Annotated in this window: 51 protein-coding genes and 1 tRNA gene (1 of these 52 cut by a window edge); 21 read left to right on the top strand and 31 right to left on the bottom strand. The window is 68.2% G+C overall.

Annotated features, from left to right (window positions below):
• Positions 1-453: the 5' end (the start) of an oxygen-independent coproporphyrinogen III oxidase gene (hemN, locus tag AC07OD_RS01845; protein WP_218294149.1), read on the bottom strand. Its footprint begins 930 nt before the window's first position; only the first 453 of its 1,383 coding nucleotides appear in the window; its start codon is at positions 451-453; its stop codon lies beyond the left edge, outside the window.
• Positions 454-639: 186 nt separating this feature from the next.
• Here hemN and fnr point away from each other — a divergent pair, with 186 nt between their 5' ends.
• Complete coding sequence (gene fnr, locus AC07OD_RS01840) at positions 640-1,362, top strand: fumarate/nitrate reduction transcriptional regulator Fnr (RefSeq protein WP_218294148.1); 723 nt, start codon at positions 640-642, stop codon at positions 1,360-1,362.
• Between the two features lie 65 nt (positions 1,363-1,427).
• Here fnr and AC07OD_RS01835 read toward each other — a convergent pair whose 3' ends face one another.
• The 9 genes from AC07OD_RS01835 to AC07OD_RS01795 form a co-directional block, all read right to left on the bottom strand.
• Complete coding sequence (locus tag AC07OD_RS01835) at positions 1,428-1,721, bottom strand: hypothetical protein (protein WP_218294147.1); 294 nt, start codon at positions 1,719-1,721, stop codon at positions 1,428-1,430.
• 51 nt (positions 1,722-1,772) lie between these two features.
• A complete protein-coding gene (locus tag AC07OD_RS01830) occupies positions 1,773-2,054 on the bottom strand; it encodes a FixH family protein (protein ID WP_369642187.1) in 282 nt (93 codons plus the stop codon).
• A 72-nt stretch (positions 2,055-2,126) separates the two neighbouring features.
• Positions 2,127-3,572, bottom strand: coding sequence for a cytochrome c oxidase accessory protein CcoG (gene ccoG / locus AC07OD_RS01825; RefSeq protein WP_494594803.1), 1,446 nt, complete (start codon positions 3,570-3,572; stop codon positions 2,127-2,129).
• Positions 3,573-3,660: 88 nt separating this feature from the next.
• A complete protein-coding gene (gene ccoP / locus AC07OD_RS01820; RefSeq protein WP_218294144.1) occupies positions 3,661-4,581 on the bottom strand; it encodes a cytochrome-c oxidase, cbb3-type subunit III in 921 nt (306 codons plus the stop codon).
• 24 nt (positions 4,582-4,605) lie between these two features.
• Complete coding sequence (locus AC07OD_RS01815) at positions 4,606-4,743, bottom strand: cbb3-type cytochrome oxidase subunit 3 (protein ID WP_010460656.1); 138 nt, start codon at positions 4,741-4,743, stop codon at positions 4,606-4,608.
• A gap of 12 nt (positions 4,744-4,755) precedes the next feature.
• Positions 4,756-5,388, bottom strand: a complete 633-nt coding sequence (gene ccoO, locus AC07OD_RS01810) for a cytochrome-c oxidase, cbb3-type subunit II (protein ID WP_218340799.1) — start codon at positions 5,386-5,388, stop codon at positions 4,756-4,758.
• Between the two features lie 17 nt (positions 5,389-5,405).
• On the bottom strand, positions 5,406-6,845 hold the full coding sequence (ccoN, locus tag AC07OD_RS01805) for a cytochrome-c oxidase, cbb3-type subunit I (RefSeq protein ID WP_218294142.1): 1,440 nt from the start codon (positions 6,843-6,845) through the stop codon (positions 5,406-5,408).
• Positions 6,846-6,909: 64 nt separating this feature from the next.
• Positions 6,910-7,047: a cbb3-type cytochrome oxidase assembly protein CcoS gene (gene ccoS, locus AC07OD_RS01800; protein ID WP_056169616.1), complete on the bottom strand. Its 138-nt coding sequence runs from the start codon at positions 7,045-7,047 to the stop codon at positions 6,910-6,912.
• Positions 7,047-9,491, bottom strand: a complete 2,445-nt coding sequence (locus AC07OD_RS01795) for a heavy metal translocating P-type ATPase (protein WP_494595124.1) — start codon at positions 9,489-9,491, stop codon at positions 7,047-7,049. The genes ccoS and AC07OD_RS01795 overlap by 1 nt, the downstream gene beginning before the upstream one ends.
• A 107-nt stretch (positions 9,492-9,598) precedes the next feature.
• On the opposite strand from AC07OD_RS01795, the gene AC07OD_RS01790 reads away from it, so the two are divergent.
• Together AC07OD_RS01790 and AC07OD_RS01785 are read left to right on the top strand one after the other, a co-directional pair.
• On the top strand, positions 9,599-10,042 hold the full coding sequence (locus tag AC07OD_RS01790) for a universal stress protein (protein WP_218294141.1): 444 nt from the start codon (positions 9,599-9,601) through the stop codon (positions 10,040-10,042).
• 170 nt (positions 10,043-10,212) lie between these two features.
• Positions 10,213-10,845 (top strand): TetR/AcrR family transcriptional regulator, encoded by a 633-nt coding sequence (locus tag AC07OD_RS01785; RefSeq protein ID WP_492806317.1) that lies wholly within the window; start codon positions 10,213-10,215, stop codon positions 10,843-10,845.
• Positions 10,846-10,900: 55 nt separating this feature from the next.
• On the opposite strand, the gene AC07OD_RS01780 is transcribed toward AC07OD_RS01785, so the two are convergent.
• The 6 genes from AC07OD_RS01780 to lgt form a co-directional block, all read right to left on the bottom strand.
• A complete protein-coding gene (locus tag AC07OD_RS01780; protein WP_494594799.1) occupies positions 10,901-12,475 on the bottom strand; it encodes a malonate--CoA ligase in 1,575 nt (524 codons plus the stop codon).
• A gap of 62 nt (positions 12,476-12,537) precedes the next feature.
• Positions 12,538-13,341 carry an enoyl-CoA hydratase/isomerase family protein gene (locus AC07OD_RS01775; RefSeq protein ID WP_494594797.1) on the bottom strand — a complete coding sequence of 268 codons (804 nt, stop codon included), beginning with the start codon at positions 13,339-13,341 and terminating at the stop codon, positions 12,538-12,540.
• Positions 13,342-13,481: 140 nt separating this feature from the next.
• Positions 13,482-14,495, bottom strand: coding sequence for a Bug family tripartite tricarboxylate transporter substrate binding protein (locus tag AC07OD_RS01770; protein ID WP_218294137.1), 1,014 nt, complete (start codon positions 14,493-14,495; stop codon positions 13,482-13,484).
• 209 nt (positions 14,496-14,704) lie between these two features.
• Entirely contained in the window at positions 14,705-16,204 is a 1,500-nt protein-coding gene (locus AC07OD_RS01765) for a malonyl-CoA decarboxylase (protein WP_494595123.1), read from the bottom strand.
• Entirely contained in the window at positions 16,204-16,872 is a 669-nt protein-coding gene (locus AC07OD_RS01760) for a GntR family transcriptional regulator (protein WP_218294136.1), read from the bottom strand. Before AC07OD_RS01760 ends, AC07OD_RS01765 begins: the two co-directional genes overlap by 1 nt.
• Before the next feature lie 578 nt (positions 16,873-17,450).
• Positions 17,451-18,278 carry a prolipoprotein diacylglyceryl transferase gene (lgt, locus tag AC07OD_RS01755; RefSeq protein WP_218294135.1) on the bottom strand — a complete coding sequence of 276 codons (828 nt, stop codon included), beginning with the start codon at positions 18,276-18,278 and terminating at the stop codon, positions 17,451-17,453.
• A 212-nt stretch (positions 18,279-18,490) separates the two neighbouring features.
• Between lgt and bfr the strand changes: the two genes are divergently transcribed.
• Positions 18,491-18,961, top strand: a complete 471-nt coding sequence (gene bfr, locus AC07OD_RS01750) for a bacterioferritin (RefSeq protein WP_218294134.1) — start codon at positions 18,491-18,493, stop codon at positions 18,959-18,961.
• A gap of 87 nt (positions 18,962-19,048) precedes the next feature.
• Here the strand turns inward: bfr and AC07OD_RS01745 are convergent, their stop codons facing one another.
• Entirely contained in the window at positions 19,049-19,972 is a 924-nt protein-coding gene (locus AC07OD_RS01745) for a LysR family transcriptional regulator (RefSeq protein ID WP_494594796.1), read from the bottom strand.
• 111 nt (positions 19,973-20,083) lie between these two features.
• On the opposite strand from AC07OD_RS01745, the gene AC07OD_RS01740 reads away from it, so the two are divergent.
• From AC07OD_RS01740 to AC07OD_RS01730, 3 genes are all read left to right on the top strand, one after another.
• The gene (locus AC07OD_RS01740) at positions 20,084-21,382 is read left to right on the top strand and encodes an SGNH/GDSL hydrolase family protein (RefSeq protein ID WP_494594794.1); all 1,299 of its coding nucleotides are present in this window, start codon (positions 20,084-20,086) and stop codon (positions 21,380-21,382) included.
• A 145-nt stretch (positions 21,383-21,527) separates the two neighbouring features.
• Positions 21,528-22,541, top strand: coding sequence for a GlxA family transcriptional regulator (locus tag AC07OD_RS01735; protein ID WP_218294131.1), 1,014 nt, complete (start codon positions 21,528-21,530; stop codon positions 22,539-22,541).
• 65 nt (positions 22,542-22,606) lie between these two features.
• Entirely contained in the window at positions 22,607-23,782 is a 1,176-nt protein-coding gene (locus tag AC07OD_RS01730) for an MFS transporter (RefSeq protein WP_494594792.1), read from the top strand.
• Between the two features lies 1 nt (position 23,783).
• Here AC07OD_RS01730 and AC07OD_RS01725 read toward each other — a convergent pair whose 3' ends face one another.
• Complete coding sequence (locus tag AC07OD_RS01725; RefSeq protein ID WP_494594790.1) at positions 23,784-24,749, bottom strand: LysR family transcriptional regulator; 966 nt, start codon at positions 24,747-24,749, stop codon at positions 23,784-23,786.
• 162 nt (positions 24,750-24,911) lie between these two features.
• On the opposite strand from AC07OD_RS01725, the gene ilvD reads away from it, so the two are divergent.
• Positions 24,912-26,618, top strand: a complete 1,707-nt coding sequence (ilvD, locus tag AC07OD_RS01720) for a dihydroxy-acid dehydratase (protein WP_218294128.1) — start codon at positions 24,912-24,914, stop codon at positions 26,616-26,618.
• A gap of 212 nt (positions 26,619-26,830) precedes the next feature.
• On the opposite strand, the gene AC07OD_RS01715 is transcribed toward ilvD, so the two are convergent.
• From AC07OD_RS01715 to AC07OD_RS01695, 5 genes are all read right to left on the bottom strand, one after another.
• On the bottom strand, positions 26,831-28,030 hold the full coding sequence (locus AC07OD_RS01715) for a hypothetical protein (protein WP_494594788.1): 1,200 nt from the start codon (positions 28,028-28,030) through the stop codon (positions 26,831-26,833).
• Positions 28,027-28,815 carry an ABC transporter ATP-binding protein gene (locus AC07OD_RS01710; protein ID WP_218294126.1) on the bottom strand — a complete coding sequence of 263 codons (789 nt, stop codon included), beginning with the start codon at positions 28,813-28,815 and terminating at the stop codon, positions 28,027-28,029. The genes AC07OD_RS01715 and AC07OD_RS01710 overlap by 4 nt, the downstream gene beginning before the upstream one ends.
• Positions 28,815-29,645: an ABC transporter permease gene (locus AC07OD_RS01705; protein ID WP_218294125.1), complete on the bottom strand. Its 831-nt coding sequence runs from the start codon at positions 29,643-29,645 to the stop codon at positions 28,815-28,817. The genes AC07OD_RS01710 and AC07OD_RS01705 overlap by 1 nt, the downstream gene beginning before the upstream one ends.
• Positions 29,646-29,657: 12 nt before the next feature.
• On the bottom strand, positions 29,658-30,779 hold the full coding sequence (locus AC07OD_RS01700) for a glycosyltransferase family 4 protein (RefSeq protein ID WP_494594785.1): 1,122 nt from the start codon (positions 30,777-30,779) through the stop codon (positions 29,658-29,660).
• Positions 30,780-30,970: 191 nt separating this feature from the next.
• Complete coding sequence (locus tag AC07OD_RS01695; RefSeq protein ID WP_218294123.1) at positions 30,971-31,213, bottom strand: TIGR04438 family Trp-rich protein; 243 nt, start codon at positions 31,211-31,213, stop codon at positions 30,971-30,973.
• Between the two features lie 106 nt (positions 31,214-31,319).
• Between AC07OD_RS01695 and AC07OD_RS01690 the strand changes: the two genes are divergently transcribed.
• Positions 31,320-31,625: a c-type cytochrome gene (locus tag AC07OD_RS01690; protein WP_218294122.1), complete on the top strand. Its 306-nt coding sequence runs from the start codon at positions 31,320-31,322 to the stop codon at positions 31,623-31,625.
• Positions 31,626-31,752: 127 nt separating this feature from the next.
• Here the strand turns inward: AC07OD_RS01690 and AC07OD_RS01685 are convergent, their stop codons facing one another.
• Positions 31,753-32,238: a LapA family protein gene (locus tag AC07OD_RS01685; RefSeq protein ID WP_218294121.1), complete on the bottom strand. Its 486-nt coding sequence runs from the start codon at positions 32,236-32,238 to the stop codon at positions 31,753-31,755.
• A gap of 404 nt (positions 32,239-32,642) precedes the next feature.
• Positions 32,643-34,637 carry an acetate--CoA ligase gene (gene acs / locus AC07OD_RS01680; RefSeq protein WP_218294120.1) on the bottom strand — a complete coding sequence of 665 codons (1,995 nt, stop codon included), beginning with the start codon at positions 34,635-34,637 and terminating at the stop codon, positions 32,643-32,645.
• Between the two features lie 187 nt (positions 34,638-34,824).
• On the opposite strand from acs, the gene AC07OD_RS01675 reads away from it, so the two are divergent.
• The 8 genes from AC07OD_RS01675 to AC07OD_RS01640 all read left to right on the top strand — a co-directional run bounded on the left by AC07OD_RS01675 (position 34,825) and on the right by AC07OD_RS01640 (position 42,809).
• The gene (locus AC07OD_RS01675; protein ID WP_255591377.1) at positions 34,825-35,433 is read left to right on the top strand and encodes a TIGR00645 family protein; all 609 of its coding nucleotides are present in this window, start codon (positions 34,825-34,827) and stop codon (positions 35,431-35,433) included.
• 61 nt (positions 35,434-35,494) lie between these two features.
• Positions 35,495-36,589, top strand: a complete 1,095-nt coding sequence (locus AC07OD_RS01670) for an RDD family protein (RefSeq protein WP_218294119.1) — start codon at positions 35,495-35,497, stop codon at positions 36,587-36,589.
• A gap of 196 nt (positions 36,590-36,785) precedes the next feature.
• Complete coding sequence (locus AC07OD_RS01665; RefSeq protein ID WP_218294118.1) at positions 36,786-37,652, top strand: dioxygenase family protein; 867 nt, start codon at positions 36,786-36,788, stop codon at positions 37,650-37,652.
• A 237-nt stretch (positions 37,653-37,889) separates the two neighbouring features.
• The gene (locus AC07OD_RS01660; RefSeq protein WP_255594561.1) at positions 37,890-38,192 is read left to right on the top strand and encodes a hypothetical protein; all 303 of its coding nucleotides are present in this window, start codon (positions 37,890-37,892) and stop codon (positions 38,190-38,192) included.
• A 20-nt stretch (positions 38,193-38,212) separates the two neighbouring features.
• A complete protein-coding gene (locus AC07OD_RS01655; RefSeq protein ID WP_494594780.1) occupies positions 38,213-39,808 on the top strand; it encodes an ATP-binding protein in 1,596 nt (531 codons plus the stop codon).
• Positions 39,805-40,497: a response regulator gene (locus AC07OD_RS01650; protein WP_492806292.1), complete on the top strand. Its 693-nt coding sequence runs from the start codon at positions 39,805-39,807 to the stop codon at positions 40,495-40,497. Before AC07OD_RS01655 ends, AC07OD_RS01650 begins: the two co-directional genes overlap by 4 nt.
• 214 nt (positions 40,498-40,711) lie before the next feature.
• Positions 40,712-41,941: a DNA topoisomerase IB gene (locus AC07OD_RS01645; protein WP_494594778.1), complete on the top strand. Its 1,230-nt coding sequence runs from the start codon at positions 40,712-40,714 to the stop codon at positions 41,939-41,941.
• An 82-nt stretch (positions 41,942-42,023) separates the two neighbouring features.
• A complete protein-coding gene (locus AC07OD_RS01640) occupies positions 42,024-42,809 on the top strand; it encodes a Crp/Fnr family transcriptional regulator (protein WP_492806288.1) in 786 nt (261 codons plus the stop codon).
• A 30-nt stretch (positions 42,810-42,839) separates the two neighbouring features.
• Here AC07OD_RS01640 and AC07OD_RS01635 read toward each other — a convergent pair whose 3' ends face one another.
• The 3 genes from AC07OD_RS01635 to fumC form a co-directional block, all read right to left on the bottom strand.
• Positions 42,840-45,275, bottom strand: coding sequence for a TonB-dependent siderophore receptor (locus tag AC07OD_RS01635; protein WP_494594775.1), 2,436 nt, complete (start codon positions 45,273-45,275; stop codon positions 42,840-42,842).
• A gap of 191 nt (positions 45,276-45,466) precedes the next feature.
• Positions 45,467-46,822: a sigma-70 family RNA polymerase sigma factor gene (locus AC07OD_RS01630; RefSeq protein WP_494594773.1), complete on the bottom strand. Its 1,356-nt coding sequence runs from the start codon at positions 46,820-46,822 to the stop codon at positions 45,467-45,469.
• A gap of 25 nt (positions 46,823-46,847) precedes the next feature.
• Complete coding sequence (gene fumC / locus AC07OD_RS01625) at positions 46,848-48,233, bottom strand: class II fumarate hydratase (protein ID WP_218340782.1); 1,386 nt, start codon at positions 48,231-48,233, stop codon at positions 46,848-46,850.
• A gap of 449 nt (positions 48,234-48,682) precedes the next feature.
• Between fumC and AC07OD_RS01620 the strand changes: the two genes are divergently transcribed.
• The 4 genes from AC07OD_RS01620 to AC07OD_RS01605 all read left to right on the top strand — a co-directional run bounded on the left by AC07OD_RS01620 (position 48,683) and on the right by AC07OD_RS01605 (position 54,379).
• On the top strand, positions 48,683-50,845 hold the full coding sequence (locus tag AC07OD_RS01620; RefSeq protein ID WP_494594771.1) for a putative bifunctional diguanylate cyclase/phosphodiesterase: 2,163 nt from the start codon (positions 48,683-48,685) through the stop codon (positions 50,843-50,845).
• A gap of 195 nt (positions 50,846-51,040) precedes the next feature.
• Positions 51,041-51,478, top strand: a complete 438-nt coding sequence (locus tag AC07OD_RS01615) for a hypothetical protein (RefSeq protein WP_492254980.1) — start codon at positions 51,041-51,043, stop codon at positions 51,476-51,478.
• A 244-nt stretch (positions 51,479-51,722) separates the two neighbouring features.
• Complete coding sequence (locus AC07OD_RS01610; protein ID WP_218340781.1) at positions 51,723-53,291, top strand: fumarate hydratase; 1,569 nt, start codon at positions 51,723-51,725, stop codon at positions 53,289-53,291.
• Between the two features lie 146 nt (positions 53,292-53,437).
• Positions 53,438-54,379, top strand: coding sequence for a glutamate racemase (locus AC07OD_RS01605; protein WP_494594769.1), 942 nt, complete (start codon positions 53,438-53,440; stop codon positions 54,377-54,379).
• A 50-nt stretch (positions 54,380-54,429) separates the two neighbouring features.
• On the opposite strand, the gene AC07OD_RS01600 is transcribed toward AC07OD_RS01605, so the two are convergent.
• The 3 genes from AC07OD_RS01600 to AC07OD_RS01590 form a co-directional block, all read right to left on the bottom strand.
• On the bottom strand, positions 54,430-54,954 hold the full coding sequence (locus AC07OD_RS01600; protein WP_218294107.1) for a M48 metallopeptidase family protein: 525 nt from the start codon (positions 54,952-54,954) through the stop codon (positions 54,430-54,432).
• Positions 54,955-55,085: 131 nt separating this feature from the next.
• Positions 55,086-55,718 carry a DUF6806 family protein gene (locus AC07OD_RS01595; protein WP_218340779.1) on the bottom strand — a complete coding sequence of 211 codons (633 nt, stop codon included), beginning with the start codon at positions 55,716-55,718 and terminating at the stop codon, positions 55,086-55,088.
• Between the two features lie 13 nt (positions 55,719-55,731).
• Positions 55,732-55,824: transfer RNA gene (locus AC07OD_RS01590), tRNA-Leu, on the bottom strand.
• Between the last annotated feature and the right edge of the window lie 159 nt (positions 55,825-55,983).

The following is a 55,983-nucleotide window of genomic DNA, read 5'->3' as shown; positions in this document are numbered from 1 at the left end:
GGGGTCCACCTCGATAGAGTACTCCCCGCCCGGCGCCAGGGTGAAGCTGCGCTGGAGCATCGCCATGAGTTCCCGCAAGCCATCGTCCGACAGGAAGGTGGGGGTGCCGCCGCCCAGGTGCAGCTGGCTCACCACCTGGCCCGTGCCGCAGTGCGCCGTGTGCAGGTCGATCTCGCGGCTGAGATAGCGCAGATAGACTTCAGCCCGGTCGTGGTGCTTGGTGATGATCTTGTTGCAGGCGCAGTAGTAGCACAGCGACTCGCAAAAGGGGATGTGCACATACAGGGACAAGGGCAGCGCCTTGGTCAGGGTGCCCATGCGGCGCTGCTCGAGGGCGAGGGCGTAGTCCTCCTGGCCGAAGGCTTCCACAAACCGGTCGGCCGTCGGATAGGAGGTATAGCGGGGGCCTGGTACGTCAAAACGGCGCAGCAGGTCAGGCGAAACAGCGGTCATGGGGCGAATCCTTGCGTACACCTTGACTGTGCCGTAAGCTGCCCCCCATGTCCTTGACATGAATCAAGTGATGGAGTGGCCGGAACAGCGACAATTTGATGCATGTCAGTCGCCTGCCCGCCCTCCAAGAGACTCCCTCTTCGGCCATCGGGCGGTATGCTCGAAACCTAACTCCGCCCTGTGCCTATGAACCCGCTCACCATCAAAGTCGCCTGTTCCAATTGCAACCTGCGCGAGCTGTGCATGCCGGTGGGCCTGAGCGAAGAGCAACTGCACCGCATCGACGAGGTCGTTGCAGTTCGCCGCAAGGTGAAGCGCGGCGGCACGCTGTTTCGCAATGGTGAGTCGTTCACCTCGCTTTATGCCATCCGCACCGGCTTTTTCAAGACCTGCGTGGCCACCGAGGACGGACGCGACCAGGTCACGGGGTTCCAGATGGCGGGCGAGATCATCGGCCTGGACGGCATCGTGAATGACCACCACACCTGCGATGCGGTGGCCCTGGAAGACGCCGAGGTCTGCGTCATGCCGTTTGACCGCATCGAGGAACTGTCCCGCGAGGTCACCGCGCTGCAGCACCACGTGCACAAGATCATGAGCCGCGAGATCGTGCGCGAACACGGCGTGATGCTGCTGCTGGGCAGCATGCGTGCCGAGGAGCGCCTGGCAGCGTTCCTGCTCAATCTGGTGCAGCGCCTGCACGCCCGCGGATTCTCGCAGTCCGAGCTGGTGCTGCGCATGACGCGCGAGGAGATCGGCAGCTACCTGGGCCTCAAGCTCGAGACCGTGAGCCGCACCTTCTCCAAGTTTGTGGAAGAAGGCATTGTCGAAGTCAAGCAGCGCCATGTCCGCATCCTCGAGACCGACGCGCTCAAGCGCATCGTGAACAACCAGTCCGCCTGCCACTGAGCAAGGCGAGCCAGGTCCGCTCGTCCCGGCAACGCCTTGCCACCGGAGCTCGGCCGGTGCGCTGTTCAAGGGCAGGATGATGTCTTTCGGCAATCATCAGGGCGCTCGCCTTCGGGCACGGGGCAGCGGTTGAGTTCAAAGGGCGACATTGCCAGCAGCGTGGTCAACGCGCTGGAGGCCATGGTGATGGCCCAGAACGCAAAGAACGCGAGCGTGTAGACGCCCTGGCGCGACAGGGCCAGCGGCTGCCCGAACCAATGCAGGTCCTGCGGGTCCACCATCGCAAAAACCAGCATCTCCATCGCGCCCGCCATCAGAAAGGCGGGCCATGCAATCCACATCAGGCGTTGCGTCCACATCGGGGTTGTCTCCTGGTAAGGCCGCGCAGACCCGCTGCTCGGCCAGGGGTTTCAGCGTGGCTGGTCCTGAACCGGCGTTGCCGCGTGGTTGCGGCCCTTCATGGCCGGGGCCAGGCTCTTCTCCGGAGCCTCCAGCGTCTTGTTGATTTCGATGCCCTGGCGGTAGTAGTCCTCGGCAATCACGGGGTCTGGCCGCGAAATCGCCAGCCACAGCGTGACAAAGCCCGCCACGATGACGATGGCAGGGCCGGCGATGATCAGCCAGACGTGGCCGAATTTCCACCAGGGCGCAGCGGTGGCGGGGGCGGAGCCGATGGCTGGATTGGATGGCATGGGTGCTTGCTCCTCAAAAATCTTCTCGGTCATACAACGTCCCCGGGGCCGTGCACCGGGGTGCACGTCGCCTCATCGGGGCACCAGGAATACGGACTTCTCGGTCACATGGGCCGCAGCGCCCACCGCCTGCACATCGAACTGCACGGCATGGGAGCCCGGGGGCGCGGAGCCATACGGTATCTGCAGGCGCACGGCCACCCACCGGGACTCCGCGGGGCCAATGTCCACCTCGGCTTCAGAGGCCACCTCCAGCCCGTCCAGGCCGCGGGCGCCGATGCGGTAGCGCTGGGGGCCTTCGGTGGCGTTCATGATCTGCAGGCGGTAGATATTCTCCAGCTTGCCGCCCGCCACGATGCGCGACAGGGCCGCGCGGTCGCGCACCACATCCACCTTGAGCGGCGTGCGGGTGACCAGGCTGGCCATCATGCCCACGCACAGTGCCACCAGCACGGCGGTGTAGATCAGCACGCGAGGCCGCAGGACGCGCCGCAGGATCTGCGACTGGCTCCAGCGCTGTGCCACGCCGTTCTGCGTGGAAAAGCGGATCAGCCCCCGGGGGTAGTGCATCTTGTCCATCACCGTGTTGCACGCATCCACGCACAGTCCGCAGCCAATGCACTCGTACTGCAGGCCCTTGCGGATATCGATGCCCACGGGACACACCTGCACGCACAGGGTGCAGTCAATGCAGTCGCCCAGGCCCTTGGCCTTGTGGTCGATCGTCTTGTTGCGCGGGCCGCGCGGCTCGCCGCGTTCCACGTCATAGCTCACGATCAGGGTGTCCCGGTCGAACATCGCGCTCTGAAAGCGCGCGTAGGGGCACATGTACTTGCACACCTGCTCGCGCATGTAGCCCGCATTGCCATACGTGGCAAAGCCGTAGAACAGCACCCAGAATATCTGCCAGTTGCCCTGCAGCGCCAGCAGTTCCGCGCCGAGCTCGCGGATGGGAACGAAATAGCCCACGAACGTGAACCCCGTCCACAGCGCCACGATGATCCATACCACCTGTTTGAGAAACTTCTTGCGGATCTTCTCGAAGGTCCAGGGCCCGTTGTCCAGCCGCAGCCGGGCACTGCGATCGCCTTCGATCTTGTGCTCGATCCACATGAACATTTCGGTGTAGACCGTCTGGGGACAGGCGAAACCGCACCACAGCCGCCCCGCCACGGCCGTGAACAGGAAAAGCGACAGCGCCGAAATGATGAGCAGGCCCGTGAGATAGATGAAGTCCTGCGGATAGAGCACCAGCCCGAAAATATAGAACCGCCGTGCCCCCAGGTCGAACAGCACCATCTGGCGCTGCCCCCACTCGAACCAGGGAAGGCCGTAAAAGACCAGTTGCGTGAGAAACACCATGCCCCAGCGCCAGCGTGCGAACAGGCCACTGATGGAGCGCGGGTAAATCTTCTTCTGCGCTTCGTACAAGGAGACGATCTCGCCCTCGGACGAGGCATCGGATGCAACCGGTGCAATCGGAATGACCTTGCGGGCTGGCCCGCTGGGTGGCTTCATGGTGGTGTCGACCTATTGGCTTGGTGTGTCTTCAGCAATGGGGCAAAAAACCGGGGGCAGCGCCAGGGGGCGCACCACCCGGCCCGGATCAGCGCACCGCGGCAGCCTGCTTGCCGTTGGACAGGCCCCATACGTACGCAGACAGCACGCCGATCTGCGCTTCCGTCAACTTGTCGGCCTGGGCCGGCATCTGGTTGACCTTGCCGTTGTTGACCATGGCGGTAATGGCCGCCTCGCCCCAGCCATGCAGCCAGACGTCGTCGGTCAGATTGGGGGCACCCAGCGCCTGGTTGCCCTTGCCGTCCATGCCATGGCAGGCCGCGCATGCCGTGAACTTGGACTTGCCCAGCGAAGCACGCAGCGAATCGTGCGGGCTGCCCGACAGGCTCAGCACATAGTGCGACAGGTTGCGCACGTCTTCGGGCGTGCCCACTGCGGCCGCCATGGGAGGCATGTTGCCCACACGGCCCTTCTCGATCGTTTCACGGATCTTCTCGGGCGCCCCGCCATGGAGCCAGTCACCGTCCGCCAGATTGGGGAAACCCTTGCTGCCGCGCGCGTCGGAACCATGGCACTGAGCGCAGTTGTTCATGAACAGGCGCTCGCCAATGGCCTGGGCCTGCGGGTCCCTGGCCACGTCTTCCGGCTTCATCGAGGCGAAACGGGCATACAGCGGCTCCAGTTCAGCCTTGGCCTTGGCCATCTCGGCTTCGTATTCGCCCTTCTGCGTCCAGTTCAGCTTGCCGGTGAAGCTGCCAAGGCCTGGGTAGGCGGCCAGGTAGCCGAAGCCGAAGACGATGGTGATGACGAACAGCCAGACCCACCAGCGCGGCAGGGGGTTGTTCATCTCGACCAGGTCCTCGTCCCAGACGTGGCCCGTGGTGTTGTCGGCCGTGGCCATCACCTTCTTGCGGCCTGCCATCCAAAGCAGGATGCCGCAGGCGATGATGCCGACCAGGGTCAGCGTGGTCACAAAGACCGACCAGAAATTGCTGGTGAAGTCACTCATGGGGTGTTCTCGTTCTGGTGGGGGTCAATCTTGTTCAAAGGGCAGCCGAGCGGCCTCGTCAAACCGGGCCTTGTTGCGGCCCCGGTAGGCCCAGACCCAGATGCCGACGAAGCAGGCCATCGAGGCCAGCGTGGCGACGATGCGCATGGTGGTGATGTCCATTGCGAACCTCCTTTACTTGAGCGCACGGCCCATGACTTGCAGGTAGGCGACCAGCGCCTCCATCTCGGTCTTGCCCTTGACGTCGGCCGCGGATGCCGCGATCTGCTCGTCCGTGTAGGGCACGCCGACGGTGCGCAGCGCCTTCATGCGCGGCGCAACGCTCGCGGGGTCCACCGCGCTCTTTTCCAGCCAGGGATAGGCGGGCATGTTCGACTCGGGCACCACGTCGCGCGGGTTGTTCAGGTGGATGCGGTGCCACTCATCGCTGTACTTGCCGCCCACGCGGTGCAGGTCGGGTCCGGTGCGCTTGCTGCCCCACTGGAAGGGATGGTCGTACACGAACTCGCCCGCCACCGAGTAGTGGCCGTAGCGCAGCGTCTCGGCGCGGAAGGGGCGGATCATCTGCGAATGGCAGTTGTAGCAGCCCTCGCGGATATAGATGTCGCGGCCCACCAGTTGCATGGCGTTGTAGGGCTCCACACCCTTGACCGCCTCGGTCGTGGATTTCTGGAAGAACAGTGGCACGATCTCCACCAGGCCGCCAATGGCGATCACGAGCAGGATCAGCACGATCATCAGGAAGTTGTTGGTCTCGACTTTCTCGTGGGAGAAGCCGGTCGAAGAAGATGGATTGTTGTTGGACATGGGTTATCTCCTTCGGCTCAGGCGTGCGCCGCATTCACGGCGGGAATGGCAACCTTGACCGAACGGCCCGAGATCGCTGTCACCCACACGTTCCAGGCCATGACCACCATGCCCCCCAGATACAGCAGGCCGCCAGCCACACGGATCACATAGAAGGGGTACGTGGCCTTCACGCTCTCGACGAAGGTGTAGGTGAGCGTGCCATCGGGATTGATGGCGCGCCACATCAGGCCCTGCATCACGCCAGCGATCCACATGGCGGCGATGTACAGGACGATGCCGATGGTGGCCATCCAGAAGTGCAGCTCGATCGCCTTGATGGAGTGCATCTTCTCGCGGCCGAACAGGCGGGGAACCAGGTAGTACAGCGACCCCATCGAGATCAGGCCCACCCAGCCCAGGGCGCCGGAGTGCACGTGGCCCACGGTCCAGTCGGTGTAGTGGCTCAGGGCATTGACGGTCTTGATGGACATCATCGGGCCCTCGAACGTGGACATGCCGTAGAACGACAGCGACACGATCAGGAAACGCAGGATCGGGTCGTCGCGCAGCTTGTGCCAGGCGCCGGACAGCGTCATCACGCCGTTGATCATCCCGCCCCAGCTGGGGGCCAGCAGGATCAGCGAGAACACCATGCCCACCGATTGCGTCCAGTCGGGCAGCGCGGTGTAGTGCAGGTGGTGGGGACCGGCCCACATGTAGGTGAAGATCAGCGCCCAGAAGTGGACGATGGACAGGCGGTAGCTGTACACCGGACGGCCTGCCTGCTTGGGGATGAAGTAGTACATCATCCCGAGGAAGCCCGCCGTGAGGAAGAAGCCCACGGCATTGTGGCCATACCACCACTGCACCATCGCATCCTGGACGCCCGCATAGGCCGAGTAGCTCTTCATGAAGCCGGCGGGAATCGCTGCGCTGTTGACCACATGCAGCAATGCCACGGCCAGGATGAACGCACCGAAGAACCAGTTGGCCACATAGATGTGCTTGACCTTGCGCACACCGATGGTGCCGAAGAACACGATGGCGTAGGACACCCAGACCAGCGTGATCAGGATGTCGATGGGCCATTCAAGCTCGGCGTACTCCTTGCCGGAGGTGTAGCCCAGCGGCAGGCTGATGGCGGCGGCCACGATGACCAGCTGCCAGCCCCAGAACGTGAACGCCGCCAGCGGCCCGGCGAACAACCGGACCTGGCTGGTGCGCTGCACCACGTAGTAGCTTGTGGCGAACAGCGCGCAGCCGCCAAACGCAAAAATCACCGCGTTGGTGTGCAGGGGGCGCAAGCGCCCGTAGCTGAGCCAGGGTATGCCAAAGTTGAGTTCAGGCCAGGCCAGCTGGGCGGCGATGATGACGCCCACCAGCATGCCAACCACCCCCCATACCACGGCCATGATAGAAAACTGCCGCACCACCGTGTCGTTGTAGTGCGCAGCATTTGTTTTTGGAGAATCCATCGGGCACCTCTTTGTATTGCAGTAAGAGTTTGTTGCAGCCAGCTTTTCAGGGCATTGACACAAGTCAATCGTCTCGGAGAATCCGTTCACCTTCTTGCTCGACGCTCTCGAACTGGCCGTGATGGACCGCCCACCACAGTCCTGCAAGAACCATCAAGACCAGCACCACGGACAGCGGAATCAGCAGGTACAGAATGTCCATCAGGCGGCCTTCAGCGTTGTCTTGGTGATTTCAATGGCCGGAGCACCCTCTGGCGGCAGCGGCGCCGCGCCCGAGGAAGACAACGGCGGAAGATCTCGTGCAAGGCGCGCGGCATTGAGGACCACCAGCAGCGAACTCAGCGCCATTCCCAGCCCGGCGAGCCAGGCGGGCATGAAACCCGCCACGGCCAATGGAACACACAGGGCGTTGTAGCCCGCGGCCCACCACAGGTTCTGGCGCACCACATGCAGGGTGCGCCGCGCCAGCAGCACCGTTTGCGGCACCAGCGCCAGGCTGTCGCCCAGCACGACAAAATCGGCCTGCGCCTGCGCCAGCGGCACGGCGCGGCCAAACGCGAAGGACACATGGGCACCTGCCAGCACCGGGCCATCGTTCATGCCATCGCCCACCATGGCCACGTGGTGGCCGCCGGCCTGCAGCGCCTGCAATGCGGCCAGCTTGCCCTGGGGCGTGCACTCCCCCGCCGCCTGCGCTATGCCCGCCTGCGCAGCCACGCGCCGCACCGACACGGCCCGGTCACCGGACAGCAACTGCACCGCCAGGCCGGCATCCGCCAACGTCGTCACCACGGCCGGGGCCTCGGCGCGCAGAGCCTCCACCAGGTCGAAGCGCGCCAGTTCCAGCACCCGCCCGTCGGGGCGCTGTTCCGACAGCACCACCTGCAGTGCGGCGCCGTCCTGCGGCGCCACGCCCGCATGGCGGGCGGAGCCCAGCCGGAACGTGCGGGCAGGCTCCGCGCCCAGGCCATCCCGCGCCACGGCCACCAGGCCGAGCCCGGCTTCCTCCTGCAGGCCGCTCACGATCCAGCGCCCGTCGTCCTGCGCGCCAGCGGCGGCCACCACGGCGCGCGATGCGGGATGCATCGATTGGCGCGCCAAGGCGGACGCCAGCGCCAGCGCGCCCCGTGCCGCCCATCCTTCGGTGGTATGCACGGCTTGCAATGCCATGCCGTCCCGCGTGAGCGTGCCGGTCTTGTCAAACACCACGGTATCCACGCGGGCCAAGGCCTCCAGGCCCTGCAGGTTGCGCACCAGCACGCCATGGCGCGCCAGCGTGCCCGCCGCCGTGAGCATGGCGACCGGTGTGGCCAGGGACAGCGCGCAGGGACAGGTGACGATGAGGACCGCCACCGCCACCATCAGCGCATGGCCAGGATCGGAGGGCCACCAATACGCGGCCGCCAGGGCCGCGGCCGCGAGCACCGCCACCAGGAACGGCCGCGCGATGCGGTCGGCCAGTTGTGCCAGCCGGGGTTTCTGCAGCGACGCGCTTTCCATTAAGGCCACGATCTGCGCGAAGCGCGTCTGCCCGCCCGTGCCCTCCACCTGCACCTCCACCGGCGCCTGCAGGTTGTAGCTGCCGGCCGTGACCACGCTGCCCACGGGCCGCGTCACCGGGGTGGACTCTCCCGTCAGAAGGGATTCGTCGGCCTGGGTGCTGCCCCGGGTGATGCGCCCATCGGCCGGAAAGGCCTCCCCCGGCAGCACGCGGATCGTGTCCCCCACGGCCAGGCGGCGTGTGGCCACGCGCACGAAACTGCCATCCGCCGAGCGCCGCTCCACGCTGTCGGGCAGGCGGTTCATCACGGCTTCCAGCGCGCCGGCAGTGCGGTCGCGCAGGCGCAGCTCGAGCCAGCGCCCCGTGAGCAGGAAAAAGACGAACATGGTCAGCGAGTCGTAGTACACCTCTTTCCCGAAGATGCCCGTGGGGTCGAAGGTCCCGGCCGTGCTCACCGCGAAAGTGATGGCCATGCCCAGCGCCACGGGCAGGTCCATGCTCACGCGGCGCAACCGGATATCGCGCAGCGCGCTGGAGAAGAAGGGTCCGCACGCAAAGACCACCATCGGCAAGGTAATGACCCAGGAAGCCCAGCGCAGCAGCTGCTCCATCTCCTGCGTGAGGTCGCCCGGCTGTGCCACATAGGCCGGCCACGCGTACATCATGACCTGCATCATGCAAAAACCCGCCACCAGCCAGCGCCACAGCGCGCGGCGGCTCTCGCGCAGGCGCTGCTCGCGTGCAAAGGCGTCCATGGCGGGCATGGCGCGGTAGCCGGCCTTGTGCACTGCTTGCATCCACTGCGAGGGGCGCACCTGCGCCGGGTGCCAGACCACGCGCGCGCGCCGCGTGGCGGCGCTCACATCGGCCTGCTGCACGCCCGGCACGGCGCGCAGCGCGTCTTCGATGGTGAGCGCGCAGGCCGCGCAGTGCATGCCCTCCAGCACCACCTGGGATTCCCAGGCGCACGCGGCAAGGTCCGCGGGAGCACCACCCGCCTGAGCACACGGGCGGCCGAATGCCGACCATTCCTGCGGGTCGTCCAGCAGCACGGCCTGCGGAGCGGGCGCGGCCGCCGGCCACGCGTCCGTCCCGGCATCTGTCTGATGCACCGGGGATGAGGCCGGCGCACCGGGTCCAAACATTGACATGGTTCAAGCCTATCGTGAGGGCCCGGCAGGTACATTGACCTGGATCAAGCCCCGGAACATGATTGATCCTAAGCTTGTTCCATCACTTTGAGGAGCCCTTTATGTACAAACGCATCCTGATTGCCACGGACGGTTCGGCCCTGTCGGACAAAGCGGTGGAGCACGGCCTGTCCCTTGCAGCCCTGTCGGGCGCCACGGTGGTGGCCCTCAAGGTCGTGCCACGCTATCCCCGCAGCTACTTTGAAGGCGGCATGCCGGTCGACATGAGCGACGTCAAGCGCATCGAGAAACAGTGGGGCGACGCCGCGCAGGCCATGGTCGATGGCGTCAAGACCGAAGGCATCGCCCAGGGCGTTGCCGTGAAGGCCGTCATCGCCAAATCCGATCTCGTCGCGGAAGCGGTGATCTCCGCCGCCAAGAAACACAAGTGCGACCTGATCGTCATGGCATCGCACGGCCGCAAGGGGCTCAAGCGCCTGCTGCTGGGCAGCGAAACCCAGCATGTGCTCACGCACTCGCACATCCCCGTGCTGGTGCTGCGCTGAGCACAGGGCAGAGGCCCCGCCGCGCGGGCCTTGCCCAACGGCAGGGTCGGACCCACGGCCGTGGCCCTGGCCGCCCCCGCGGAGCGGGCTGAAGGCACGCGGCGCATGCAGGCCTGCCGGCAACATACAGGTCTGTATCACATCTCCGCGCGATGTGGGAAAATCTGCGCATGAGACCACCTGGAACCCGTGACGGCACCCCGTCCTCGCGAGCTGCCTCCTCCGCCACGCCCGCGGCCATGCCGCCCGGCGATGTGCAGCAACGCATCCTCGACACCGCTTCCCAGCTTTTCTACAACGAGGGCGTTCGCGCGGTGGGCATCGACCTGATCATCGAGCGCGCGAAGATCGCCAAGACCAGCCTCTACCGCTACTACCGCACCAAGGATGACCTGATCGCGGCCTTCCTGGAGCGCGAAGACCGCGAGTTCTGGCAGCAATGGGACGACGTTGTCTCAACGCACGGCCCCGATCCCGCGGCGGAGCTCGACGCCCTGCTCCAGTGGGTGGGCGAGCGGGTGGCCCGCCCGGGCTACCGGGGATGCCCCCAGCTGAACGTGGCCGCGGAATTCGCGGACCCCGCGCACCCTGCCCGCGCCATCTCGGCCCGCCACAGGCTGGAGCAGCGCAAGCGGCTTTCGGCGCTGTGCCGGCGGCTCGGTGTGAAAAAGCCGGACGTGACCGCCGCCCAGCTCTCGCTGCTCGTGGATGGCGCGTTCAGCAGCGGCGCGCTGCTGCTGGGCGACAGCGCGGCCAAGGCCCTGCGGGCGGCCGGACGCGCCCTGGTCGGCGGCGGGCACTGACTGCGGCGGGCAGGTGCCAGCAGGCCGCGCCTGCGGCAGCCGCCAGCCCACGGGGTCAGGAAAACAGTGCCTTGTGCTGCTCGCGCAGAAGGTTCTTCTGCACCTTGCCCATGGTGTTGCGCGGCAACTCGTCGGCCACGAAGCAGCGCTTGGGGATCTTGAAGTTGGCCAGCTGTGACTTGAGCCGCGCCACGATGGCCTCGCCGTCGAGCTTCACGCCCGGCTTGGCGATGACCACGGCCACGCCCACTTCGCCGAAATCCGGGTGGGGCACGCCGACCAGGGCGCTTTCGGCCACGCCGGGCATGTCGTTGATGTAGCCCTCGATCTCGGCGGGGTAAACGTTGTAGCCGCCGCTGATGATCAGGTCCTTGCTGCGGCCCACGATGCTCACGTAGCCGCGCTCGTCCACCTTGCCCACGTCGCCAGTCTTGAACCAGCCGTCAGGCGTGAACTCCTCGGCCGTCTTCTCGGGCATGCGCCAGTAGCCCTTGAACACGTTGGGGCCTTGCACCTGGATGTTGCCGATCTCGCCCACGGGCAGCGGCTTGTTGGCATCGTCCACCACACGCAGGCCCACGTCGGGGAGCGGGAAGCCCACGGTGGCGCCGCGCCGCTCGGTCTGGCCGGCATGGCGCGCATCGGCCGCGTAGGGGTTGGAGGTGAGCATGATGGTCTCGCTCATGCCGTAGCGCTCCAGGATGGTGTGGCCGGTGCGCTGCTGCCATTCGTTGAAGGTCTCGATGAGCAGCGGCGCCGAGCCCGCGACGAACAGGCGCATGTTCTTCGCCGCCTCCTTGGTGAGGCCGGCCTCGCCCAGCAGGCGCACGTAGAGCGTGGGCACGCCCATGAAGACGGTGGCGCGCGGCATGGCGGCGAGCACGGCCTTGGGGTCGAATTTGCTGAACCAGATCATCTTGCTGCCATTGATCAGCGCGCCGTGGATGGCCACGAACAGGCCGTGCACGTGGAAGATGGGCAGGGCGTGGATCAGCACGTCGCCACGGCCATCAGGCCCTCCGGTAGCCGTCCAGCCCCAGTACTCCTTGAGCACCTGCGCGTTCGACAGCAGGTTGCCGTGCGTGAGCATGGCGCCCTTGCTGCGGCCCGTGGTGCCGCTGGTGTACAGGATGGCGGCCAGGTCATCGGCCGCGCGCTGCACGGGCGTGTGGCTGTCGCCATGGTGCGCCGCGCGCTCCAGCAGGCTGCCGGTGCGGTCGTCGCCCAGGGTAAAGACGTGCTGCGTGCCCAGCGTGAAGGCGATCTTCGACACCCAGCCGAAGTTGCCCGGGCTGCACACCACCACCGCAGGCTCGGCGTTGCCGATGAAGTACTCGATCTCGGCGCTCTGGTAGGCCGTGTTGAGCGGCAGGAACACGTAGCCCGCGCGCAAGGTGGCGAGGTACAGCAGCATGGCTTCGACCGACTTTTCCACCTGCACGGCCACGCGGCTGCCCTCGGGCAGCTTGAGCGAGGCCAGCAGGTTGGCGATGCGCGCGCTGGCATGGTCCAGGTCGGCCCAGCTGTAGTGCAGCGGGGTGCCGTCGGGCGCCGTGGTTTCCACGGCGGTGCTGCCCAGGTCGGAGGGAAAGGCTGCGCGCAGGGCGCTGAAGAGGTTGTGTTGGCTCATGGCAGTTGGGCGGGGTTGCAAATGGTCAGATCCACAAGAGGAATGGAAATGGGCAAGGCCCATCAAAACAGGGGGGCGCGTTTTTCAAGGAACGCAGTGATGCCTTCGCGGTGCTCGGCGTTGTCCGCGTACGCATAGGGGTCAGGCGCATCGTTTGCTATATCTTTAATAGCTGATTGCGCATTTACAGCAGGCGCCACAGGCACTTTCAATGCCCGAAATGTCTGTTTGTTCATGCGGGCGGCCTGGGGTGCCAGCGCGGCAATGCGCTGCGCGCTGCCCACCGCCTCGGTGGCCGTCCTGTCATCGGCCACCACGCGGCTCAGGAAACCGCGCGCCAGCATGTCGGCGGCGCTGAAGGTGGCGGCTTCCAGCAGCATCTGCCGGGCCGTCACATCGCCCACGGCGCCGGCCACCAGCTGCGCCTCGCGGGGGGCCATGGGGAAGCCGAGCTTGGCGATGGGGGCGCCAAAGCGGGCCGTGCCGCCCGCGATGCGGATGTCGCAGCAGCTGGCGATCTCCACCCCGGCACCCATGCAGGCCCCGCTGATCTGGGCCACGATGGGGACGTCGCACAGGAGCATGGCGCTCAGCCCGCCCCAGACGTCGTTCTCATGGAAATCGCGCAAGGCCGCGGTGTCGAAGCGAAAGCCCGGGTACTCCGAAATGTCGCCCCCCGCGCAGAACGCATCGCCCTCGCCGGCGATGAGCACGCAGCGCACATCGCTGCGCCGCTGGATGTCTTGAAACACCTCGCGCAGTTGCCGCCACATGCCCCGCGACATCGCGTTCAGCCGCCCGGCATGGCGCAAGGTGACATGCACCACGCCACGCTCACCGGCATCCATCAACACTTCACCTGACATATTCGTTGCCCATCACGTTTGCAAAGTCCACGCCCCACAACAACTGGCGCAACGCCATCGCCAGTGCCACCGTGGAACTGGCTCTGCCAGGCCACGGGTGGCGTCCCCCTCAGGGGGATGGCGCGAAGCGCCTCAGGGGGTCAATCAAGTTTCGCGCCAGAAGCCTTCACCACCGCCGCCCAGCGCTTGACCTCGCTGCTGACCATGCCGGCGAACTGCTGCTGCGTGAGGCCGCCGTATTCGGCGCCATTGCTGGCCCAGATGGTCTTGAGCTCGTCGGCCGCACCGAGCTTGCGGATCTCCTCGACGATGCGCGCCTGGACATCGGCCGGCGTTCCCTTGGGCGCCCACAGGCCATACCAGGTGGTCACGGTGTAGTCGGGCAGGCCCACTTCGGAAGCGCAGGGCACGTCCGGGAAGGCCGCGTTGCGCTTGGAGCCGGACACCATCAGCGCCTTGATGCGCCCCGCCTTGATATGCGCGGCCGACGAACCCAGGCCATCGAACATCATGTCCACCTGCCCGCCGATCAGGTCCTGCAGCGCAGGGCCCGCGCCACGGTAGGGGATGTGCGTGATGAAGGTGTTGGTCTGCTGCTTGAACAGCTCGCCCGCCAGATGGTGCGATGTGCCCGCGCCCGCCGAGCCGTAGTTGAGCTTGGCGGGGTTGCGCTTGACATGGTCCATGAACTGCTGGAAGTTGCCCACCGGCACGTTCTTCGGGTTGACCACCACCACCTGCGGCACGTTGGCCAGCAGGTACAGCGGAATGAAATCCTTCTCGATGTCGTAGTCGAGCTTGGGGTACATCGACGGGGCGATGGCGTGGTGCACCGCGCCCATGAACAGCGTGTACCCGTCGGGCGCGGCCTTGGCGGCAAAACTGGCCCCCACGGTGCCCCCCGCCCCGCCCCGGTTGTCGATCACCAGCGTCTTGCCGGTGGCGCGGGAAAACTGCGCGGCCAGCGGCCGCGCGAACGCATCGGTGCCGCCTCCGGCCGGAAAGGGGACGACCAGGTTCACGGGCTTGGAGGGCCAGGCGGAGGCCTGCGCCCAGCTGCCGCCGCTGCCCAGGCCCAGGCCCGCTGCCGCCGCTGCGGCCAGCAGGCTGCGGCGCTGCACCGCTCGGTCGTCGATTCGCATGTTGTCTGTCATTTCCTTGTCTCCTGTCGTCGTTGTAAAAATGGAAACCGGTCCGTGGCGTGCGATCGGCCATCGGCCACCGGTTGCTGCCTGCACTTCTACCAGAAAGACGCCGCGCCCCGGGCGCCACGCCTGCCAGGCGGGCAGGTCAGCCGCCTTTCGGCCCCCGGCCCACCGGCCCAGGGCCAAAACAGTGCCGCCCGCCGCGCGGGCGGCACGGATCAATCACCACGGCACAGGCTGTCGATGTCCCCCGACACCGGCACCTTGCCCTGCGCAAGCAGGCTGCGGTGCTTGTCGATGCGCTTGAGGTCATACAGATAGTTCACCATCAGCCCGTACGACTGCTTGAGCCCCTTGCCGGAAGGATCGCCCGCCCAGTTCAGCCGTTCAACCCGCGCGCCGTTGCCCAGGTGAAAGCGTGCCACCGGGTCGACCGGCTTGCCTTCGTGCAGTTCGCGCCCCAGGTAGCGGGCGGCGCATTCCAGCAGCATCTGGCGCACGGGCGATTTGGCGTCAAGCTCCAGGGCCTTGTCGATGGCGGCCAGCAGGTGCGTGGGCTGCGGGGGCTCGAAGCCCACCGCGCGGCCCAGCTCGGCGCGGCGCTTGTCATCCAGGCGCTCGAGCATTGCGCCCGCGTGCTTGCCCAGCCACGAGCGGAAGCCCGGAATGGGCGACAGCGTGGCAAAGGTGCGCAGCCGCGGGAACTCCGCGGTGAGCGTCTCCACCACGTGCTTGATGAGCGAATCGCCAAAGCTCACGCCGCGCAGGCCCGTCTGTGTGTTGCTGATCGAATAGAAGATCGCCGTGGTGGCCCGGGAGATGTCCACCGGCGCGGCCGCCTCGTCCAGCAAGGGCGTGATGCTGGCAGAAATCTTGTCCACCAGCGCCACCTCCACGAAGATCAGCGGCTCGTTGGGCAGGCGCGGGTGAAAGAAGCCGTAGCAGCGCCGGTCGCTGTCGAGCCGGTTCTTGAGGTCCGCCCAGCTGCGGATGTCATGCACGGCCTCGTACTTGATGAGCTTTTCGATCAGCGAGGCCGGCGAATCCCACGACAGGCGGCGCAGCTCCAGGAAAGCCACGTCGAACCAGGTGGAGAACAGGTGTTCCAGCTCCGCATCCAGCGCCAGCAGGCGCTTGTCGGCCTTGAGCAGCGGCAGCAGCTCGGCCCGCATGTCCACCAGGAAGCGCATGCCCTCGGGAAACACGGAAAAGCGCTGCAGCAGCCGGGTGCGCGGCGACACCAGCGCGCGGCGCAGGCTGATCTCGGCCTGCCCCTCTTCGGCCGTGCCCGCCGCGGCCTCGTAGCGCTGGCGGGCCGACTTGAAGCGCGTGGCGTCGGGCGCGAACTGCTCGCACATCAGGAGCCACATGTCGCGCCGCTCCTCGGGCTCGGCCCTGGCATACCACTCGGCCACCGCGTGGGCGCGGCGCCCGCCCTCGAGCTCACTCACCTGCGGGGCCACCACCTCCTGCAGGTCCGCCAGCAGGCGGCGCAGCGCGCGCGGCGACAGCGCCTCCTGCCCGCGGCGCAGCGTCGCCTGCAGACGTTCGTGCGTGGAGCGCGGCACGGCCACCTTGGCCACCACATCCGTCACCGACTTGTCGATGGCGGCCCTCGCGGGCTTCTCGCCGGACTTGTCGGCCGCCTTGTCCGTGGCAGGCGCGGCGGTGCGCAGGCGGGACACGCTGCGGGCGATCCATTCGGGGGTACTGTTCATCATGGTGTCAGCCTCGATTGCTGGTTGCGGGCAACGTCGCGCAGCGCATCGCGCTGGCGCAACAGGTGGGTGCGCATGGCCTCCTCGGCAGCGTCGCAGTCGCGCGCCTTGAGCGCGGCGAACACGGCCAGGTGCTCGGCCAGGCTTTGCTGCAGGCGGCCCGGCGCATGCAGCGTCTGCAGCCGCGCCAGCCGCAGGATCTTGCGCAGGTCGCCGATCACCTGCGCCAGCCAGCGGTTGTCCGCCAGCGTGATGAAGGCCTCATGGATCGCGTAGTTGGCTTCGTAGTAATCGGTAAGGAGTCCGTCCGAGGCGCATTGCTGCAGGCGCTCGTGCAGCACCTCCAGCGCCGCGACGTCGGCGGCGCCCGCCTTGCGGGTGGCCTCGTGCGCGGCCCGCCCCTCCAGCAAGGCGATCACCGGGAACAGGTCGTCCAGGTCGCGTTCGGAGATCTCTGCCACGAAGCACCCCCGGCGCGGCTCGTGGCGCAGCAGTCCCTCGGCCACCAGCACCTTGAGCGCCTCGCGCAGCGGCGTGCGCGAAATGGCCAGCCGCTCGCACAGCGCCGCCTCGTCCAGAAAACTCCCCGGCGGCAAGGCCCCGGCGAAGATCTGCTCGCGCAACCGCGAGGCGGCTTCGTCGTGCAATGAGTTGGGAATCGGGCGCATGGTGCGGGTGAACTCCAGTGGCAGAGGCTGCACAGTCAGATTCTCTGACGCCTTTGGCCGCCAACACGCCGCCAAAAGCTCACAAATACCTGGCTTTCTCTGATTTCTACGTAATTTCTCATAATTATGAAAAATTACAAGACCTGAAACGTCCAATTCGTTGAATTTCGCAAAAAAATGCGGGCCGGTGGCTCCCACACCACATCCGCGCGCACTCAGCGGGCCATCGGGACACGCTGGAAGAGGTCACGGAGAAGCCAGGCGCTTCGCGCACATCGGGATGACGTTGGCGGGGCTGCCCGCCCCCAGTGGCAAGGCCTGCACGGCCGCCGGACTCACCGGAAAACCGGTGCCCCAGGCCCTGCAGGACGCGCCGCGCGCATGGCACGGGTTCGGGTTCGGCGCCAGCCAGGGCCCCGCCGGGAAGGAGCGCCCTGAGGAAGGCTGCGGAAGAAGCCGCGTGCGCAAGCCCGCCACCCCGCGATACAGGCTGCGGGATGTGCAGCCGGCCACAGCCCGCTGTTTGCTATATTTTCAATAGCTGCCAGCGCTTGATCATCAAGCGTCAGAAGTATTTTTTACTTGAAACCGGGCACGGGGGCCGGCTGCCGCTGCGCCCACAGCCACAGCGCGACGCCGGCGACGATCATGGGCACGCAGAGCCATTGGCCCATGCTCATGCCCAGCGACAGGACGCCCAGGAAGGCGTCGGGCTCCCGGAAATACTCGGCGATGAAGCGGAACGCGCCGTAGCCCACAAGGAACGCCGCCGCCACCTGGCCCTGGCGGCGCTCCTTGCGCGCATAGAGCCACAGCAGGATGAACAGCAGCAGCCCTTCCAACAGGAACTGATAGATCTGCGACGGGTGGCGTGGCTGCATGGAGCCGCTGTGCGCGAAGACCATGCCCCACGGCAGGTCGGGGCTGGAAAAGCGGCCCCACAGCTCGCCGTTGATGAAGTTGCCGACCCGCCCCGCCGCCAGCCCCGTGGGCACGCAGGGCGCCACGAAGTCGGCCACCTGCAGCCACGGACGCTTGCGCGAATGGGCAAACCACAGCATCGCCGCGATCACGCCCAGCAGCCCGCCGTGAAAGGCCATGCCCCCCTGCCACACCGCGAAGATCTCCAGCGGATGGCTCAGGTAGTAGCCGGGCTTGTAGAACAGGCAGTAGCCCAGGCGCCCACCGACCACCACGCCTGCCACGCCGAGGAACAGGATGTCCTCCACATCCTTGCGCGTCCACGCGCCGGGCCCCGTGATGGACGCGAATGGCGGGTGCCGCAGCCGGGCGATGCCCAGCAGCATGAACAGCCCGAAGGCCGCCAGGTAGGTCAGGCCATACCAGTGGATGGCCAGCGGGCCCACTTGCAGGGCGACGGGATCGATGTGGGGGTAGATCAGCATTTGGGCGGTATTGTGCCCGCGCGCCGTGGCGGAGGGCAGCCGGCAGCCCCGCGGGGCGTGGGGGCAGCCGCGGCGCGGGCCGCGCGCCCCATTTGCGCCCCAATGAGAACGCTTCTGATCCCGGTACGCATGCAGAGCGGCAAGCCGGGGGCATTGCCCACAAAGGCCACGGTCCGCGCGATACTCCCCACCAGAAATTCAAGGATAAGAACATGCAGGGAAACCCACAAGTCGTCGAGTATTTCAAGGATCTGCTGCGCGGCGAGCTGGCCGCGCGCGACCAGTATTTCGCGCACTCGCGGATCTACGAGGACCAGGGCTTCGTCAAGCTCTATACCCGTCTCGACCACGAGATGCAGGAAGAAACCCAGCATGCCGACGCGCTGCTGCGCCGCATCCTCTTCCTGGGCGGCCGCCCCGACATGCGCCCCAAGGAATTCACCCCCGGCGAGACCGTGCCCGAGATGCTGCGCAAGGACTTGGCCACCGAGTACGAAGTGCGCGCCGCCCTGCAAAACGGCATGGCCCTGTGCGAAAGCGTGGGCGACTACGTGAGCCGCGACCTGCTGCTGGCCCAGTTGCGCGACACCGAGGAAGACCACGCCTACTGGCTCGAAAAGCAGATCGGCCTGATCGACAGGATCGGCCTGCAGAACTACCTGCAGTCACAGGCATCGGCGTAGGAACCTGTTCAAGGCCTTTTCGGCCTAGAACAACTCAAAGGATTGCCATCCCGGCAGGCCGTGCCCGGCCGCAGCATGCGGCGCGCCTCATGAACGAACTGACTGCGCGCCGATGTCGACCCGTTCGGCAAGGAAATCCAGGAAGGCGCGCACGCGCAGCGGCAGGTAGCCTCCCTGGCCGACGAACACGGCATGCACTTCCTCCAGGTCGCCCGGATTGGATTCCTCCAGCACGGGCCGCAACCGGCCTGCCGCCAGGTCGTCGCGGACCTGGAAGGCGGCCAGGCGCGCCAGCCCCAGGCCGGCCAGCGCCAGGTGGCGCAGGGCTTCACCGTCGCTGGCCTGGGCATTGCCCGCCACCGGAACCACCACGTCCACACCGTTGTGCCGCAGCGGCCAGCCGGCCTGGGCGCGCACGTAGCTGGTGCCCAGCCGGTTGTGCAGCAGCAGATCATCCGCCGCCGCCGGCATGCCCTTGCGCTCCAGGTAGCCGGGCGCGCCAACGATGACCATGCGCGTCTGACCGAGCTTGCGCGCCATCAGGTTCGAGCTCTTGAGCGGGCCCGCGCGCACGGCCACGTCGGTGCGCTGCTCCAGGATGTCGATGACTTCATCGGTCAGCACGATGTCCAGGGTGACATCGGGACAGCGCTCAAGGAACTGCGGAACAAGCGGCAGCAGGAAATGGTGCCCGAACGGCACGTTCGCGTTCACCCGCAGCCGCCCGCGCGGCGCGGCGTGCGCATTGGCGCAGCGCTCGGCCTCGTCCAGATCGGCCAGGATGCGCACGCCACGCTCGTACAAGGCACAGCCCTCGGGGGTGAGCTGGAGCTGCCGCGTGGAGCGGTTCACCAGCCGCGTGCCCAGGCGTTGCTCCATGCGCGCGACCAGCTTGCTCACGGCAGAAGGCGTCATGCCGCAGGCACGGGCTGCCGCGGAAAACCCGCCCAGCTCGATGACACGGACAAATACCTCCAGTTCGCCGGAGCGATTGACATCCAGACGGGCCATCGCGGCTTCCTCGGTGAATTCAAATCACAAATGTTCTTCCGGGGAGAAGTCTAGTTTATTCATGTCTTTGAATTCATCATTGAATCTTACAAAGCCAATGAATTCAACAATATGAAAACCCTCCCTGCCCTCTCGGCGTCGGCGCTGCTGGCCATTGCACTTTCGGCTGGCGCGGCCGCGCCCCACGCTCCAGCGCCTGTCCGTGCGTCCACCTGGGTGGCAACCTGGGGCGCCAGCCCCCAGCCTGCCTGGGGACCGGACTTCCTGTTCCCCACCCACCTTCCGCCGGTGCTGCATGGCCAGACGGTGCGGCAGGTGGCGCGCGTCAGCCTGGGCGGGCCCCGCGTGCGCATTGTGCTGTCCAATGCCTACGGCCGGCAGCCGGTGGCGCTGGGCAAGGCGACGGTCGCGCGGCCAGCTCCCGGCGGGGCCGTGTTGGCAGACAGCCTGCACACCGTCACTTTTGGCGGCCAGGAGGCGGCGACGATCCTGCCCGGCGCGTCGCTGGTCAGCGACCCCGTGGGGCTGGCCGTGCCCGCGCTGGCGCAGCTTGCGGTGAGCCTGTACCTCCCCGATGAAACGCCGGTGAGCACCTTCCATTGGGACGGACGGCAGACCACCTGGATCGCCCCCGGCGACCAGGCCACCACCCCGGAGCTGGTCGCCGGAGGCGCAGCGGTGCAGAGCACCACGGCGCGCCCGCTGCTGGCGGGCATTCAGGTGGAAGCCGCACCGGCCGCGCGCGCGGTCGTCGTGATCGGGGACTCCATCACCGACGGGGCCACCGCCAGCCTGGACAAGGACCGCCGCTGGCCGGATTTCCTGGCCACCCGCCTGGCGCCGCACGGGGTGGCGCTCGTCAATGCCGGCATTTCCGGCGCCCGCCTGCTGTCCGACGGCATGGGCGCCAATGCGCTGGCGCGGCTGGAGCGCGACGTGTTGGCCCAGCCTGGCGTGCAAAGCGTCATCGTGATGCTGGGCATCAACGATATCTCCTGGCCGGGCACCGCGTTCGCCCCGGCAAGTCCCCGGCCGACGCTGCAGGCGCTGGCGGCTGGCTACCGCCAGCTGATCGCGCAGGCACGCGGCCACGGGCTGAGGGTGATCGGCGCGACGCTCACACCGTTCGAGGGTGCCTTGCCTGGCACGCCGCTCAGCAACTACCACCATCCCGACAAGGACGCACTGCGCCAGCAGGTGAACGACTGGATCCGCCACGGCGGCGCATTCGATGCGGTGATCGACTTCGATGCGGCGCTGCGCGACCCGGCCCACCCTGCCCGCATCGCGGCGCGCTTCGATTCAGGCGACCGGCTGCATCCGGGCGATGAAGGCAACCGCGCGATGGCCGAGGCCGTCGATCTGAGCGCCGTCCTGCCCGGCATCGGCGCACCGCCGTCCCCGCGCTGAATCGCCTGGCGACTGCCCCGGCCCCGGTGCGAACGCCGGCGACCCGCCGGAAGCACCCTGTCCCCCAGGCCGCCCTCCAGCCAGTGGCCAGATCTGTGGGGATGTTGTCGTTGCAGCCAACCCACGGAGCCTTCACACTGGCGCCATGCACCCTCCATCCCGCGCTGTCGCCTGCCTCCTCTACCCCGGCGTCATGAGCCTGGACGTGGTCGGCCCCATGCAGGTGTTTGGCTCTGCGAACGCAGAGCGCACGGGCCATGGCCTGCCGCCGGCCTACACGCTGCACCTGCTGGCCGAAGCGCCAGGGCCCGTGCCCACATCGGCCGGGTTCGCGCTGGTGGCCGATGGCGCCTGGGGAACCCTGGATGCGGCTGGCTTCGACACCGTGCTGGTGGCGGGCGGCGATGGGGTGATTGCGCAGCTGTCCAATGCCGGCCTGTGCGAGTGGCTGCGCCACGCCGAGCCGCGGGTGCGGCGGCTGGGGTCGGTGTGCTCCGGCGCGCTGCTGCTGGCACAGGCGGGGCTGCTGGACGGACGGCGCGCCACCACCCACTGGTCACGCCTGGACCGCCTGCGCCAGAGCCACCCGAAGGTGCTGGTGGAGCACGACTGCCTGCACACGTACGACGCCGCCAGCCCACACGACAGCCATGTCTTCACTTCGGCGGGCGTCACCGCCGGCATTGACCTGGCCCTGGCGCTGGTGGAAGCGGACCTGGGCCGTCCCCTGGCCCTGGCCGTGGCGCGGCGGCTCGTGATGTTCATGCGCCGCCCGGGCGGGCAGGCCCAGTTCAGCCCCCTGCTGGCGCCCGAGACCCTGCACGCCCCACGGCTGGCCGCGCTGCTCGAATGGATTCCCACGCAGCTGGGCGGCGACCTGTCGCTTGATGCCCTGGCCGAACGTGCCTGCATGCCCACCCGCACGCTCTCGCGCGTGTTCCAGCGCGAGCTGGGCATGACGCCCGCCCGCTACGTGGAACGCGTGCGCGTGGAAGCTGCGTCCACGCTGCTGGCGCAGGCCCAGGCATCGATCTCCACCGTGGCCCGGCTGTGCGGGTTCGAGCACCCGGAGAACCTGCGCCGCAGTTTTCACAAGCACCGCGCCGTGAGCCCGCAGGCCTATGCGCAGCGCTTTGGCGCGGGTGTGCCGCTGGACTGACCGCCCCGCGGCCCGGCCCCTTTCCTTCCTACGCGCCCACCGGGGCGCACCACCGAAAGCCATCCATGCTGCTCTTGCGCAATGCGTCCGTTCGCCTGCTGTTCGCGGGCCAGGCCCTTTACTGGGGCTGCTCCATCATCGGCATCACGCTCACCTCCATCGTGGGGGCAAGGCTGGCGCCCTGGCCCACCCTCGCCACGCTGCCGCTGGCGCTGCTGGTTCTGGGCAACCTGCTGTCGGTGCAGCCGCTGTCGCTGTTCATGCAGCGCCGGGGGCGGCGCGCGGGGCTGCAGGCCGGTGCGCTCCTTGGCGTGGCGGGCGGGCTGGTGAGCATGGCGGGCGTGCAATGGGGCAGCTTTGCCGTGTTCTGCGCGGGCACGCTGGCCATCGGCGCGTACCAGGCATCGTCGGGCTACTACACCTATGCGGCGCTGGAGGCGGTGGACCCGCAGCAAAAAGGGCGCGCGGCGGCCTGCGTGGTGGCAGGCGGCCTGTGCGCCGCCGTGTTCGCGCCACCGCTGGCGCTGTGGTCGCGCAACCTGCTGGCCACGCCGCTGGCGGGCGCCTACCTGGCCATTGCGGTGTTGTCCGCACTCGGGTGGGCGGTGATGGCACGGCTGCGCGAGGGGGCCGCGCCCCAGCCTGCGGCGGGCGGCATCGCGGCCATGCGCACCCTGCTCGCCCGGCCCGGGCTGCGCGCCGCCGTGGTGATGGCGGCCATCGGCCACGGCCTGATGATCCTGGTGATGAACGCCACGCCGCTGGCCATGGAGGTGTGCGGCTTCTCGGCGGCCTCGGCCGCGCAGGTGATCCAGTGGCACGTGATCGGCATGTTCTTCCCGGCGCTGTTCGCGGGCCAGCTCGTGGACCGCTTCGGCAGCCGCCCGGTGGCGGCCGTGGGGGCGGCCTGTCTGGCGGCCAGCGCGGCGGTGGCGCTCTCGGGCATGGCGTTCACCGAATTCCTGGCCAGCTCCTTCCTGCTGGGCACGGGCTGGAACCTGATGGTGATCTCGGGCACAGCGCTGCTCGCCGAAAGCCATGCACCCGAGGAGCGCGGCCAGGCGCAGGCGCTGATGCAACTGGCCAACGGCACCGTGGCGGCGGCCATGTCCTTTGCCTCGGGCGCGCTGCTCACCGGCGTGGGCTGGACGGCGATCAACGCGGTGATGGTGCCGCTGCTGGCCATCGCGGTGGGGCTGCTGTTCGCGCGCGGGCGCACCGCGCCGGCCGCGGCGGGCTGACTCAGCCCACCGCCGAGCGCTCGCGCACAAAATTAGTGAAGCGCGCCAGCGCGGGGTTGTTGAGCGCGGCGGGCCAGACCAGGCTGGTTTCGCACACGGGCAGTGGCGGCGCGGCGGCCGCCTTGGCGGCCCTGGCCGGGGCCCTGGCCGGCGCGGCCCCGAACGCATCCGCAGCGCGGTAGACCACGCCCTCGCGGCGGAACTGGGTCACGCTCTCGGGCACCCACGCCACGCCCAGGCCGCCCCATACCAGGTTGACGATGGTCTGCATCTGGATGGCCTCCTGCGCCACCACGGGCACGCGGCCCGCTGCGTGGTACAGCGCAAAGATCGCGTCGTGCAGCGAAGGCACGATGCGGCGCGGAAAGATCACCAAAGGTTCGGCCAGCACCCGCGCCAGGTCCAGGCGCGACGCACCGGCCAGCGCGTGGCGCTCGGGCAAGGCGAGCACCAGCGGCTCCTGCGCCACCACCAGCCGCGCCAACCCGGGCGGCGCGAAGCCCGGCGAATGCAGCATGAGCCCGGCGTCCAGTTCACCGCGCGCAAACAGTTCGCGCTGCACATCGCCCGTGGCCTCCACCAGCTCCAGCGCCACCTGGGGGCACAACACGCGAAAGTCCCGCACCCATTCAGGCAGGCGCTCGAACCCGATGGTGGAGACGAATCCCAGGCGCACGCGCCCCACCTCACCGGCCGCCGCCACGCGGGCGCGGGCCGGCAAGGCCTGCGCACGCTCCAGAAAGTCGCGCACGTCGGGCAGCAGGGCCTCGCCCGCCGGGGTCAGCGCCACGCGCCGGCGCGTGCGGTCGAACAGCACCACGCCCAGCGAGCGCTCCATCTGCGCGATCGCCTGGGTCAGGGGCGGCTGCGTCATGTGCAGGCGCAGCGCGGCGCGGCCGAAGTGCAGCTCCTCGGCCACGGCCACGAACTGGCGCCAGGCGCGCACGTCGATGAATGCTTCTTTCATAGCGGTGGTGATCCGGTGATATGTTTTATATATTACTGAAGCAGGCGAAAGGGATTGGAAACGCCACTCCAAACCTCGCATACTTGCACCCCGACAGCCGAAGACCCGTGCGCCCCTCTGCGCGTCTTCCCACTACAACGACTCCCCACCAGGAAAACCGCCATGGCAGACAGCAAGACCATCCCGATCCAGCCCATCAACCGCCGCAGCGCCAACATCACGCAAGGCAAGTCGCGCGCGCCCAACCGCTCCATGTACTACGCCATGGGCTACGAGGAAGGCGACTTCGTCAAGCCCATGGTCGGCGTGGCCAACGGCCACAGCACCATCACGCCCTGCAACAGCGGCCTGCAGAAGCTGGCCGACGCGGCCATCGCCGGCATCGAGGAAGCGGGCGGCAACGCCCAGGTGTTCGGCACGCCCACCATCAGCGACGGCATGGCGATGGGCACCGAAGGCATGAAGTACAGCCTGGTGAGCCGCGAGGTCATCAGCGACTGCATCGAGACCTGCGTGGGCGGCCAGTGGATGGACGGCGTGCTGGTGGTGGGCGGCTGCGACAAGAACATGCCCGGCGGCCTGATGGGCATGCTGCGCGCCAACGTGCCCGCCATCTACGTCTACGGCGGCACCATCCTGCCCGGCCACTACCAGGGCAAGGACCTGAACATCGTGAGCGTGTTCGAGGCCGTGGGCGAGAACGCCGCGGGCAAGATGAGCGACTTCGACCTGAAGGAAATCGAGAAGCGCGCCATCCCCGGCACCGGCTCGTGCGGCGGGATGTACACCGCCAACACCATGTCCAGCGCGTTTGAAGCCCTGGGCATCAGCCTGCCGTACTCGTCCACCATGGCCAACCCGCACGACGAGAAGATGAACTCGGCCAAGGAATCGGCCAAGGTGCTGATCGAGGCCATCAAGATGGACCTGAAGCCCCGCGACATCGTGACCAAGAAGGCCATCGAGAACGCCGTGGCCGTGATCATGGCCACCGGCGGCTCCACCAACGCGGTGCTGCACTTCCTGGCCATCGCACACGCCGCCGGCGTGGAATGGACCATCGACGACTTCGAGCGCGTGCGCCAGAAGACCCCCGTGCTGTGCGACCTCAAGCCCAGCGGCAAGTACCTGGCCGTGGACCTGCACCGCGCGGGCGGCATCCCGCAGGTGATGAAGGTGCTGCTCAACGCCGGCCTGCTGCATGGCGACTGCATCACCATCAGCGGCAAGACGATTGCCGAAGTGCTCCAGGACGTGCCCGACGTGCCCCGCGCCGACCAGGACGTGATCCGCGGCATCGACAACCCGATGTACGCGCAGGGCCACCTGGCCATCCTCAAGGGCAACCTGAGCCCCGAGGGTGCCGTGGCCAAGATCACGGGCCTGAAGAACCCCGTCATCACCGGCCCCGCCCGCGTGTTCGACGACGAACAATCGGCCCTCGAAGCCATCCTGGCCGGCAAGATCAAGGCCGGCGACGTGATGGTGCTGCGCTACCTGGGCCCCAAGGGCGGCCCCGGCATGCCCGAGATGCTGGCCCCCACCGGTGCGCTCATCGGCGCCGGCCTGGGCGAAAGCGTGGGACTGATCACCGACGGCCGCTTCTCCGGCGGCACCTGGGGCATGGTGGTGGGCCACGTGGCGCCCGAGGCGGCGGCCGGCGGCACCATCGCCTTCGTCAACGAAGGCGACAGCATCACCATCGACGCGCGCCAGCTGCTGCTGGAGCTGAACGTGCCCGAGGAAGAAATCGTCAAGCGCCGCGCCGCCTGGACGGCCCCTGCCCCCCGCTACACCCGCGGCGTGCAGGCCAAGTTCGCCTTCAATGCATCGAGCGCGAGCAAGGGTGCGGTGCTGGACGCCTATTGATGAACGGATGAGCGGCCATTGATGGCCCTTTCTGGCGGCAGGCCGCCGCGCCCCCGGGGCCGCGCCGGACAAACAAGCGCCCATGCTGCCCCGCATGGGCGTTTTGCCTTGGCGGGCATCACCACAGGGAGGCCCAGGGCACGCGCCCCGGATGTTTCCCGAAAGGCGCTGGCCAGCCCATCACCGTGCGTGCCGGCCCGTTCGCAGGGGCCTCAGTGCTTGCGAAACCGGGAGATCCAGCGAAGCCATCCTCCCGCCAGGCTTCTGAGCGGGGCCGTCACACGCCACGACCAGCTGGCGCGCATGAGGGCCGCTTCATTGCGCACCGCGCCCATCAGCAACGCCTCTCGCGCGGAGACACCGCGCGCCAATCGAAGCATCGCGGTCCGCAGCCCCTCGCCCGCGGCCTGTGCGGGCGCCAGCGTGTCCTGCTGGCGCAGGTCAGGCGGCAAGATGGCCTCAAGATCAAAAAAGGCCAGGGGCTGTTCCGCACAGGTGGTGACCAGCAAACCCCAGGGCTCATGCACATCCACCCCCTTGGGCCCGCCCTCCCTGGGGTTGTGCTGCCCCTTGCGGAAGGTGGCATCGTCGAGCACCCGCACCAGCGCATGGGGCTCGGACGCACCATCCGGCCAGCCCTGCGGCGCTCGGCGGAACAACGCGATGTGCGGAGTCCCCGCATCCGCGACCAGCAAAACGCTGCCCCCCGCCGCGAAGCACACGCCATGGGGATAGCTGAGCCCGTGCAGTTCGGCCGATGGCCTGGCGGCGGCCTCCAGCCGCGCATCGTTGCGATACAGGGCCACTACATGCCGGTCATGGTTGCTGATGGCGACCCAATCGCCCGCAGGATCCAGTGCCACGCCATCGGGCACTTCCAGGCCTTCGCGCATCAGGACCTGGGCGTCCACATGGGTCAAGCCGGAACGGGCATCCAGCAGGTGGTGGGTCACGTAGTGCGCGAAGCCATTGCACACCCAGAGTTCAAGCAGGCCGGAGCCCAGAGGCCGGGCGCACAGGCTGCCGGGCGACTTCAGCAGTTCGGTATCGCCCTTGCCAACCGTCGCCAGCGGCTGCAGCCTGCAGGCGGACACGGGCCGCTGCGCCGCGGGAATATCAAAGAACGACACGTTGCCCTCGCGGCTGGCAACCGCCACGGTCCCGTCGCTGACCCAGCACACCCCGTGCGGGCGCTTCAGGCTGGAGGAAACCACCTGCATGGCATCGGAAACATGGATGCATTTATGCCCATCCTCCAGGCGGCAATCCACGCCGAGAATCAGCAGCTTGTCCACCGCGATGCCGGCCAGCGCGATGCGGCGCCCATTGGGCGACCAGCTCACGTCCTCGGTACGCCCCAGCGCCGCGATGGTTTTCAGCACCTCGGCCGGGCCCGTGCATTTCAGTCTCACCGGAGCACTCCTTGCTGCAGGTTGTGGAAAGCCAGGGCGTCATCGACGCTGCCATCCATCACCACGCGCCCCTCGCTGAGTACGAGTGCGCGGTTGCAGAAGCTCCGCAGGATGACCTCGTTGTGGGATGCCAGCACCAGGATGGAGACCTGCTCGATCAGCCCGTTGATGCGCTCCTTGGCCTGGCTGAAGAACTTGGCGTCGCCGGCGCCAATCATCTCGTCCATCAACAGGATATCGGGCACCACACTCGTGGACACCGCGAACGCCAGGCGCAGCAGCATGCCCTGGGAATAGGTCCTTACCGGCAGCTGCAGGTGCTCACCGAGCTGGGTGAACGCCTCCACCGAAGGGACAAGTTCCATCGCCTGCCTGCGCGTGAGGCCCATCACGATGCCGCGCATGATGATGTTGTCGTAGCCCGTGGCATCCACGTCCATGCCCAGCATGATGTCCGTGAGGGCGGCCACCCGGCCGCGGAAAGACAGATCGCCCTGCATGGGCTCATACACGCCGGACAGCACGCGCAGCAGCGTGGTCTTGCCGGCGCCGTTGGAGCCGATCAAGCCGACGCGGTCCCCCGTGCGCAACGCCAGGTTCACGTCGCGCAACGCATGCACGCTGACCCGGCCCAATCCGCTGGATTCGACGCGGGCCTTGTCGCGCTGGGGAAACCCCAGCACGGTATTGAGCAGGCCACGGGAACGCGTCGTGAAGACGGGGAAATCTATCGACACGCCTTTCAGCTGGATGTAGGCCGTCTCCGACCCCGAAAGCGCCCGCATCACAGCCAGTACACGATCCGGCGCCGGATCACCACGTACTGCCAGAAAAAAACCAGCGCCAGCAGCACGACCATGCCGCCGGCCGCCCCCCAGGTCCGCATGCTGGGCACGGTCCCCATCAAGGGACTGCGCACCAGGTCCAGGAACAGGGCCAGGGGATTCAGGTGCACCACCCACTGGGCCCGTTCGGTCAACTGGTCCGGCACCCACAGCACGGGCGTCACAAAGAAACTGACCTGCATGAGGCTGCCCGTGGCCACCGTGACATCACGGAAACGGGTGGCCAGGCCCCCCAGTATGGCGACCACGAAGCAGGCGGCGGCCAGCGTCAAGGCAGCCGCGCCGAGCAAGGCCCACCACTGCACGTCCCCCAGCCGCCCCGACCAGAGCAGCACCGCCAGCACGATGACCGCGCTGTGCAACATCAGAAGGGAGCACCGGAACACGGTGCGAAAAACAAACGCCATCTTGGGATAGGGCGTCTGCTTCAAGAAGGCGTCCGCGCCGATGTAGGTCAGGCAGCCCTCATTGATCAAGGCGCTGAAATACCCGAACAGCACATGCCCCGCGCAAAAATAAGGCAAGTACCAGTCCGGCGGGTACTTGAACAGCTGCGCACCGATCAGGCCAAAAGCGATGATGAACAAGGCCGTGTGCAACGCAATCCACACGGGGCCCAGGAAGGTGCGCCGGTACTGCTTGGCGACATCGTTCCATCCCATGAAGCACCAGAACCTCCATGCGAGCATGGCGCCGCGGATATCGCGCCACAGCAGCTGGACCTGGCGCTGTCGCGCCGAGACGGAGGGGCTGTGGGTCGCTGTGGTCATCGCAGAAATATTTCAAGCCATCGACTCGTAGACACGCAAGGTTTTTTCGGCGCACGCCTGCCAGCTGAACGCCTGCACCCGGTCACGCCCCCGTGCCACCAGCCGGGCCGCAAGCTCAGGCTGCTCCGCGATGCGGCGCATCGCATCCGCGATCTCATCGGTGCGAAGAGGGTCGATCAGCAAGGCCGCGTCACCCGCGACCTCGGGGATCGATGTCGTGTTGGACGCCACCACCGGCACGCCGGCAGCGAATGCCTCCAGCACCGGCAAGCCGAAACCTTCGTGCAGCGACGGAAACACCAGGGCGGTGGCCCGCTTGATCACGACCTGAAGCTCCGCATCCGGCAGATGCCGAAGCCACCGCACATGCTTCAATCCACCCCCCGTGAAGCGTGCAACGACGTCATCGCACCCCCAGCCCGGCTTGCCGACGATGAGCAAGGGGTACTCGCGCTGCAGATGCTCTGGAAGGCTCGCGTGCGCCGACAGCAGGCGGTCGATATTCTTGCGCGGCTGCAGGGTGCCCACGCTCACGAAATAGTGGTCGGGCAGCGCATGCCGCGATCGCACGGCCTCATGCAGGGCCGCGTCCAGAGGTACGAACCACTGGGCCCCGACTCCCAGCGGAATCGCGGTGATCCGCTCCTCGGGCAGGCGGAAATGGATGGCGATCTGCTGGCGTGAGTACTCCGAAATCGTGATGACATGCTGCGCCCAGAAGGCCGTGCGCCGCCACAGCTCATTTTTCAGGCTCTTGAAACGGTATCTGACCCACTCCGGGTTCGACAGCGGTATGGCATCGAAGATCGTCGCCACCACCGGGATTCCGCGCAGGCGCGGCACCAGGTGGTCGGTGGCATGCACGAGATCGGTCCCCTTCCCCAGTGCGCGGCGTGCGTGGCCAAAGTCCACCCCTACCAGCGTCGCGGCCAATGCCTGCCAAGCAAAGGAGCCAAACGGCATCGCGGGTGTTGCTCCCCGCCACACACTGGTCGGCGCGTCGAATACATAGGGCTGCAACCGTGCCGCCTGCGGCATGGCCGCCATCAGCTCCCGAGTGTAGGTGCCAATGCCATCCACGCCGCCCTGCTGGATAGAACGTGCCAGCACGCTGACACCAAAGGCCACATTCATTGGACCACCTCAACGTGGATGATCCTCAGCATGCCATAGTCGCTCATCAGGCACTCGGGTCGCAAATCGGCTTCTACCCTCATGCGGCAGAGCTGTTCCTGTTTTGTCATGTACAACGGTGATCGGTTCTTCTTGTGGCGCAGCCTTGTACATCCGCGCTGGCGGTGCGAGGAACAAACGCAATGGACTGTCTAGCGTGGCTTGCGCGGGCGCATGCCCAGGGCTTCCTTGTTCTTGTTGATCCGGTCCTGCTTGCGCTGGTCCATCTTTTCCATGGCTTTACGTTTCGTATACCCTGTGGAATCCGCCCAGGCCCACCATAGGGCCGTGGCGGCAAAGGGTGCCAGCACCCACCACCAGGACCAGTTGGCCACGGGTCCGATCTCGAAATACTTCAGTGCCAGAAGCACCAGTGAAAGACCCAGCAGGTACATCGCGATCTCCAGAAAACGCCGGGTTGACGACAGACAAATGCCTGTCAACCCAACTCACTACAATTCCATTAAAAGAACTGTAACCCAACCCACAGGAAATCCCACCATGAAGCGTACCCTGATCACCCTTGCCATGACGCTGTCGGTTGCGGCACCCGCCATGGCCGATCTGGCCCTGGCGACCTCGAAGAACTGCATGGCCTGCCACGCCGTGGACAAGAAGCTGGTGGGTCCTTCGTACAAGGACGTGGCCGCCAAGTATGCGGGCCAGAAGGATGCCGTGGACAAGCTGGCCGCCAAGATCATCAAGGGTGGCGCGGGCGTATGGGGTCCGGTCCCGATGCCGGCCAACGCGCAGGTCAACGATGCAGAGGCCAAGAAGCTGGCGGCTTGGGTGCTGACGCAAAAGTGATGCGCCTTTGATGGACTTACGGCGGGGGGCTGCATCGCCCTTCCCCGCCCCTTGCGGCCGTGCCAGATCCCTGTCACGGCCGCAAACGTTTCCGGGCCCTGCCGCCCGCGCCTCGCGCAAGCGGGGATCAGACGAGTGGCGGCACCACGGGCGCGGGCTCCAGGCCCCGGGTGCGCAGCTGGTGTTCCAGCTGCCCCACGTAGGCCGCGGTGGAATTGTCGGATTCGGCGACCCGCGCCGCCAGGCGCGCCTCCAACTGGTCCAGCCGGGTCAGCAAGGCGGCGTGCGCCTGATGGTGCTGGGCATCCAGGAAGGTGCGCAATTCCGTGAACCGCGAGGCTTCTGCCTTGTCGGCCAGTTCACGCTGGACTTGCATCTCCTTGCCGTGGCGCCGCGTCTCCATGAGCACGGACCCCTGGAGGGACAGGACGTAGGCCAGGAAGAATATCCCCAGCAGGGCCGTCAGGGCCAGCATGATGAGGCCCAGCGGTGCCTCGAAGACCACGATCCCCAGGGAGACCAGGGCGGGAGCGGCCAGGGTGGGCCAGTTGAGCGCCGCGAGTATCGCGATGGCCAGCACCGTCAACAAAAGTACTATGGAACGCAGATGCATGGGAAACCTCCGGTATGCAGCGCCCAGGCATGCAGCCTGGGACACGATGCCGCCGTTGTAACCCATGCAGGGGCCATCCCGCGCCGCGGGGGAGCGGTTTCAGTCGGTGTCCTACAAGGGGCCGCGCACGCCTTCGGGCTGGACGGCACCCCGTTGCCGATGGCGAGGTTCCCGTGAACGGTGAACGCCAGCCACGCCCCCACGCAAGGCCCCCCACCACGCTGATTTGCAGGCGCAGCGCGCCCGCGCCCCGCGGCGGTGCACCGCCCTCTGGTCAGTTGGCCTTGGCCAGCTGGTCCAGGATTGCCGGATTCTGTGGCCACGTCACATCGCCTGTGGCGACATGAGTGGCCCCAAACCCGCAGGCGCTGCACGCTGGCGCCGCATGCACGGCACCTCCTGGATCAGTTGGTCTGGGCCAACTGATCCAGGATTGCGGGGTTTTCCAACGTGCTCGTGTCCTGCGTGATGGCTTCCCCCTTGGCGATGCTGCGCAGAAGGCGGCGCATGATCTTGCCGCTGCGGGTCTTGGGCAGGTTGTCGCCAAAGCGGATGTCCTTGGGCTTGGCGATGGGGCCAATCTCCTTGGCAACCCAGTTGCGCAGCTCGTTGGCGATCTGCTTGGCTTCCTCGCCGGTGGGGCGCGAGCGCTTGAGCACCACGAAGGCGCAGATCGCCTCGCCGGTCACATCGTCGGGGCGGCCCACCACGGCGGCCTCCGCCACCAGGTCGGTCTTGGAGACCAGTGCCGATTCGATCTCCATCGTGCCCATGCGGTGGCCCGACACGTTGAGCACGTCGTCGATGCGGCCCGTGATGCGGAAGTAGCCCCGGTCGGCGCTGCGCACGGCGCCATCGCCAGCCAGGTAGTAGCCCTTGAGCTCTTCGGGGAAGTAGCTCTTCTTGAAGCGCTCGGGATCGTTCCAGATGGTGCGGATCATGCTGGGCCACGGGCGCTTGATGACCAGGATGCCGCCGGCGCCGTTGGCCACATCGTTACCGGTCTCGTCCACGATGGCTGCGGTGATGCCGGGCAGCGGCAGCGTGCAGCTGCCGGGCACCAGCGGCGTGGCGCCGGGCAGCGGGGTGATCACGTGGCCGCCGGTCTCGGTCTGCCAGAAGGTGTCCACGATGGGGCAGCGCTCGCCGCCCACGTTCTTGTGGTACCACATCCAGGCCTCGGGGTTGATGGGCTCGCCCACGCTGCCCAGGATGCGCAGGCTCGACAGGTCCGACCGCGCGGGGTGCACGGCGGCGTCGGCCTCGGCCGCCTTGATGAGCGAGCGGATGGCGGTGGGCGCGGTGTAGAAGATCGTGCACCGGTGCTTTTCGATCATCTGCCAGAAGCGCCCGGCGTTGGGGAAGGTGGGAATGCCCTCGAAGATGATCTGCGTGGCGCCAGCCGCCAGCGGTCCATAGGCCACGTAGGTGTGGCCGGTGATCCAGCCGATGTCGGCCGTGCACCAGAACACGTCGTCCGGGCGCAGGTCGAAGGTCCAGTCCATGGTGAGCTTGGCCCACAGCAGGTAACCGCCAGTGCTGTGCTGCACGCCCTTGGGCTTGCCGGTGGAACCGCTGGTGTACAGGATGAACAGCGGGTGCTCGGCCCCCACGGCCACCGGCGGGCAGTCGGTGCTCTGGCCCGCAAGCGCCTCGGCGAAGGTCTTGTCGCGCCCCGCCACCATGTTGCAGGCCGTGGATGTGCGTTCATAGACAAACACGTTGCGCAGCGTGTCGCAGCCGCCCGTCGCCAGGGCCTCGTCGATGATGGCCTTGAGCGGCAGCTCCTTGCCGCCGCGCATCTGGTAGTTGGCCGTGATGACGGCCACGGCCCCCGCGTCGATGATGCGCTCATGCACCGCCTTGGCGCTGAAGCCGCCAAACACCACGCTGTGCGTGGCGCCGATGCGCGCGCAGGCCTGCATGGCGATCACGCCCTCGATGGTCATGGGCATGTAGATCAGCACGCGGTCGCCCTTGTTCACGCCGTGGGCCTTGAGCGCGTTGGCGAACTGGCTCACGCGGGCCAGCAGCTCCTTGTAGGTGATCCTGGTGACGGTGCCGTCGTCGGCCTCGAAGACGATGGCGGTCTTGTTCTCGGTGGGCGTGCCGATATGGCGGTCCAGGCAGTTGGCCGAGGCGTTGAGTTCCCCATCGGCGAACCACTGGAAGAAGGGTGCGTTGGATTCATCCAGCGTGCGCGTGAAAGGCTTGGTCCACTGCACGTTCTCGCGGGCCAGGCGGGCCCAGAAGCCTTCGAAGTCCTTGTCGGCTTCGGCACACAGCGCATCGTAGCCCGCCATGCCCGAAATGCGGGCAGCCTTGACGACCGCATCGGCGGGCGGGAACACGCGGTTCTCAACCAATACGGACTCGATCGCGGATGTGGGCGCACTCATGGTGTTGTCTCCTGGGTCTGATGGAATTGGAATTGGGCGGTACTGTCGGACGCGGCACTTACAAGCCACTGACTGGCACGAAGCTTACAGAATCGCCAGTGCCGGGCAGGGAAGAAGGCACCTGTGCGCGAGGGGCTGTCACGCGGCACCCCTAAAATCGCGCGACCCAAGTCCCACCCTACATTCCATGTCCCTCCCCCCAAATCCCGCCACCCCGTCGCCCATGCGCCCCTTGCCGTCGCTGATCTTTGCCAGCCGCTGGCTGCAGCTGCCCCTGTACCTGGGCCTGATCCTGGCGCAGGCGGTGTACGTGTTCCACTTCTGGGTGGAGCTGGTGCACCTGATCGAGGCAGCCTTCGGCAACACCGCCGCGCTCAAGCAGCTGGTCTCCAGCATCGGCTACAAGAGCGATTTCGAGGTCACCGCGCTCAACGAGACCATCATCATGCTGGTGGTGCTGGCGCTGATCGATGTGGTGATGATCTCCAACCTGCTGATCATGGTGATCGTGGGCGGGTACGAGACCTTCGTCTCGCGCCTGCACCTGGAAGACCACCCCGACCAGCCCGAATGGCTGAGCCACGTGAACGCCTCGGTGCTCAAGGTCAAGCTGGCCACCGCCATCATCGGCATCAGTTCGATCCACCTGCTCAAGACCTTCATCAACGCCGCCAACTACGACCTCAAGGTGCTGATGTGGCAGACCATCATCCACGTGGTGTTCCTGCTGAGCGCGCTGGCCATCGCGCTGACGGACCGCCTGATGGCGCACACCGCGCCGCCCGCACGGCACTGAGCCCCCACCCCGCGAGGAGGCCGCCTGGCGCGGCCTCTTGCCCACCCCAGGCGCACCCTCCATGCAATGCCCCCGCTGCAACTGGCAGAACCATGCTTCCTACACGCAGTGTTTCAGTTGCCAGGCGCCGCTGGTGGCGGACATGCCCGCCCCGAGGGCCCCGGCAGGCCGGGGGCAGCCCGCCCAGACACCCGCGCCGGCGCGGCTGGTGGAGGTGTTTCCGGGCACCATGGCGCGCCTGGGTGCCACGCTGATCGACGGCGCATGCATGGCGGCCTTTCCGGTCGCGCTGGCGCTGGCCTGGGTGTTCGCGCGCCCGGCCTTCGACAGCGCCCCGGGCGCCACGTACCCGGCCGCGCTGGCGCTGGGCATCCTCGGCCTGTTCCTCCCCGCGCTGATGGATGCGCTGGGCCAGGGCTCGGCGGGCAAGCGGCTGCTCGGCATGCGGGTGGCGACCCGCACGGGTGAACGCCCCGGCATCGCGCGGTCCGTGCTGCGGCACTTTCTGAAGTATTCGCTCACCCTGGCGCTCACGCTGGCCGTGCCGTTCCTGCTGCACCGCCTGCTGACCGCCCTGTTTGGCGAGCGGGGCCTGCACAGTTCGATCACGGGCACGTTCGTGGTCTCCCGCCACGCCAGCGATACCGCCATCCAGCAGGCAGTGGCCCTGGTCCGCGGGCCCGGCTGGTTCCTCAAGGCGCTGGTGATGCTGGGCGGGGTGGCCGCCTTGAGCTTTGCGGCCATGGTGGCCGTGGCGCTGTGGCACCAGGGAGAGGAGCCCGCCAATCCGCGCCGCGAAGCCGTGCGCCAGCTGGACGGCGCCGCGCGCACGGTGCTGGGGCTGGTGGAGAACCACTACCGGAGCACCGGCGCCTTTCCCGCCAGCGCCGCCGCCATCGGCCTGGGCCGGCCCGGGCAGCTTCCCACCGGCTTCCAGGCCATGGCCATCGATCCGGCCAATGGCGTGGTGCGGCTGACCATTGCCGACAGCTCAGGCGACCGGGCGCTGGCTGGCAAGCACCTGGTCTACACCCCCGTGCTGCGCACCCGCAAGCAGCAGACGGACATCCACAAATGGCAGTGCGGCAGCGACGACATCGTGCGTGGCGACCGGTCCTTCAGCTGCCGGCACGAGGCCACCGGGGCGGCGAAGTAAGCCCACGAAGCCCGCCCGGCGCCGCGCAGTGCGCTTGCATCCGGCGCCCACGGTTTCCGGCAAAAACCGCTTTTTCGCTTTAGGGACAAGCGCTGATAGCTATTGAATTTATAGCACTCCAAGGGAGCAGCGGCTCCCTAATTTCTCCCCAATCGGACGGCACAGTGCAGGCCATACCCACTTGCAGGAGCCATCCATGGACCGCCTCCCCTTCCCCGAGCCCCTGGCCGCCGCCGCACAGGCCCCTTCCAACCGCCGCCTTGCGCTGAATGCCCTGGGTTCGCTGGGCGTGGCCACGCTCCTTGGCTGCGGGGGCGGGGGCAGCGACACCGAAGCCAGCGACACGACCGAGGCCACCGGCACGGGGACCGGAACGGGAACGGGAACAGGTACGGGCACCGGGACAGGCACCGCCGCCACCTGCTCGGTTGTTCCGGAGGAAACCGCCGGCCCCTACCCGGCCGACGGTTCCAGCGCCAGCAACAACACCTACAACGTGCTGGCGCTCAGCGGCATCGTGCGCTCGGACATCCGCAGCTCCATCGGCTCCTCCACGCAGGTCAGCGGCGTGCCGTTCACCATCACCATCACGCTGACCAACACCAACGCAAGCTGCGCCGCGCTGTCCGGCTACGCCATCTACCTGTGGCACTGCACGCAGGACGGCAACTACTCCGTGTACAGCTCCAGCAACATCGCCGACAACTACCTGCGTGGCGTGCAGGCCACCGATGCGAGCGGCACGGTCACCTTCACCACCATCGTGCCCGGCTGCTACGCGGGCCGCATGCCCCACATGCACCTGGAGGTGTACCGCAGCCTGGCCGCCGCCAGCAGCGCGAGCAACAAGATCAAGACCACGCAGCTGGCCTTCCCCACCGCGCTGCTCAGCACCATCTACAGCGCCAATTCGGGCTACAGCGCCAGCGTGCGCAACCTGGCCTCCATGTCGTTCGCCACGGACAACGTCTTCAGCGACGGCACCACGCTGGAGATGACCACCATGCAGGCCAACAGCGGCGGCGGGTACTCGGCCAGCATCACGATCTCGATCGCAGCTTGACTGAAAGCCCCCCTGAGTCGCCTTCGGCGCCTTCCCCCGGAGGGGGACGCACCCGGTGGTCCGGCGAAGCCGGTTCCTCGGGTGCACTGGCCTGGGCGGCGCCGGTTTCTGACAACGTGCCCCACCCGTCAACCGCTTTCCTTAATCCATTGCGCCCTCAGACGCGCCGCGCCGGTAGCACGTGCTGGCGCTGACTTGCTGATCTCCTTTCTCCACAACACTGAAAGAAAAAACACCATGCCTATGCACTCTCTTCGTCCCCGCTGGCTGGCCCGCGTGGCGCTCACGACCATGCTGGCTGCAATATCCGCCACCCCCGTGCTGGCGCAATCCCAGGGCCGGCAGGACCCACCCGCGCCGCCGCCCGAGGCCTATGCCGCCTGCAAGGGCAAGACCGAAGGCGCCAGCGTGACGTTGACCATGCCCGATGGCAAATCGCTCGCAGGCACATGCCGCACAATGGGCGGCACCCTGGTGGCCATGCCCGCGGGCGGGCCTGGCGGCCCCGGCGGAGCAGGCGGCCCGCCCCCCGCCCGCTGACGACACCTGCTCCCCTATCGATGCCCCACCTGACCCTGCACCGCAAAGCCTTCATCGCCCTGGCCGCCCTGCTGGTGGCCTTGCTGCTGATTTTTGCGGGCTTTTCGCGCCTGGGTCTGCAGCGGGGCCTGGGGCCGTATGTGGCAGAGATCGAACTGGCCCGCATGGGCTGGCTGGCCGAGCGCCTGCAGGCCCACCACACGCAGACGGGCGGCTGGGACACCCTGCGCAACCAGCCCCACCTCTGGGGCCAGCTCAGCCACCCGGGCGCAAGCCCGCGCCGGGGTGGCCACCAGGGCATGGAAGACGCCCCGCCCAGCGACCGCAGCGGACAGCCGCCCGGCATGCCCCCCGGGATGGCGAACGGCAACCCGGCGTCGGAGCGCGGTATGCAGCAGCAGCAGCCGCCCCCGCCCCCCGATGGCGGCCCGCCCCCGGGCGAGCGTGGCACCAGCGGCCCCCCGCCCCCATCCGCGCAACGCCACCCCGACGACCTGTTTCCCCGCCTGGGCCTGGTGGACGCGCAGCAGAAGCTGGTGGCAGGCACGGCACCCCAGCCCGGCAGCGCGCGCGTGGCCCTGACCGGCGCCGACGGCCAGGCCATCGGCCATCTGGTGCTGGCGCCCCCGCAGGGCGTGCGCAGCGAGGCCGACCAGGCCTTTCTGGCGCAACACCTGGGCTTCGTGGCGTGGACGGGCCTGGCCGGCCTGGCGCTGGCGCTGCTGCTGTCGGGCTGGCTGGCACGGCGCTGGCTGGCCCCGGTCGAGGCCCTGGCCACCGGCGCGCGCGAGATTGCGCAGGGCCACCTGCACACCCGTGTGCCCGTGCACGGCAACGATGAACTGGCCCGACTGGCCCGCACCTTCAACACCATGGCCGAACAACTGAGCAGCATCGAGTCTTCGCGCCGCCAGTGGCTGGGCGACGTGGCCCACGAGCTGCGCACGCCCCTGGCCGCCATGCGCGCCGAGATCGAAGCCGTGCAGGACGGCGTGCGCCCCTTTGACGACAAGACCGCGCTGCGCCTGCACCGGCAGGTGATGCGCCTCATCCAGCTGGTGGGCGACCTGCGCGCCAGCCTGGATGCCGCTGGCACCAGTGCACCGTCGGCCCAGGTGCCCGTGCACCCGCTCGCGCTGCTGGCCGAGGCGCTGGCCTCCATGCGCCCGCGCCTGGCCCAGGCCGGCATCGAGGTGAACACCACGGGCCTGGAGGCCCTGGCCGCGCAAGCCCCCGCGCCACTGGTGCGGGGCGACGCGCAGCAGCTGCACCAGGTCTTCATGAACCTGCTGGAAAACAGCCTGCGCTACACCGATGCGGGCGGGCAGTTGCGCGTCACGGCCGGGGAAACACGGGCCACCGATGGCGCGCCGCTGCTGCGCGTGCAGCTGGACGACAGCGCGCCCGGCGTGCCCGCGCACGAGCTGCCGCGCATCTTCGAGCGCCTGTACCGTGCCGAAACCTCGCGCAACCGCGACCACGGCGGCTCCGGCCTGGGCCTGGCCATCTGCCGCGCCATCGTGCTGGCCCATGGCGGCACCCTCGCGGCCGAGGCCTCCCCGCAAGGAGGCCTGCGCGTCACCCTGCAACTGCCCCTGCTGGACAACCCTTCATGAGCCACCGCATCCTCGTCGTCGAAGACGAACCCGACATCGCCGCCATCGTGGTGGACTACCTGCGCCACGCGGGCTACACCGTGGAGCACCAGGCCGAGGGCCGTGCCGCGCTCGCCAGCCTGCTGGCCGCGCCACCCGACCTCACGCTGCTGGACATCATGCTGCCCGGCATGGACGGCCTCTCCATCCTGCGCCAGGCGCGGCGCCACACGCAGCACCCCATCATCATGCTGACCGCCCGCGTGGAAGAGGTGGACCGCCTCATCGGCCTGGAGCTGGGCGCGGACGACTACATCTGCAAGCCGTTTTCGCCGCGCGAGGTGGTCGCCCGCGCCAGGGCCGTGCTGCGCCGCACGGCCGCCGCGCAGGAACCGCCGCCCGCCGCCGGATCGGCGCTGGTGCTCGACGAATCGCACTGGCAGGCCACGCTGCACGGCACGCCGCTGGGCCTCACGCGGCGCGAGTTCCGGCTGCTGCAGGTGCTGGCGCGCCAGCGCGGGCGCATCTTCTCGCGCGCACAGCTGCTGGACCAGGCCTACGACGACACGCTGGACGTGAACGAGCGCGCCATCGACAGCCACATCAAGAACCTGCGCAGGAAGCTCAAGGCCGCCAGCGGCGACGGCAGCGACTGGATCCGGTCGGTGTACGGCGTGGGTTTTGCGCTGGAACCGGCTGCGGCCGATTGAGCGCGGCCCGACCGAGCAGATTGCTACATTTTTTATAGCTATTGGCGCTTATTCAATAAGCGCAAGGGCCATTATTCACCCCAAATGGCGGCGCGGCGGCGCTGCCGATTCGGTCCCTGTCTCACCCCGGCGCACGCAGCGCACCTACACCAGCACCGCCCGGGCACGGGTGTGATCGGGGCCACGCACTGGTCCTTATCACCTGCTCGCCCCGATGCCCACCCCCTGCCCATCGCCCCGCGCACCTGCGCCACCCCGGCCCACCCCCCGCCCACAGAAGCTGCCCGGGGGGCTGGTGTACGTCACCCCGTCCATGCCAGGCCTCACGCGGGAGCCCGGCGGCGACAAGACTTTTCGCTACCGCCTGCCCGACGGCCAATGGCTCCGGGACCCGGACGAGATCGCCCGCATCCAGCGCCTGGCCATTCCACCCGCGTACACCGATGTGTGGATCTGCCCCCTGCCCCACGGCCACCTGCAGGCCACGGGGCTGGATGCGCGCGGACGGCGCCAGTACCGCTACCACCCGCAGTGGCGCCAGCAGCGCGACGAAGGCAAGTTCGAGCACATGCAGGCCTTTGGCCGCGCGCTGCCGCGCATCCGCGCCCGCGTGGCGCGCGACCTGGCCGCGCACCGCGGCGGCCAGCCGCTCACGCGCACGCTGGTGCTGGCCGCGCTGGTGCGCCTGCTGGACACCACCTACCTGCGCGTGGGCAACGAGGAATACGCCAGCAGCAACCGGTCCTACGGCCTGACCACGCTGCGCACCCGGCATGCGCGGCTTCACGGCAGCCAGCTCAGGCTGCGCTTTCGGGGCAAGAGCGGCGTGTTGCAGGAGGCCGAGCTGAACGACCCGCGCGTGGCCCGGGTGGTGCGCCGCTGCCAGCAGCTGCCGGGGCAGGAGCTCTTCCAGTACGAGGACGGAGACGGCACCCCACGCACCGTGGGCTCGGGCGACGTGAACGACTACCTGCGCGAGATCACGCACGGCACGGCCGCCACCGGCGGCGACCACTTCACGGCCAAGGACTTCCGCACCTGGCATGGCACCACGCAGGCGCTGGAGCTGACCCGCCTGGCATGTGCGCAGACCGATGCCTCCGGCGCGGCCGACAAAAACGTGCGCTACAGCGCCAAGGCCATCCTGGCCGAGGTGGCGCGCCAGCTGGGCAACACCCCTGCGGTGTGCAAGAAGTCGTACGTTCATCCTGCCGTGCTGGAGCTGGGCTCGCGGCTTGCATCCGACTCCGGCCCGGGCTTGCAGGAAGTGTGGGACCGCATCGGCGGCAGCGCGTCGCCCCGGGGGCTGAGCGCGGCCGAGCGCAGGCTCCTGGCCTTCTTGCGCAAGCCGCGCGCCCGTCCACGGCCCGCGAAGGCCCCGCCTGGAGCGCCTGCTGTCGCGCAGGTGCCGCGCCACGCCCGGCATGCCGGGGCGCATCGCTAAACTTGGCGCCTGCGCCTTTTTCTCCGCCCTGTCGGCCCGGCCCCGCGCACAGGCCGGCCCCGCCCAACTCCAGCCTGCCGCCATGCCCACCACCGCCTTGCCAGAGTCCGAGAGCCCCCTGGCCGACCGCCACCAGCAACGCCCCTTCCTCAGCCCGCCGGAGCGCGAAGCCATCAACCGGGGCCGCTGGTTCGCCGCGCTTACGCCGTCGCTGCGGCATGACATCTTCCGGCTGGGCCGCATCACGCGCTACACACACGGCCAGATGATCGTGGAGCAGGGTGATCTGGCGCAGGACTGGTTTGCCTGCGCCAGCGGCGCCATCCGGTTTCGGCGCACCACGCCCTCGGGCAAGCAGGTGACGCTGGCCTACGTGGAGCCCGGCATCTGGGTGGGCGAGGCCGAGGTGCTGCACCGCGGCCCCAACACCTACGACGCGCATGCCCACGGCCCCACCACGGTGCTGAGCGTGGCCGAGGGCGTGTTCCGCCAGCTGCTGCGCGAACACTCCGAGTTCGGCGAGGCCCTGCTCACGCTGCAGGCGCGCCGCATGCGCTACCTGTACTGGATGATGGAAGACATGGCCACCCTGCCCCTGCGCGCGCGGCTGGCCAAGCAGCTGCTGCACGTGCTGCGCCGCTTCGGCGAGCGCGCCGCCGTGCCCGGCCAGCGCGGCGCCATCGGGCTGTCGCTGGTGCAGGACGAGCTCGCGCAGCTCCTGGGCGGCTCGCGCCAGCGCATCAACGTGGAGCTCAAGTGGATGGAACGCGAAGGCATCATCGGCATCCACCAGCGCAGCATCGTGGTCTACCAGCAGGAGCAGCTCGAGGCGCTGGCGCAGCAGGAACTGGCCGAGTCCCACGGCTAGGCCCCGCACATCCCCGCCCGCCGCAGCGCATCACCAGCGGTACGCGGCCGAAAGCGTGGCCGTGCGCGGGCTGCCGTCCCGGCAGTGGGCGCCGTTGCAGATCAGGAAAGCCTTGTCGAACAGGTTGCGCACGTTGAGCGCCACGCGCCACGGCCCGTCCTGCCAGGCGAGCATGGCATCGACGAGTCCATAACCCGGGATGCGGTAGGCGCTGGCCGTGCCATCGACCATGTCGCCGGTGTAGCGCAGACCCGTGCCCAGCGTCCACGCCGGAAGGCCCCAGGCCGCCAGGCGGTAGTGCCCCCAGACCGAGGCCTGGTGGTAGGGCACCTCGGCCGCACGGCGGCCCACTTCGTCCGGCAGGTTGCTGCGCGTGATGCGGCGGTCGGTGTAGGCATAGGCGCCCACCACCTCCAGGTGGCGCGCCACCTGCCCGCGCACCTCCAGCTCGGCCCCGCGCGAGCGTGCCTGCCCCGTCTGCACGCTGAACTGCGGATGGGCGGGATCGGGCGTGAGCACGTTGTCCTGGCGCAGGTCGTACACGGCGGCCGACAGCATCATCCCCTCGCTGCCGTTGGGCTGCCACCGCACCCCCAGTTCAAACTGCTCGCCCTCGGTGGGCTTGAAGCGCCGGCCCTGCGCGTCCGTGCCGCCCTGCGGCTGGAACGACTGGCTGTAGCCCGCGAACGGCGCCCAGCCGCCTGGCGCCAGGTAGACCACGCCCACGCGGCCGGTGAAGGCATCGGTGCGCTCCACCGACCAGGGCGCGGCCGTGAAGAACGGGCGCGAGCGGTCGTCGCTCCAGTCGTGCCGCAGGCCGGCCAGCACCACCCAGCGCTCGCCCAGCTTGATCTGGTCCTGCGCATACAGGCCCGCCTGCCAGCGCTGCGACGTGTCCGAGAACGCCATCGGCGCGGGCGCGCCGGGCACGGCGCCGTACTGCGGCTGGTACAAATCCAGCGGGGCGAGCGTGCGCGCGTACCACTCCGATTCCGAGCGGTAGCGGGTGTAGTCCACGCCGGCGATCAGCGTGTGCTCCACCTCGCCACTGCGCCAGCGCTGCTGCCAGCTCGTGTCCGACGAGAAGCCGCGCACGCGCTCGAACTCGTCGATGGCGCGGCGCTGCACGCGCGTGGGCGCGGCCGGGTCCACGCTGGCGTTGGTGAAGAAGATGTCCGCCTCGGAGTCGAAGAACCGCAGCCCCTGGCGCAGGGTGGCATGCTCGTTCACCTGGTGCTCGAACAAGGCGGTGAGCGTGGTCTGCCGCACATCCTGCCGGTCGTAGGCAGGCTCGCCCACGAAGCGAAAGCGCGCGATGCGCTGGCCGCCGGGGCCGGGCAGCAGGGTGCCCACCCGCGGCAGCGGGTACGAATAGCCCAGGCGGCGCTTCTGGTGCTGCATCAGCAGGGTGAGCGATGTGGCGGCCGACGGCTGCCAGCGCAGCGCGGGCGCGATGTACACCGCGTCGTCCTGCAGCGGACGCACGGGTGTCTCGCTGTCGCGCGCCAGCGCGGTGAGGCGCCAGGTCCAGTCGCTGCCCGGTGCCACCTCGCCACCCAGGTCCACGCCGATCTGCCGGTGCGCATACGTGCCCGCCTCCACCACCACCTCGCGCACGGCATCGGCCGTGGGGCGCTTGCTCACCGTGGCCAGCACGCCGCCGGGCGCCGACATGCCGTACAGCACCGACGCCGCGCCCTTGACCAGCTCCACGCGCTCCAGCCCGTACGGCTCCTGCTTGCCCGAGGCCCAGGAGTTGTCGGACACCTTGAGCCCGTCGGCAAACAGGCTGCCATTGCGCGCATCGGCCCAGAAGCCCCGGCTGTAGATCGCGTCGTACGAACCGCTGTAACCGGACACGGGACGCACGCCCGCAGAGTATTCGAACGCCTGCTCCAGGTCGCGCACGCGCTGCACCTGCATCTGCTCGGCCGTGACCACGGTGATGGTCTGCGGCGTTTCCATGAGCGGCGTGTCCGTCTTGGTGGCGCTGGCGCTGCGCCGGGCCACCAGTCCGCGCACGGGGCCGGTGGCGGTTTCGACCTCGGCCTCGGCGGCCACGCGCACCTCGGGCAGCGCGGCGGCGCCGTCGGCCGGAGCGCGTTCCACCACCAGGGTGGCGCCGTCGCGGCGCATGCGCAGGCCACTGCCGCGCAGCAACTCGGCCAGCGCCGCCTCGGGGCTGCGCGCGCCCTGCACGGGCTGGGCATGCCGGCCCTGGACCAGCTCGGGCGGGTAGATCAGCTGCACGCCCGACTGCCGGGCGAATTGCGCCAGCGCCTCAGGCAGGGGCTGGGCGGCAATGTCGAAGGCCGCCGGGGCCGGTGCGCCCTGGGCGGTGGCCATGTCCATCTGCAGCGACGCCATGGCCAGCATGGCGGCGGCGAGTGCGTGGCGGGCAGGACGGGAGGTGCGTGCGGGGCCGGAAGGCCGGGGGGCCGGGGTGCGGGGCCGTTGTCGGTTCATGGTGAAGTCCTTTCCCCGCTACAACGAATGGGCCCTCCCACTTCCTGAATGGCGGCGCGCCTGCCAGCGCCCCGATCAACCAAAAAGCTATTAAAACAATAGCTTTCAGCGCTTATGGAGCAAGCGCTGGCGGCCACTTTCACCAACATTCCCCAAAATCGCGCGTCCTGCCCCATCCTCCGGCCTGGCCGTCAGCGCGCGGCCACCCGCCATTGCCCCGCCACGAGCCGCACCTGCACCGGCACGACGGAAGGCAGTGCCCGCACGAAGTCCTCGGCCTGTGCAATGCGCACCTGCCCCGACAGGCGCAGCGCGGCGGCACCGGCCTCCACCTGAACCGGGCGCGGCAGGTAGCGGCGCAGGCGGTCCACGGCCTCGGCCAGCGGCGCATCGGCAAAAGCCACCACGCCGTGGCGCCAGGCGGCGGCCTCGTGCACCGGGGCGACGGCCTGAGCGAGCGGTTCGCCCGGCCGCACCCGCAGCGCCTGTCCGCCCGCGAGTTCCCGCACCGCCAGGGGCTGGCCATCCGGCCCCAGCGACTCCACCCGCACGCGGCCCGACTCCACCTGCACATCGACCCCGCTGGCGCCGTGCTCCACGCCGAAGCGCGTGCCCAGCACGGTCACGCGCACGGCGCCCCCCTCGGCGCCACCGGGCACCTCCACCACGAAGGGGCGGTCCGCGTCGCGCACCACGTCGAAGAACGCCGCCCCGGCCAGCAGGCTCACGCGGCGCTGCCCGGCGTAGTACGCCATGTGCACGCGGCTTTGCGCGTCGAGCGTGATGCGGCTGCCGTCGGGCAGCGGGTGGCGCAGCGTCTGCCCCTGGCCGGTGCGTGCCACCTGCTGCCACTGCGCAACTGCGGTGCGCCACCATTGCCAGGCCCCCACGCCGCCCACGCCCATTGCGGCAAAACTCAGCAATGCCGCCAGCGAGCGGCGGCGGCCGGTGCGGCGGGCTTCGTGGTGCGACGCCGGTGCCACAGGAGAGCTGCGGCCCGCCGCGTGCCACTGCTCCATGGCGGCCTGCACGCGGTCCATCGCGAGCATCATGTCGCGCTCGACCATGTTGCGCGAGATGCCGTATTCGGCCGCGAGCGCGCCCTGGCCTTCGCCGTTGATGCGGTGGCGCAGGAAGACCTGGCGCGCGCGCTCGGGCACGGCGGCGAGCGCGGCTTCGACCGCATCCACCGCCTGCCGGTACATCAGGGCCTCGGCGGCATCGGGGCCGTGGCGCGCCGCCGTGCCGGCGCCCGAGTCCGCATGGGCCTGGGCCAGCGCATGGCGGGCCACCACGCCCGCGTGGCGCTGCCGGTCGATGACGAGATTGCGCGCCATGGCGAATACATAGGCCCGCGCCTCGGCCTCGCACAGCGCGGGCTGCTCGCCGCGCAGGTCCATGTCGGCCAGGCGCAGCCAGGTGTCGTGCGCCACGTCGCGCGCGTCATCGGCATTGCCGGTGCGGTGCGAGAGGTAGCGCAGCAGGTCGCGGTAGCTGTCGCGAAAGCTCGCGAGCAGCGGAGATGACGGCAGTGCCCCCGTGCCCATGGCGTGCAGGCCGACCCGGGCGGAATCAGCGGCCCACCATGTTGCCCGGCACCACCCACTGGTCGAACTGCTCGCCCGTGACGTGGCCCGAGGCGACAGCAGCTTCGCGCAGGCTGGTGCCTTCCTTGTGCGCCTTCTTGGCGATGTAGGCGGCCTTGTCGTAGCCGATGTGGGTGTTGAGCGCGGTCACCAGCATGAGCGAGCGGTCCACCAACTCGGTGATGCGCTCGCGGTTGGGCTCGATGCCCACGGCGCACTGGTCGTTGAAGCTCACCATGCCGTCGGCCAGCAGGCGCACGCTCTGCAGGAAGTTGTGCGCCACCATGGGACGGAACACGTTGAGCTCGAAGTTGCCCGAGGCACCTCCGAAGTTGATGGCCACATCGTTGCCGAACACCTGGGCGGCCAGCATGGTCACGGCCTCGCTCTGCGTGGGATTGACCTTGCCGGGCATGATGGACGAACCGGGCTCGTTCTCGGGGATGCTCAGCTCGCCGATGCCGCTGCGCGGGCCGCTGGCGAGCCAGCGCACGTCGTTGGCGATCTTCATCATGCTGGCGGCCAGGGTCTTGAGGGCTCCGTGGGCGTGCACCAGGCCATCCACCGAGGCCAGCGCCTCGAACTTGTTCGGCGCGGTGACAAAGGGCAGGCCCGTGAGGCGCGCAAGCTCGGCGGCGGCCTGCTCGGCATAGCCCTTGGGCGCGTTCAGGCCCGTGCCCACCGCCGTGCCGCCCAGGGCCAGCTCGTAAAGGTGGGGCAGCGCGGCGCGCACGTGGCGCTCGCCATGGTCGAGCTGGGCCACATAGCCCGAGAACTCCTGGCCCAGCGTGAGCGGGGTGGCGTCCTGCAAATGGGTGCGGCCGATCTTGACGATGCCGTCGAAATCCTGCGCCTTCTTCGCCAGCGTGGCGCGCAGCCTGGCGATGGCGGGCAGGAGCCTGTGCGTGAATGCTTCCACGGCGGCCACGTGCATGGCGGTGGGGAACACGTCGTTGCTCGACTGGCTGCGGTTCACATCGTCATTGGGGTGCACCAGGCGGCCTTCGCCGCGCTCGCCGCCCAGGATCTCGCTGGCGCGGTTGGCCAGCACCTCGTTCACGTTCATGTTGGTCTGCGTGCCCGAGCCCGTCTGCCACACCACCAGCGGGAACTCGCCCGGGTGCTTGCCGGCGATCACTTCGTCGGCGGCGGCCACGATGGCCTCGGTCTTTTTCGCGTCCTGCAGGCCCAGGGCCTGGTTGACCACGGCCGAGGCGCGCTTGACCTGCGCCAGGGCCTTGATGATCTCGCGCGGCTGCTGCTCGCCCGAGATGTCGAAGTTCTGCAGCGAGCGCTGCGTCTGCGCGCCCCAGAGCCTGTCGGCGGGGACCTCGATGGGGCCAAAGGTGTCGCGTTCGGTACGGGAGGTCATGGGCAGTGGTTCTCCAAGTGAAACAACAGGCGGGCGGACGCCGGACGCCCGGCGTGGCGGGAAGGCCACGGCGGCGGGCCGGCGTCTGGCCGGAAAAGGGTGCGACCGGGGAATGTCGGTGCGACCGGCAGCATAATGCAAAAACAAACCATTCTCATTTACAGACTTGTATGGCCCGTGCGGGAGCGTGGAGCAGTCAGTGTGCGGCAAGCCTTGCCCCGGAAGGAAACAGCCCGCACCGCCACCACTGCAGGTGGGGACATCCGCCCAGCCCCCCGACCCGGCCCAGCCAGGGCAAACCCCCACTCCGGCGCGGCTTCGCGCCCCTGGCTACACTCCGTCGCGCGCGGCCCCTGCCCTGCAGGCTTTCGCCGCATGTCTGCCCAGGCCCTTGACGGCGCCGCGCGCCCGATGCACCCTGCCCTTCCAACCCCAGCACCTTTCGCACCATGAACACGTTCATGCCCTCCAGCTACAACCTGTTCGTGGTGGCCGCCTCCTTTGCCATTGCCATGCTCGCGTCGTACGTGACGCTCGACCTGGCGCGGCGGGTGCGCACCGCGCAGCGCCGCGTCGGCCTGGCGTGGTGGGCCGCTGGGTCCATCGTCATGGGCACGGGCATCTGGTCCATGCATTTCCTGGGCATGCAGGCCTTCCGGCTGCCCATCGAGATCGGCTTTGTCGGCGGGCTCACGCTGCTGTCGTGGCTGGCCGCCGTGGCCGCCTCCGCCATGGCCCTGCAGCTCGCAAGCCGCACACACTTTGGCCGGATGCAGCTGGCGCTGGGCGCGCTGGTGATGGGGGCCGGCATCAGCGGCATGCACTACATCGGCATGGCGGCCATGGAAATGGCGCCAGGCATCGTGTGGAACCTGCCGCTGGTGGCGCTGTCGGTGCTGATCGCGGTGCTGGCCTCGGCCACGGCCCTGCTGATCTTCAAGCTGCTGCGCCGGGTGCGGCCCAGCCAGCGCCTGCCCTACCAGCTGGCGGCATCGTTCGTGATGGCCGTGGCCATCTGCGGCATGCACTACACCGGCATGGCGGCGGCCAGCTTTGCCATGGGCTCCGTGTGCCTGAGCGCGGGAGAGCTCGGCGGCCCGGGCCTGACGGCCATGGTGCTCATGGCCACCGGCATGCTGCTGGTGAGCACCTTGTTCACCTCCATCCTGGACGCGCGGCTGCAAGCCACGGCCGAGCGTCTGACGCGGTCGCTGCAGGACAGCAACACCCGCCTGCAGGCGGCCAACGACGAACTGCAAAAACGCGCATTCGCCGATGCCCTCACCGGCCTGCCCAACCGGCTGCTGTTCGAAGACCGCCTCATCCACGCGCTGCTGCGCCTGGACCGCACCAACCACCACCGCGTGGAGGACCGCCTGGCCGTGCTGTTCGTGGACCTGGATGGCTTCAAGCCCATCAACGATTCGTTTGGCCATGCCGCGGGCGACGTGATCCTGCGCAGCGCGGCCGACCGGCTGCGCCGCGAAGCCCGCGAGGGCGATACCGTGGCGCGCGTGGGGGGCGACGAATTCCTGATCCTGCTGGAGGACGTGAGCGACGTGGCCGACTGCGTGACAGTGGCCAACCGGGTGCTGTCCTCCCTGTCGCAGCCGTTCGAGGTGTCGGGCAAGCAGGTGCAGATCGCCTGCTCCATCGGCGTCGTGGTGCACCCCGACCACGGTGACCGCAACAAGCTCGTGGCCAACGCCGATGCCGCCATGTACGCCGCCAAGCGCGCGGGCGGCGGCTGCTATGCGCTGTTCGAACCCCACATGGGCTCCGATGCATCCGAGCAGCTGGAGTTGCAGAACGACCTGCGCCAGGCGCTGGACCGGGGCGAACTGGCCCTGCACTACCAGCCCAAGATCGACGGCACGCGCGGCCAGATCAGCGGCGTGGAGGCCCTGCTGCGCTGGAACCATCCGAAGCATGGCATGGTGAGCCCGGTGGTGTTCATCGCGCTGGCCGAGCGCTTCGGCCTGATCGGGCGGCTGGGCAACTGGGTCATCAACGAGGCCTGCCGCCAGGTCGCCGAGTGGGCGCGCAGCGGCATGCGCATGCGCGTGGCGATCAACCTGTCGGTGCACCAGCTGCGCGAAAGCGGGCTGGCCGAGCGCATCGGGCAGGCCCTGCTGCGCCACGGGGTGGATGCCTCGCAGCTGCTGTGCGAGATCACCGAATCCGTGGCCATGGAAGACATCAAGGCCACCCAGCGCACTTTCGACGGGCTGGCGCGCATCGGCGTGTTCCTGTCTATCGACGACTTCGGCACCGGCTACTCCAGCCTGAACTACCTGCGCCAGCTGCCCGCGCAGCAACTCAAGATCGACCGCAGCTTCGTGAACGACCTGGAAAGCAGCGAGGACGCCCGCGCCGTCGTGGCCGCCGTGGTCAGCCTGGCGCATGCCCTGGGCCTGCGCGTGGTGGCCGAGGGAGTGGAGACCAGCGGCCAGCGCGACATCCTGCTGGGCATGGGCTGTGACGAGCTGCAGGGCTTCTTCTACGCCCGCCCCATGCCGGCAGACACGCTGCTGGCCTGGTCGCAGGGCGAAAAGCCCGTGGGCAGCGCGGACTTCACCCCGTCCGTCATCGGGACGCTGCCGGACTTCTGAGCGCGGCAACCAGCGCACGGGCACCTTTTCAAGGCCTTGGGAAGGTACCGGCGAAGATGGACGACACCCATGTCAGCGCTGCCTGACGCGGGGCAGCGCCGTGCACGCCGACGATGGCATTGCGGCGGTGTTTCCGCCTCCGCGCCGCGGATCCGCATGGAGCCCGCGCCCCCTCCTCAACCATCGGAGCAGACCATGGCCACCAGCAGCCTTCTCGGCATCGACGCCGACAACCTTCCCCCCGCCCACAGTGCCACCGGCATCGACAGCCTGGGGCCCAGTGACGCCTCCGACTCCGGCAGCGACAGCGCAGGGGCCTACAGCACGGAATCGGACAGCGACACCGACCGCTTTGGCACGGGCGAGCGCGGCAGCGTGGAGCCCGACCCGCAGCCCACCGCCCGCGACATCCTCCCCGACCATGTGGAAACCATGCAGGCTGGCGGTCCCGGTGACGGCGGCGGCCCGGATGAAGGGATGCAGGACGACGAACGCGACGCCGTGGATACCGAGCGCGAGACGCCGGGGCGCGGCAACCGGCAGGCCGGCGCGCCCTTGAGCGCGGACGACCTGCCGGGCAGCAGCGACACCGACGAAGAACCGGAGGACGGGGAGGGAACAGGCGCGCCGTGAACACGGCGGACCGAACACCACCCCATGGGGGTATCTGGCGCCCCCGTGCAGGCGCCAATGGCCGACCGGCGGCGCCCGCCTTTGCCCGGGCGCAAGGTGGCGCCAGCGGGGGTCTGTCAAAATACGGTCCGCCTGCCATCGGCAGCGCGGTTTGCGGCCCAGCGCTGGTCGACAGGCGGCGTGTGCGGCGGGCAGGACAGGAACGCGTTTGCGTTCTCCACAAAAGACTCCCCCACGAACCGCCATGACCACCTCCATCCGCCAGGACGATCTCATCGAATCCGTAGCCGCCGCGCTGCAGTACATCAGCTACTACCACCCCACCGATTACATCGCCCACCTGGCCCGCGCTTACGAGCGCGAGCAAAGCCCGGCGGCCAAGGACGCGATCGCGCAGATCCTGACCAACAGCAAGATGAGCGCCACCGGCCAGCGCCCCATCTGCCAGGACACCGGCATCGTCAACGTGTTCCTGAAGGTGGGCATGGACGTGCGCTGGGACGGCTTCACGGGCAGCCTGGACGACGCCATCAACGAAGGCGTGCGCCGCGGCTACAACCACCCCGACAACACCCTGCGCGCCAGCGTGGTGGCCGACCCGCAGTTCGACCGCAAGAACACCAAGGACAACACGCCCGCCGTGATCTTCACCGAGATCGTGCCCGGCAACACCGTGGACATCACCGTGGCGGCCAAGGGCGGCGGCTCGGAGAACAAGTCCAAGATGTACATGCTCAACCCCAGCGACAGCGTGGTGGACTGGGTGCTCAAGACCGTGCCCACCATGGGCGCCGGCTGGTGCCCGCCCGGCATGCTGGGCATCGGCATCGGCGGCACGGCGGAAAAGGCCGTGCTCATGGCCAAGGAGAGCCTGATGGACGACCTCGATATGTACGAGCTGCAAGCCAAGGCCGAAGCCGCCAAGACCGGCGGCCCCGCGCTCGACAAGGTCGAAGCGCTGCGCCTGGAGCTGTTCGAGAAGGTCAATGCCCTGGGCATCGGCGCGCAGGGCCTTGGCGGCCTGACCACCGTGCTGGATGTCAAGATCAAGATGTACCCCACGCACGCGGCCAGCAAGCCGATCGCGATGATCCCCAACTGCGCCGCCACGCGCCACGCGCACTTCGTGCTGGACGGCTCGGGGCCCGTCTACCTCACGCCGCCCAGCCTGGACCTGTGGCCCGACGTGAACTGGGCACCCGACTACAACAAGAGCAAGAAAGTGAACCTGGACACGCTGACCAAGGAAGAAGTGGCCAGCTGGAAGCCCGGCGACACGCTGCTGCTCAACGGCAAGATGCTCACCGGCCGCGACGCCGCGCACAAGCGCATCCAGGACATGCTGGCCAAGGGCGAGAAGCTGCCCGTGGACTTCACGAACCGCGTCATCTACTACGTGGGCCCCGTGGACCCGGTCAAGGACGAGGCCGTGGGCCCAGCCGGCCCCACCACCGCCACCCGCATGGACAAGTTCACCGACATGATGCTGGAGAAAACCGGCCTGATCGCCATGATCGGCAAGGCCGAACGCGGCCCGGTGGCCATCGAGTCCATCAAGAACCACAAGAGCGCCTATCTCATGGCCGTGGGTGGCGCCGCCTACCTGGTCTCCAAGGCCATCAAGACCGCCAAGGTGGTGGGCTTCGAGGACCTGGGCATGGAGGCTATCTACGAGTTCGACGTGGTGGACATGCCCGTGACCGTGGCCGTGGATTCCGGCGGCACCAGCGCGCACATCACCGGCCCGGCCGAGTGGCAAAAGCGCATCGCCACCGGGGAGTTCAAGGGCATCGGGGTCGCCGCCACCGCCTGACAGGCGGCCCGCGCAGCCTGGTGGGTGGCCTCCTCGGGCCCTCGCCAGGCACGCGCTCCCCGGAGTGCCTCCCGCCGCGCGGCATTTTGCGCGCGACTGCGGCACACTGTCGACTTCATCTCCCCCAGCATCGCAGTGATTTTTTCATGATCCAGCCAACGCCGCCGCAGCCACAACAACCCATCGGCGTGTTCGACAGCGGGGTCGGCGGCCTGAGCGTGCTGCGCGCCCTGCGGGCCGAGCTGCCCCACGAGCGTTTCGTGTACCTGGCGGACAGCGCCAACGCCCCCTACGGCGAGCGCGGCGATGCCTACGTGAGCGCGCGCACCCACGCCATCACGCAGTACCTGCGCGGGCAGCACCACATCAAGGCCCTGGTGGTGGCATGCAACACCGCCACGGCGGCGGCCATCCACGAGGTGCGCAGCAACCACCCCGACCTGCCCCTGGTGGGCCTGGAGCCCGCCATCAAGCCAGCGCTGGCAGCCACCAGAACAGGCCGCGTGGGCGTGATCGGAACGCGGGGCACACTCACCAGCAGCAAGTTCGGCAAGCTGCTGGGTTCGCTGGCGGATCAAGCGGAGTTCGTGGTGCAGCCGTGCGACGGCCTGGCCCATGCCATCGAGCGCGGCGTGGCCCAGCCCATGCCAGCACCTGGCGGCGCCGTCGGTGCTACCGAAACCGGCGCCCTGTGTGAGCGCTACATCCACGCCATGGGCATGTTCGGCGCTTCAGCCGGGCAGATCGACACGCTGGTGCTGGGCTGCACGCACTACATCTTTGTGGCGCATGAATTGCGGGCGCTGGTGGGGCCTGACGTCCAGTTCATCGAAACCGGCGCGCCTGTGGCACGGCAGACGCAGCGGCTCCTGGAAACAGCGGGATTGCTCAACACGCCCTCCAGCGCCACCGCGGCGCAATCGCCGGACATCCGCCTGCTCACGACCGGTCCGATGGCCATGCTCGAGGCGGCGGCGCAGCGCTGGCTGGGCCTGCCCGCGGATTGCTGCGAAACCGTTGCGGTGCCTTGCCCAGGCGCCTCGGAGGCCCTCAGCGCGCGCAGCGCAGGCCTGCCCATCACCTCCTGATGCCGCACCGCCCGCAGCCGTAGCCATCGCGCTGGCGCCCAGGAGCCGCTTCACGCAGGCTCCGCGCTCCAGAGCCGCTCTCCGGCATGCTCCACGTGCGTGAGGTACAGACGCAGGTCGAATTCGTACTGGTGGTACTGCGGCTCCATGTGGGTGCACAGCTGATAGAACGCCTTGTCGTGGTTCTTCTCGCGCAGATGCGCCAGCTCGTGGACCACGATCATGCGCAGAAACTCGTCCGGCGCTTGCTTGAACATTGCGGCAATGCGGATTTCATGCTTCGCTGCGAGCCGGTTGCCCTGCACGCGCGACACGGCCGTGTGCAAGCCCAGCGCATGGCGCACCACATGGATCTTGTTGTCGAAAAGCACCTTGTTGACCGTGCCTGCGTTGCGCAGGTGGCGTGCCTTGAGCTCCAGCGCATAGTCGTACAGCGCCTTGTCGCTGCGCACCGCATGCGCGCGGGGGTACTTGCGCAACAGCATCGCCCCCAGGCGCCCTTGCGCGAGCAGGTCGCGGGCCTGGTCCTGCAGGGACTCAGGGTAGGAGCGCAGGTAAGGAAGATCGGATGTCATGGTTCATGAACAGCGAAGAGGCAGCGGCGGCTACTACGGTGCCGGCTCAGCGCCAGCGCTTGCACCGCGCGCTGATGCCCTAGCCCACTGCGGCCCCACGAACAGCGGAGCGATGCAAAGCCGGCGGCCGCTCAGTGGAGGTGGCGCGGACGGCGCCCCCCCCCGCCACCGTGTCCGCTGCCCGAGCCCCCCGGGCCCCTCGGGGGCTTGCCGATTTCCAGCGAGTTCACCAGAGCATCGAAGCGCTGGCTGAACAGCTTGTCGATCTCGGCCACCACGCCGCCGAGTTCCGCGCCGTCGAAATGGCGCTCCATCATGTTCACCACGTCCTGGACCAGGAGATCGCGCTGCACCTGCATGATGGCCGCAGGCGTCGGGCCCACGAAAAGCATGACGAAATCATCGCGCGACTCTGCGTCCTGCTCTTCCTCTTCCTCGTCGAAGTCCGCATCGTAGAACGTGACTTCAATGGCGGCACCCTGCTCGGCCAGCTCGTTCAGGCTCATGCACATCTCGTCGAGCGATTGGCGAAAATCCTCATCCCCCCGCACGGTCCAGCACATCTGCAGCAGGTGCTCCTGCGTGTCGAACTTGATGCCCGGCTCTTCCTCGTAGGCGCTCGCAGCACCGTCGGCCAGGGAGCGGGCTCCTGCGTACTTCCACAAGGGTTTGAGCGCCTCCTGGAGCTGGTCGAAGCTGGCATCGGCGCGCAGCTGGACTTGTCCGTGGACGTGGATTTCAAAGGGAGCGTTGTAACTTGACATGATTGAATCGTAGTGGTGCCCCGAGCCGGGGTCGAACCGGCACGCCCCTTTTCAGGAAAGCGGCGGATTTTAAGTCCGCAGTGTCTACCAATTTCACCATCGGGGCGCCGGCTGCCCAACGCACTCCTGCGTCGCAGCGTAACCCGGGCAGCGCATGCGCGCAATGCCCTGTCGCATCTCTGGTCACAGGGCCGCTGGTCGCCAAACCACCTTTGCTGCGCCGCCAAGAAAAAAGGGAAGCCGAAGCTTCCCTTACAAATATGGA

Source organism: Acidovorax sp. GW821-FHT10E03, assembly GCF_059415205.1.
The sequence above is the reverse complement of the archived record's forward strand: the minus strand, read 5'-3'. Positions and strand labels throughout refer to the sequence as shown.

What these genes read in the sequence shown, in the direction of transcription:
- lgt (WP_218294135.1), bottom strand. Translation starts at nt 18,278, where the DNA reads ATGCTGATCTACCCCCACATCGATCCCGTCGCCCTGCAAGTGGGCCCG.
- AC07OD_RS01620 (WP_494594771.1), top strand. Translation starts at nt 48,683, where the DNA reads ATGAACACGTTCATGCCCTCCAGCTACAACCTGTTCGTGGTGGCCGCC.
- AC07OD_RS01745 (WP_494594796.1), bottom strand. Translation starts at nt 19,972, where the DNA reads ATGGCCCGTCTGGATGTCAATCGCTCCGGCGAACTGGAGGTATTTGTC.
- AC07OD_RS01700 (WP_494594785.1), bottom strand. Translation starts at nt 30,779, where the DNA reads ATGAATGTGGCCTTTGGTGTCAGCGTGCTGGCACGTTCTATCCAGCAG.
- AC07OD_RS01770 (WP_218294137.1), bottom strand. Translation starts at nt 14,495, where the DNA reads ATGACAGACAACATGCGAATCGACGACCGAGCGGTGCAGCGCCGCAGC.
- AC07OD_RS01780 (WP_494594799.1), bottom strand. Translation starts at nt 12,475, where the DNA reads ATGAGCCAACACAACCTCTTCAGCGCCCTGCGCGCAGCCTTTCCCTCC.
- AC07OD_RS01705 (WP_218294125.1), bottom strand. Translation starts at nt 29,645, where the DNA reads ATGACCACAGCGACCCACAGCCCCTCCGTCTCGGCGCGACAGCGCCAG.
- AC07OD_RS01655 (WP_494594780.1), top strand. Translation starts at nt 38,213, where the DNA reads ATGCCCCACCTGACCCTGCACCGCAAAGCCTTCATCGCCCTGGCCGCC.
- AC07OD_RS01775 (WP_494594797.1), bottom strand. Translation starts at nt 13,341, where the DNA reads ATGTCAGGTGAAGTGTTGATGGATGCCGGTGAGCGTGGCGTGGTGCAT.
- AC07OD_RS01735 (WP_218294131.1), top strand. Translation starts at nt 21,528, where the DNA reads ATGCACCCTCCATCCCGCGCTGTCGCCTGCCTCCTCTACCCCGGCGTC.
- ccoP (WP_218294144.1), bottom strand. Translation starts at nt 4,581, where the DNA reads ATGAGTGACTTCACCAGCAATTTCTGGTCGGTCTTTGTGACCACGCTG.
- AC07OD_RS01765 (WP_494595123.1), bottom strand. Translation starts at nt 16,204, where the DNA reads ATGAACAGTACCCCCGAATGGATCGCCCGCAGCGTGTCCCGCCTGCGC.
- AC07OD_RS01815 (WP_010460656.1), bottom strand. Translation starts at nt 4,743, where the DNA reads ATGGACATCACCACCATGCGCATCGTCGCCACGCTGGCCTCGATGGCC.
- AC07OD_RS01835 (WP_218294147.1), bottom strand. Translation starts at nt 1,721, where the DNA reads ATGTGGACGCAACGCCTGATGTGGATTGCATGGCCCGCCTTTCTGATG.
- ccoN (WP_218294142.1), bottom strand. Translation starts at nt 6,845, where the DNA reads ATGGATTCTCCAAAAACAAATGCTGCGCACTACAACGACACGGTGGTG.
- acs (WP_218294120.1), bottom strand. Translation starts at nt 34,637, where the DNA reads ATGAGTGCGCCCACATCCGCGATCGAGTCCGTATTGGTTGAGAACCGC.
- AC07OD_RS01630 (WP_494594773.1), bottom strand. Translation starts at nt 46,822, where the DNA reads ATGGGCACGGGGGCACTGCCGTCATCTCCGCTGCTCGCGAGCTTTCGC.
- AC07OD_RS01640 (WP_492806288.1), top strand. Translation starts at nt 42,024, where the DNA reads ATGCCCACCACCGCCTTGCCAGAGTCCGAGAGCCCCCTGGCCGACCGC.
- AC07OD_RS01645 (WP_494594778.1), top strand. Translation starts at nt 40,712, where the DNA reads ATGCCCACCCCCTGCCCATCGCCCCGCGCACCTGCGCCACCCCGGCCC.
- ilvD (WP_218294128.1), top strand. Translation starts at nt 24,912, where the DNA reads ATGGCAGACAGCAAGACCATCCCGATCCAGCCCATCAACCGCCGCAGC.
- AC07OD_RS01725 (WP_494594790.1), bottom strand. Translation starts at nt 24,749, where the DNA reads ATGAAAGAAGCATTCATCGACGTGCGCGCCTGGCGCCAGTTCGTGGCC.
- AC07OD_RS01790 (WP_218294141.1), top strand. Translation starts at nt 9,599, where the DNA reads ATGTACAAACGCATCCTGATTGCCACGGACGGTTCGGCCCTGTCGGAC.
- bfr (WP_218294134.1), top strand. Translation starts at nt 18,491, where the DNA reads ATGCAGGGAAACCCACAAGTCGTCGAGTATTTCAAGGATCTGCTGCGC.
- fnr (WP_218294148.1), top strand. Translation starts at nt 640, where the DNA reads ATGAACCCGCTCACCATCAAAGTCGCCTGTTCCAATTGCAACCTGCGC.
- AC07OD_RS01660 (WP_255594561.1), top strand. Translation starts at nt 37,890, where the DNA reads ATGCCTATGCACTCTCTTCGTCCCCGCTGGCTGGCCCGCGTGGCGCTC.
- ccoG (WP_494594803.1), bottom strand. Translation starts at nt 3,572, where the DNA reads ATGAAGCCACCCAGCGGGCCAGCCCGCAAGGTCATTCCGATTGCACCG.
- AC07OD_RS01685 (WP_218294121.1), bottom strand. Translation starts at nt 32,238, where the DNA reads ATGCATCTGCGTTCCATAGTACTTTTGTTGACGGTGCTGGCCATCGCG.
- AC07OD_RS01635 (WP_494594775.1), bottom strand. Translation starts at nt 45,275, where the DNA reads ATGAACCGACAACGGCCCCGCACCCCGGCCCCCCGGCCTTCCGGCCCC.
- AC07OD_RS01665 (WP_218294118.1), top strand. Translation starts at nt 36,786, where the DNA reads ATGGACCGCCTCCCCTTCCCCGAGCCCCTGGCCGCCGCCGCACAGGCC.
- ccoS (WP_056169616.1), bottom strand. Translation starts at nt 7,047, where the DNA reads ATGGACATTCTGTACCTGCTGATTCCGCTGTCCGTGGTGCTGGTCTTG.
- AC07OD_RS01830 (WP_369642187.1), bottom strand. Translation starts at nt 2,054, where the DNA reads ATGCCATCCAATCCAGCCATCGGCTCCGCCCCCGCCACCGCTGCGCCC.
- AC07OD_RS01595 (WP_218340779.1), bottom strand. Translation starts at nt 55,718, where the DNA reads ATGTCAAGTTACAACGCTCCCTTTGAAATCCACGTCCACGGACAAGTC.
- AC07OD_RS01760 (WP_218294136.1), bottom strand. Translation starts at nt 16,872, where the DNA reads ATGCGCCCGATTCCCAACTCATTGCACGACGAAGCCGCCTCGCGGTTG.
- fumC (WP_218340782.1), bottom strand. Translation starts at nt 48,233, where the DNA reads ATGACCTCCCGTACCGAACGCGACACCTTTGGCCCCATCGAGGTCCCC.
- AC07OD_RS01650 (WP_492806292.1), top strand. Translation starts at nt 39,805, where the DNA reads ATGAGCCACCGCATCCTCGTCGTCGAAGACGAACCCGACATCGCCGCC.
- AC07OD_RS01675 (WP_255591377.1), top strand. Translation starts at nt 34,825, where the DNA reads ATGTCCCTCCCCCCAAATCCCGCCACCCCGTCGCCCATGCGCCCCTTG.
- AC07OD_RS01615 (WP_492254980.1), top strand. Translation starts at nt 51,041, where the DNA reads ATGGCCACCAGCAGCCTTCTCGGCATCGACGCCGACAACCTTCCCCCC.
- AC07OD_RS01695 (WP_218294123.1), bottom strand. Translation starts at nt 31,213, where the DNA reads ATGTACCTGCTGGGTCTTTCACTGGTGCTTCTGGCACTGAAGTATTTC.
- AC07OD_RS01605 (WP_494594769.1), top strand. Translation starts at nt 53,438, where the DNA reads ATGATCCAGCCAACGCCGCCGCAGCCACAACAACCCATCGGCGTGTTC.
- AC07OD_RS01785 (WP_492806317.1), top strand. Translation starts at nt 10,213, where the DNA reads ATGAGACCACCTGGAACCCGTGACGGCACCCCGTCCTCGCGAGCTGCC.
- AC07OD_RS01690 (WP_218294122.1), top strand. Translation starts at nt 31,320, where the DNA reads ATGAAGCGTACCCTGATCACCCTTGCCATGACGCTGTCGGTTGCGGCA.
- ccoO (WP_218340799.1), bottom strand. Translation starts at nt 5,388, where the DNA reads ATGTCCAACAACAATCCATCTTCTTCGACCGGCTTCTCCCACGAGAAA.
- AC07OD_RS01730 (WP_494594792.1), top strand. Translation starts at nt 22,607, where the DNA reads ATGCTGCTCTTGCGCAATGCGTCCGTTCGCCTGCTGTTCGCGGGCCAG.
- AC07OD_RS01610 (WP_218340781.1), top strand. Translation starts at nt 51,723, where the DNA reads ATGACCACCTCCATCCGCCAGGACGATCTCATCGAATCCGTAGCCGCC.
- AC07OD_RS01670 (WP_218294119.1), top strand. Translation starts at nt 35,495, where the DNA reads ATGCAATGCCCCCGCTGCAACTGGCAGAACCATGCTTCCTACACGCAG.
- AC07OD_RS01795 (WP_494595124.1), bottom strand. Translation starts at nt 9,491, where the DNA reads ATGTTTGGACCCGGTGCGCCGGCCTCATCCCCGGTGCATCAGACAGAT.
- AC07OD_RS01600 (WP_218294107.1), bottom strand. Translation starts at nt 54,954, where the DNA reads ATGACATCCGATCTTCCTTACCTGCGCTCCTACCCTGAGTCCCTGCAG.
- AC07OD_RS01710 (WP_218294126.1), bottom strand. Translation starts at nt 28,815, where the DNA reads ATGCGGGCGCTTTCGGGGTCGGAGACGGCCTACATCCAGCTGAAAGGC.
- AC07OD_RS01740 (WP_494594794.1), top strand. Translation starts at nt 20,084, where the DNA reads ATGAAAACCCTCCCTGCCCTCTCGGCGTCGGCGCTGCTGGCCATTGCA.